43 protein-coding genes are annotated in these 57,671 nt (G+C 72.3%); 12 read left to right on the top strand and 31 right to left on the bottom strand.

Translation table 11 applies throughout. The features are described 5' to 3' along the window. Positions 1-8 precede the first annotated feature (8 nt). Both ABD067_RS08680 and ABD067_RS08675 read right to left on the bottom strand, forming a co-directional pair. Entirely contained in the window at positions 9-1,019 is a 1,011-nt protein-coding gene (locus ABD067_RS08680; RefSeq protein WP_343894843.1) for a Bug family tripartite tricarboxylate transporter substrate binding protein, read from the bottom strand. A gap of 443 nt (positions 1,020-1,462) precedes the next feature. After that, positions 1,463-2,203, bottom strand: coding sequence for a cold-shock protein (locus ABD067_RS08675; RefSeq protein ID WP_343894841.1), 741 nt, complete (start codon positions 2,201-2,203; stop codon positions 1,463-1,465). 418 nt (positions 2,204-2,621) lie between these two features. On the opposite strand from ABD067_RS08675, the gene ABD067_RS08670 reads away from it, so the two are divergent. Further along, positions 2,622-3,005 (top strand): copper resistance CopC family protein, encoded by a 384-nt coding sequence (locus ABD067_RS08670; RefSeq protein ID WP_343894914.1) that lies wholly within the window; start codon positions 2,622-2,624, stop codon positions 3,003-3,005. Between the two features lie 54 nt (positions 3,006-3,059). Here the strand turns inward: ABD067_RS08670 and ABD067_RS08665 are convergent, their stop codons facing one another. From ABD067_RS08665 to ABD067_RS08600, 14 genes are all read right to left on the bottom strand, one after another. Then, complete coding sequence (locus tag ABD067_RS08665) at positions 3,060-3,857, bottom strand: FAD binding domain-containing protein (protein ID WP_343894840.1); 798 nt, start codon at positions 3,855-3,857, stop codon at positions 3,060-3,062. 14 nt (positions 3,858-3,871) lie between these two features. Then, the gene (locus ABD067_RS08660) at positions 3,872-6,262 is read right to left on the bottom strand and encodes a xanthine dehydrogenase family protein molybdopterin-binding subunit (RefSeq protein WP_343894839.1); all 2,391 of its coding nucleotides are present in this window, start codon (positions 6,260-6,262) and stop codon (positions 3,872-3,874) included. 31 nt (positions 6,263-6,293) lie between these two features. Next, positions 6,294-6,797, bottom strand: a complete 504-nt coding sequence (locus ABD067_RS08655; RefSeq protein WP_343894838.1) for a (2Fe-2S)-binding protein — start codon at positions 6,795-6,797, stop codon at positions 6,294-6,296. 77 nt (positions 6,798-6,874) lie between these two features. After that, positions 6,875-7,198 carry a hypothetical protein gene (locus tag ABD067_RS08650; protein WP_343894837.1) on the bottom strand — a complete coding sequence of 108 codons (324 nt, stop codon included), beginning with the start codon at positions 7,196-7,198 and terminating at the stop codon, positions 6,875-6,877. A gap of 24 nt (positions 7,199-7,222) precedes the next feature. After that, positions 7,223-8,272 (bottom strand): ABC transporter ATP-binding protein, encoded by a 1,050-nt coding sequence (locus tag ABD067_RS08645; protein WP_343894836.1) that lies wholly within the window; start codon positions 8,270-8,272, stop codon positions 7,223-7,225. Next, the gene (locus ABD067_RS08640) at positions 8,269-9,261 is read right to left on the bottom strand and encodes an ABC transporter ATP-binding protein (RefSeq protein WP_343894835.1); all 993 of its coding nucleotides are present in this window, start codon (positions 9,259-9,261) and stop codon (positions 8,269-8,271) included. The genes ABD067_RS08645 and ABD067_RS08640 overlap by 4 nt, the downstream gene beginning before the upstream one ends. Before the next feature lie 4 nt (positions 9,262-9,265). Beyond that, positions 9,266-10,216 carry an ABC transporter permease gene (locus ABD067_RS08635; protein WP_456305240.1) on the bottom strand — a complete coding sequence of 317 codons (951 nt, stop codon included), beginning with the start codon at positions 10,214-10,216 and terminating at the stop codon, positions 9,266-9,268. After that, positions 10,213-11,154 carry an ABC transporter permease gene (locus tag ABD067_RS08630; protein ID WP_343894834.1) on the bottom strand — a complete coding sequence of 314 codons (942 nt, stop codon included), beginning with the start codon at positions 11,152-11,154 and terminating at the stop codon, positions 10,213-10,215. Before ABD067_RS08630 ends, ABD067_RS08635 begins: the two co-directional genes overlap by 4 nt. A 23-nt stretch (positions 11,155-11,177) precedes the next feature. Next, positions 11,178-12,779 (bottom strand): ABC transporter substrate-binding protein, encoded by a 1,602-nt coding sequence (locus tag ABD067_RS08625; RefSeq protein ID WP_343894832.1) that lies wholly within the window; start codon positions 12,777-12,779, stop codon positions 11,178-11,180. 175 nt (positions 12,780-12,954) lie between these two features. Further along, positions 12,955-14,541, bottom strand: coding sequence for an ABC transporter substrate-binding protein (locus tag ABD067_RS08620; RefSeq protein WP_408871528.1), 1,587 nt, complete (start codon positions 14,539-14,541; stop codon positions 12,955-12,957). Positions 14,542-14,546: 5 nt separating this feature from the next. Continuing rightward, on the bottom strand, positions 14,547-16,136 hold the full coding sequence (locus ABD067_RS08615; RefSeq protein WP_343894830.1) for an ABC transporter substrate-binding protein: 1,590 nt from the start codon (positions 16,134-16,136) through the stop codon (positions 14,547-14,549). A 17-nt stretch (positions 16,137-16,153) separates the two neighbouring features. Next, a complete protein-coding gene (locus tag ABD067_RS08610; protein ID WP_343894829.1) occupies positions 16,154-17,746 on the bottom strand; it encodes an ABC transporter substrate-binding protein in 1,593 nt (530 codons plus the stop codon). 83 nt (positions 17,747-17,829) lie between these two features. Continuing rightward, a complete protein-coding gene (locus ABD067_RS08605; protein ID WP_343894828.1) occupies positions 17,830-18,873 on the bottom strand; it encodes an SDR family oxidoreductase in 1,044 nt (347 codons plus the stop codon). A 99-nt stretch (positions 18,874-18,972) separates the two neighbouring features. Then, a complete protein-coding gene (locus ABD067_RS08600) occupies positions 18,973-20,571 on the bottom strand; it encodes an ABC transporter substrate-binding protein (protein WP_343894827.1) in 1,599 nt (532 codons plus the stop codon). A 210-nt stretch (positions 20,572-20,781) separates the two neighbouring features. On the opposite strand from ABD067_RS08600, the gene ABD067_RS08595 reads away from it, so the two are divergent. The 7 genes from ABD067_RS08595 to ABD067_RS08565 all read left to right on the top strand — a co-directional run bounded on the left by ABD067_RS08595 (position 20,782) and on the right by ABD067_RS08565 (position 27,553). Further along, positions 20,782-21,258 (top strand): GtrA family protein, encoded by a 477-nt coding sequence (locus ABD067_RS08595; RefSeq protein WP_343894826.1) that lies wholly within the window; start codon positions 20,782-20,784, stop codon positions 21,256-21,258. 85 nt (positions 21,259-21,343) lie between these two features. Next, on the top strand, positions 21,344-22,870 hold the full coding sequence (locus tag ABD067_RS08590; RefSeq protein WP_343894825.1) for an exopolysaccharide biosynthesis polyprenyl glycosylphosphotransferase: 1,527 nt from the start codon (positions 21,344-21,346) through the stop codon (positions 22,868-22,870). Positions 22,871-22,913: 43 nt separating this feature from the next. Beyond that, entirely contained in the window at positions 22,914-23,963 is a 1,050-nt protein-coding gene (locus tag ABD067_RS08585; protein WP_343894824.1) for a glycosyltransferase, read from the top strand. Continuing rightward, positions 23,960-25,009, top strand: a complete 1,050-nt coding sequence (locus tag ABD067_RS08580) for a glycosyltransferase family 2 protein (RefSeq protein ID WP_343894823.1) — start codon at positions 23,960-23,962, stop codon at positions 25,007-25,009. Before ABD067_RS08585 ends, ABD067_RS08580 begins: the two co-directional genes overlap by 4 nt. 175 nt (positions 25,010-25,184) lie before the next feature. After that, positions 25,185-26,360: a zinc-dependent alcohol dehydrogenase gene (locus ABD067_RS08575; protein ID WP_343894822.1), complete on the top strand. Its 1,176-nt coding sequence runs from the start codon at positions 25,185-25,187 to the stop codon at positions 26,358-26,360. Positions 26,361-26,424: 64 nt separating this feature from the next. Beyond that, a complete protein-coding gene (locus tag ABD067_RS08570) occupies positions 26,425-26,898 on the top strand; it encodes a hypothetical protein (protein ID WP_343894820.1) in 474 nt (157 codons plus the stop codon). A gap of 19 nt (positions 26,899-26,917) precedes the next feature. Next, positions 26,918-27,553, top strand: coding sequence for an aspartate/glutamate racemase family protein (locus ABD067_RS08565; RefSeq protein ID WP_343894819.1), 636 nt, complete (start codon positions 26,918-26,920; stop codon positions 27,551-27,553). Between the two features lies 1 nt (position 27,554). On the opposite strand, the gene ABD067_RS08560 is transcribed toward ABD067_RS08565, so the two are convergent. Together ABD067_RS08560 and ABD067_RS08555 are read right to left on the bottom strand one after the other, a co-directional pair. Then, the gene (locus tag ABD067_RS08560; RefSeq protein ID WP_343894818.1) at positions 27,555-28,751 is read right to left on the bottom strand and encodes an FAD-binding domain-containing protein; all 1,197 of its coding nucleotides are present in this window, start codon (positions 28,749-28,751) and stop codon (positions 27,555-27,557) included. 51 nt (positions 28,752-28,802) lie between these two features. After that, complete coding sequence (locus ABD067_RS08555; RefSeq protein WP_343894817.1) at positions 28,803-29,312, bottom strand: TspO/MBR family protein; 510 nt, start codon at positions 29,310-29,312, stop codon at positions 28,803-28,805. 122 nt (positions 29,313-29,434) lie between these two features. Here ABD067_RS08555 and ABD067_RS08550 point away from each other — a divergent pair, with 122 nt between their 5' ends. After that, on the top strand, positions 29,435-29,920 hold the full coding sequence (locus tag ABD067_RS08550) for a hypothetical protein (protein WP_343894816.1): 486 nt from the start codon (positions 29,435-29,437) through the stop codon (positions 29,918-29,920). Between the two features lie 56 nt (positions 29,921-29,976). After that, positions 29,977-31,143 carry a TRAP transporter substrate-binding protein gene (locus ABD067_RS08545; protein ID WP_343894815.1) on the top strand — a complete coding sequence of 389 codons (1,167 nt, stop codon included), beginning with the start codon at positions 29,977-29,979 and terminating at the stop codon, positions 31,141-31,143. A 291-nt stretch (positions 31,144-31,434) separates the two neighbouring features. Here ABD067_RS08545 and ABD067_RS08540 read toward each other — a convergent pair whose 3' ends face one another. From ABD067_RS08540 to ABD067_RS08530, 3 genes are all read right to left on the bottom strand, one after another. Beyond that, the gene (locus ABD067_RS08540; protein ID WP_343894814.1) at positions 31,435-31,791 is read right to left on the bottom strand and encodes a hypothetical protein; all 357 of its coding nucleotides are present in this window, start codon (positions 31,789-31,791) and stop codon (positions 31,435-31,437) included. Between the two features lie 1,147 nt (positions 31,792-32,938). Further along, the gene (locus tag ABD067_RS08535) at positions 32,939-34,306 is read right to left on the bottom strand and encodes an ATP-binding protein (RefSeq protein ID WP_343894813.1); all 1,368 of its coding nucleotides are present in this window, start codon (positions 34,304-34,306) and stop codon (positions 32,939-32,941) included. Beyond that, positions 34,303-35,025 (bottom strand): response regulator, encoded by a 723-nt coding sequence (locus ABD067_RS08530; protein WP_343894811.1) that lies wholly within the window; start codon positions 35,023-35,025, stop codon positions 34,303-34,305. Before ABD067_RS08530 ends, ABD067_RS08535 begins: the two co-directional genes overlap by 4 nt. 202 nt (positions 35,026-35,227) lie before the next feature. Here ABD067_RS08530 and ABD067_RS08525 point away from each other — a divergent pair, with 202 nt between their 5' ends. Continuing rightward, positions 35,228-35,914 (top strand): DNA-3-methyladenine glycosylase family protein, encoded by a 687-nt coding sequence (locus ABD067_RS08525; protein ID WP_343894810.1) that lies wholly within the window; start codon positions 35,228-35,230, stop codon positions 35,912-35,914. A 76-nt stretch (positions 35,915-35,990) separates the two neighbouring features. On the opposite strand, the gene ABD067_RS08520 is transcribed toward ABD067_RS08525, so the two are convergent. After that, complete coding sequence (locus ABD067_RS08520) at positions 35,991-36,800, bottom strand: PDZ domain-containing protein (RefSeq protein WP_343894809.1); 810 nt, start codon at positions 36,798-36,800, stop codon at positions 35,991-35,993. A gap of 425 nt (positions 36,801-37,225) precedes the next feature. Next, on the bottom strand, positions 37,226-38,671 hold the full coding sequence (gene hydA, locus ABD067_RS08515; protein WP_343894808.1) for a dihydropyrimidinase: 1,446 nt from the start codon (positions 38,669-38,671) through the stop codon (positions 37,226-37,228). 64 nt (positions 38,672-38,735) lie between these two features. On the opposite strand from hydA, the gene ABD067_RS08510 reads away from it, so the two are divergent. Next, positions 38,736-39,989 carry a glycosyltransferase gene (locus tag ABD067_RS08510; RefSeq protein ID WP_343894807.1) on the top strand — a complete coding sequence of 418 codons (1,254 nt, stop codon included), beginning with the start codon at positions 38,736-38,738 and terminating at the stop codon, positions 39,987-39,989. Between the two features lie 13 nt (positions 39,990-40,002). Here ABD067_RS08510 and ABD067_RS08505 read toward each other — a convergent pair whose 3' ends face one another. The 8 genes from ABD067_RS08505 to ABD067_RS08470 all read right to left on the bottom strand — a co-directional run. Next, positions 40,003-41,397, bottom strand: a complete 1,395-nt coding sequence (locus ABD067_RS08505; protein WP_343894805.1) for an alpha,alpha-trehalose-phosphate synthase (UDP-forming) — start codon at positions 41,395-41,397, stop codon at positions 40,003-40,005. After that, the gene (gene treY, locus ABD067_RS08500) at positions 41,394-44,201 is read right to left on the bottom strand and encodes a malto-oligosyltrehalose synthase (protein ID WP_343894803.1); all 2,808 of its coding nucleotides are present in this window, start codon (positions 44,199-44,201) and stop codon (positions 41,394-41,396) included. The genes ABD067_RS08505 and treY overlap by 4 nt, the downstream gene beginning before the upstream one ends. Positions 44,202-44,205: 4 nt before the next feature. After that, positions 44,206-46,263 (bottom strand): 4-alpha-glucanotransferase, encoded by a 2,058-nt coding sequence (gene malQ, locus ABD067_RS08495; RefSeq protein WP_343894802.1) that lies wholly within the window; start codon positions 46,261-46,263, stop codon positions 44,206-44,208. Between the two features lie 33 nt (positions 46,264-46,296). Further along, positions 46,297-48,102, bottom strand: coding sequence for a malto-oligosyltrehalose trehalohydrolase (treZ, locus tag ABD067_RS08490; RefSeq protein ID WP_343894801.1), 1,806 nt, complete (start codon positions 48,100-48,102; stop codon positions 46,297-46,299). Next, positions 48,099-50,204: a glycogen debranching protein GlgX gene (gene glgX / locus ABD067_RS08485; RefSeq protein WP_343894799.1), complete on the bottom strand. Its 2,106-nt coding sequence runs from the start codon at positions 50,202-50,204 to the stop codon at positions 48,099-48,101. The genes treZ and glgX overlap by 4 nt, the downstream gene beginning before the upstream one ends. Before the next feature lies 1 nt (position 50,205). Further along, positions 50,206-52,362 (bottom strand): 1,4-alpha-glucan branching protein GlgB, encoded by a 2,157-nt coding sequence (gene glgB / locus ABD067_RS08480; protein ID WP_343894798.1) that lies wholly within the window; start codon positions 52,360-52,362, stop codon positions 50,206-50,208. After that, positions 52,362-55,709 (bottom strand): maltose alpha-D-glucosyltransferase, encoded by a 3,348-nt coding sequence (gene treS / locus ABD067_RS08475; protein ID WP_343894797.1) that lies wholly within the window; start codon positions 55,707-55,709, stop codon positions 52,362-52,364. The genes glgB and treS overlap by 1 nt, the downstream gene beginning before the upstream one ends. Then, the coding region (locus tag ABD067_RS08470; RefSeq protein WP_343894796.1) for an alpha-1,4-glucan--maltose-1-phosphate maltosyltransferase at positions 55,709-57,671 on the bottom strand (1,963 nt) is incomplete at its 5' end. The genes treS and ABD067_RS08470, both read right to left, overlap by 1 nt.

Below are 57,671 nucleotides of genomic sequence, written 5' to 3'. Positions count from 1 at the left end.
CCCGCCCCTCAGTCCACCCGCGCCCCGGACGCCCGCACGATCTCCGCCCAGCGCCCCACATCCGCCTCGTGGACGCGGCGGAACGCGTCCGGCGACGTGTCCTTGGGCGGCGTTATGCCTTGGCTCTCCACCAGCCACCGGCGGAATTCCGGCGCGCCGACGATGCGCGCGACCTCGGCGTTCATGCGGTCGCGCACCGCCGCCGGCAGGCCGGGCGGGCCGAGCAGCGCGTACCACGTGCTGCTCTCGAAGCCCTGGAGGCCGCACGCCTCCTCCACCGTGGGCACGTCGGGCAGCGCGGGCAGGCGTTCGCGCGTCGTCACCGCGAGCGCCCGGACTTGGCCTTGCTGGACCGCGCCGATGGAGGGGCCGCTTTGGTTGAAGAACACGTCGGTGTCGCCGGCGAGCAGCGCGCCCATGGCGCCGGGTTGGCCGCGGTAGGGGACGTGGGTCAGCTCGATGCCGGCCGCCTCGGCGAACTGCGCGCCGGTGAGGTGCGTGGACGCGCCGTTGCCGGTGGAGCCGTAGTTGAGCGCGCCGGGCCGCGCCCTCGCCGCCGCCAGCAGGTCGGCGCAGGCGCGGTACTGCGGGCGGCGCTCGGGGCTCACCAGCACGACGTTCGGCACGTCGCCGAGCAGCGCGACGTGGGTGACGTCGCGCACCGGGTCGAAGGGCAGGTCGCGGTAGAGGCTGGCGTTGATGGCGTGGGTGCCGGCGGTGGCCAGCAGGAACAGGTGCCCGTCCGGCCGCGCCTTCGCCACCGCGTCGCTGGCGATGTTGCCGCCGGCGCCGGTGCGGTTGTCCAACACCACCGGCACGCCGAGCGCGCGGCCGAGCGGCTCCGCCAAGCGGCGGGCGTAGATGTCCACGCCCGAGCCGTTGGGGAAGCCGCCGAGGATGGTGACGGGCCGCGACGCCGGCCACGCGGCGGCGGCTGGGTCCTGGGCGCCCGCGGGCAAGGCCAGCAGCACCGCGGATACGGCGGCGGCGGCTGCGGCGGCGCGGCGACGGACGGCCATGGCGGGCTCCCCTGTTCCTTTTCGCGGGCCAGCGTAACGGCCTGGGCCACGGTCCGGAACAGGCTCGCGGCGCGCACGCCGTCCACCGTCAACGCCACCAACCTGGCGGCGATGGCGCGGGCAACATGGGCAAGGGTTGTTGGGCCTGCCCGCCGTCGAGGGAGGGCGGAGGCGCCGCGGCGCCGCACGGCGGGCGCAGCGCGCCGCAGTCCCAACGCACCGCCGGGGGCCGGCCGGCGATGGAGCCGCCTGGGTGGTGGCGGCACTCGCACAGCTTGCCGTCCAGGCACGCCACGGCGCCTTCGAGCGGAGGCGCGCAGCGGGGAAGCGCGGACGCTCCTCCGCCGCTGGCGAAGATCAGGAGCAACGGGAAGAGGAAACGCATGCCGGGCACGGTGCCCGGCATGCCTTAAGGAGGCGTGAAGGCGCCGCCGCAGGCCGCGCTACGGCTTCAGGTTCACCGCTTGCCGGCCACGCTGGCCGTCGCGCACTTCGAGGTCGACCTTCTCGCCCTGTTGGACGTCCTGACGCCCGGCGCGCTGGAGCACGGAGGAATGCAGGAACACGTCCTGGCCGCCGTCCTCAGGGGTGACGAAGCCGAAGCCCCGCACCTGGTCGAACCACTTCACCGTGCCGCTGAGGTCGTAGGTCGGGCCGCCGGCGTCTGCGCCGAAGTCGCGCCGGGGCGGCCGGTCGCCAAAGGGCCGTGGGCCGCGTTCGCCGAAGGTCCCGCCGCCGCCGAAGTCGCGCCGTGGGGGACGGTCGCTGTACCCGCCGCCGCCGAAGCCGCCACCGCCGCCGAAGTCGCGCCGGGGCGGCCGGTCGCCGTACCCGCCGCCGCCGAAGCCGCCACCGCCGCCGAAGTCGCGCCGGGGCGGCCGGTCGCCGAAACCGCCTTCGCGGAACGGGCGCCGGGCGCCGGGCGCCGCGCCGCCTTCCCCGCGCTTCAGCTCGGTGATGCGCGTGACCAAGCGCCGGCCTTGCCGGTCGGACCCGATCTCGCAAACGAGGGTGTCGCCGGTGTCGGGGGGTTCGATGCCCGCTTCGGTCAAGGCGGAAGCGTGGAAGAAGACGTCCTGCCCGTCCGGGCCTAGGACGAAACCGAAACCCTTCCGCGCGTTGTACCATTTGACCTGGGCCTCTATCGGCCCGTCGCCGCCCTGATTCTCAATATCCGAAGGCACTTTTTTCAACCCGTGTCTGTGTCGCGCGCGCCGCCCGTCAGCAAGCGGAGCTAGGCTCCACACCATGGCACCACGGGGCCTACAATGCGAGCGGCTTTTCGCGGAAGCGCATCGTTATTTCGACGCGTAAGCAAGTGCCTGCTGATCGAACAAGCCGGCCAAGCGGCGCGCATCTCGGCGCGCTACCCCCGCGGCCAACGCCGGGTCCGATCGGCACCATGAGGCGAATGCCGCGCCGCTAAATTCGTATACTGCGAGCGCATCAAGGGCCGAGCCGTCCCGGCCCTTTTCTGGCGCCAGCCCACCCCGCGGCCGCCCGGCGAGAGTTCATCCCGGCTACGCGCCATGGAGGGTTGCCCTCGGCCAACGCCGGCCCAGTTTGCCCGCGTTGCTGCACGAGGACAGACCTTTGCGCCCGATGCTTTTCTTCCTGGCCGTGCTCGCCGCGGCCCCGGCCGCCGCCGCGGCGCCCGCCACCGCGACGGGCAGGCCCGCCCTGCTGCATTCCGATCCGGCGCAGGGAGCGGAGACGCGGAGCCTGCCGGTCGCCGTGCGCCTCCGCTTCAACCAGCCCATGCGGCTGGAGCGCCTCAAGCTCTACAACAGCGAAGGCGTCGAACAAGCGGTGCGCCTCAGCCGCGATTCGGCGACGCCGTCCCTCGAGCATCGCGGAGGCTTCGCCCGTTTGCGGCCGGGCCGCTACCGCGCGGAGTGGTCGGCCTCGTCGCCCGCCGGCGAGACCATCGGCGGCACGCTGTTCTTCGTGGCGAAGCCGGGCGAGCAGCAGCGGGCGGGGCCTTAGCGCGGCGGCACCGGGGCCGCCGCGCCGGGCGCGGGAACGCCCGCGCGCCTCGCCTCAACCGGCTTCGGCGACCGCGCGCTTGGCCATCACCGTGACCAGGTGCGCCCGGTACTCGGCGCTGCCGTGGATGTCGCTGTTCAGGCCTTCGGAAGGCTGCTTGATGTTCGCCACCGCGTCCGGCGCCCAGTTGGCGGTGAGCGCCCGCTCCATCTCGGCTTGGCGGAACACGCCCGGCCCCGCCCCGTTCACCGCGACGCGCACCTCGCCGCCTTTGGTCTTGGCGACGAAGACGCCGGCCATGACGTAGCGGCTGGCGGGGTTGCGCATCTTGGCGTAGCCGGCCTTCTCCGGCACCGGGAACTCGATGGCGACGAGCAGCTCGCCCGGCTCCAGCGCCGTGGTGAACATCCCCTGGAAGAAGTCGTCAGCCGCGATGCGGCGCTTGTCCGTGACGACGGTGGCGCCGAGCCCCAGCACGGCGGAAGGGTAGTCGGCCGCCGGGTCGTTGTTGGCGACGCTGCCGCCCATGGTGCCGCGGTTGCGGACCTGGATGTCGCCGAGGATGGAGGCCATGTGGGACAGCGCCGGGATCGCGGACTTGATCTCGGGGCTGTTCTGGACCTCGATGTGCTTGGTCAGCGCGCCGACCCTGATGGTGTCGCCGTCGCGCTTGACGCCCTTCAGCTCGGCGATGCCGGAAAGGTCCACCAGCGAGCTGGGGCGGTTGAGCCGGTGCTTGAGCGCCGGCAGCAGCGATTGCCCGCCGGAGATCGGCCGCGCGTCCTCGTCGGCCGAAAGCAGCTTCACCGCGTCGGCGATGCTGGTGGGCTTATGGTAGGCGAAATCGTACATGGCGCGGTTCCCCGTTATTCGGCGGCCAGCGCGGGCGGCGCGCCGGCGTGGATGATGCTCCAGATCTTGCCCGGCGTTGCCGGCATCTCGACGTGCCTGACGCCGTAGTCGCGCAGCGCATCCACCACGGCGTTGATCACCGCGGGCGGCGAGCCGATGGCGCCCACCTCGCCGCAGCCCTTCACGCCCAGCGGGTTGTGGGTGCAGAGCGTGACGTGGGTGGCGACGCCCACGTTCGGCAGGTCTTCGGCGCGCGGGAGGCAGTAGTCCATCATGCTGCCGGAGACGAGCTGCCCGGACTCGTCGTAGACGGCGTGCTCCAGCAGCGCTTGGCCGACCCCCTGCGCCACCCCGCCCTGGACTTGGCCTTCCACGATCATCGGGTTGATGACGCGGCCCACGTCGTCCACGGCGGTGAAGTTCACCACCTGGACCTTGCCGGTGTCCTTCTCGATCTCGACCTCGCAGATGTGGCAGCCGCCCGGGTAGGTGAAGTTTTTCGGGTCGTAGAAGGCCGTCTCCTCCAGCCCCGGTTCCAGCTCCTCGATCGGGTAGTTGTGCGGCACGTAGGCGGCGAGCGAGATCTCGGTCAGCGACTTGGTCCGGTCGGTGCCGGCGACGCGGAAGGTGCCGCGCTCGAACTCCACGTCCTGCACCGAGGCTTCGAGCAGGTGCGCCGCGATCTTCTTCCCCTTCTCCACGATCTTGTCCATGGCCTTGACCATGGCGCTGCCGCCGACCGCGAGCGATCGCGAGCCGTAGGTGCCCATGCCGTAGGGCACCTTGGCGGTGTCGCCGTGGACGATGTCCACCTGCGACATCGGCACGCCGAGCCGGTCGGCCACGAGCTGCGCGAAGGTGGTCTCGTGCCCCTGCCCGTGGCTGTGCGCGCCCGTCAGCACGGTGACGCTGCCCGTGGGATGCACGCGGATGGTGCCCACCTCGTACAGCCCGGCGCGGGCGCCGAGCGAGCCCACCACGGCGGAGGGCGCGATGCCGCAGGCCTCGACGTAGGTCGAGATGCCGATGCCGCGCAGCTTGCCCTGCTTCGCCGCCTCCGCGCGCCGCGCCTCGAAGGCGGACCAGCCAGCCGTCTCCAGCGCCTGGTCGAGCGTGGTGTGGTAGTCGCCGCTGTCGTACTGGAGCGCCACCGGCGTCTGGTAGGGGAAGGCCGCGGTCGGGATGAAGTTGCGCCGCCGGATCTCCACCCGGTCGATGCCGGTCTCGGCCGCCGCCACGTCCATCAGCCGTTCGAGGAGGTAGGTCGCCTCCGGCCGGCCGGCGCCGCGGTAGGCGTCCACCGGGACGGTGCTGGTGAACACCGCCTTGACCTCGGCGTAGATGGTGGGCGTCGCGTACACGCCGGAAAGCAGGGTGGCGTAGAGGTAGGTCGGCACGCAGGGCGCGAAGGTGGACAGGTAGGCGCCCATGTTGGCCTGCGTGGCGACGCGGAGGCCCAGGATCTTGCCGCCCCCGTCCAGCGCCAGCTCGCATGTGGTGACGTGGTCGCGGCCGTGGGCGTCGGAGACGAAGGCTTCCGTGCGGTCCGACGTCCACTTCACCGGCCGGTTCAGCCTGGACGCCGCCCAGGTGACGATGGCCTCCTCGGCGTAGTGGTAGATCTTGCTGCCGAAGCCGCCGCCCACGTCCGGCGCCACCACGCGCAGCCGCGACTCCGGGATGTTCAGCACGAAGGCGCCCATCAGCAAGCGGATGACGTGCGGGTTCTGGCTGGTGGTGTACAGCGTGTGCTCGCCCGTGGTCGGGTCGTAGTCGCCTATGGCGCAGCGCGGCTCCATGGCGTTCGGCACGAGGCGGTTGTTGGTGGTTTCGAAGCGGACGACCTTGTGCGCCTTGGCGAAGGCCGCTTCCGTCACCGCCTTGTCGCCGATGTGCCAGTCGTAGCACACGTTGCCGGGGGCGTTGTCGTGGAGTTGCGCGGCGCCGGGGGCCAACGCGTCTCTCAGGCTCGCCACCGCCGGGAGCACGTCGTACTCCACCTCGATCGCCTCGGCGGCGTCCTTGGCCTGGGCGCGGGTCTCGGCGATCACTACCGCCACCTGGTCGCCCACGTGCCGCACCTTGCCCTCGGCGAGCATGGGGTGGCGCGGCTCCGCCATGGGCGAGCCGTCCTTGTTGTTGACTTGCCAGCCGCAGGGGATGCTGCCGAGCTTCGCCGTGTCCTCGCCGGTGTAGACCGCGACCACGCCCGGCATGGCGCGGGCCGCGGCCGTGTCCACCTTCACGATGCGCGCGTGGGCGTGCGGGGAGCGCAGGATGTAGGCATGGGCTTGGCCGGGCCGGACGATGTCGTCCGTGTACTGCCCGCGGCCCGACAGAAATCGCAGGTCTTCCTTGCGGCGCACGCTGGCGCCGATGCCCTCGAAGGGCGTCACGACGTTCATTGGTCCCTCCCCTGCGGCCGTCGGCGCGGCGCTACTCGGCCGCGCGCGCCAGCTCCGACCGCTTGCCGTGCATCACCTCCGCCGCGGCCGCGATGGCCTTGACGATGTTGTGGTAGCCGGTGCAGCGGCAGAGGTTGCCTTCCAACCCTTCGCGGATGTCCCGCTCCGACAGGCCGTTCGGGTGCTTCTGCACCAGGTCGATGGCGGACATCACCATGCCGGGCGTGCAGAAGCCGCATTGCAGGGCGTGGTACTCGCGGAATGCCTCCTGCATCGGGTGCAGGGTGCCGTCGGCGGCGGCCAGCCCCTCGATGGTCGTGACCTTGGTGCCCTCGGCCTGGACCGCCAGGATGGTGCAACTCTTCACGCTCTCGCCGTCCACGTGGACCACACAGGCGCCGCACTGGCTGGTGTCGCAGCCGACATGCGTCCCGGTGAGGCGGAGCTTCTCGCGCAGGAGCTCCACCAGGAGCGTGCGGCCCTCCACCTCGACCGTGCTGGGTTTGCCGTTCACCGTCAGCGATACTTGCGGCATGCCGCGCCTCCCCCGTCGTTGATCGCGGCCCGGGGCCGCGCGTTCCGGGGGACAGGTTGCCCCGACTCCGGGCGCCGTCAAGCGGCGCCGTTACGGCCCCCGTTCGGGAGCGGCGGGGCCGGGATCAGGCGCTTCCGGCCGCGGGTCAGCAGGACCATGACCCCGAGCACCAGGGTGCCGACGGGCCACGCCAGCCACAGCGCGGCGGTGGTCATGGCGCCGAACATCCCGGCCCCCATGACCACCTCCGGGTCCTCGTTCGACAGGAAGGGCGTGACCAGGGCGCAGGTGCCGAGCAGGAGCAGCGCCGTGACGGCCTGGAAGCCGATGAACGTCCACTTCACCGCCCGGCCGAAGGCGCTCCGCCGTTCGCGCACCTCCAGCAGCACCGGCTCCGCCATCGCCGTCGGTCGGGGCGCCGCCGGCTAGGCCGGCAGCACCGCCTCGCCCTTGGCCGCGGCGAGCGGGTTGTCGTTCGCCGGCCGGTCGTGCAGGTGGCAGGCTGCGAGGTGGCCGGCGGCCAGCGCCGTGGGCACGGCCACCAAGGGCGGCTCCTCGACGCGGCAACGGTCGAAGGCGTAGGGGCAGCGGGTGTGGAAGCGGCAGCCCTTGGGCGGGTTGATCGGGCTCGGCACGTCGCCCTTGAGGATGACCCGCTCGCGCGCCGCGCCGGGCATGGGCACCGGCACGGCGGAGAGCAGCGCCTCCGTGTAGGGGTGCTTCGGCGCGGCGAACAGGCTCCGCTTGGGCGCCACCTCCACGATCTTGCCGAGGTACATCACCGCCACCCGGTGCGTCATGTGCTCCACGATGGCGAGGTCGTGGGAGATGAACAGCAGGGCCAAGTGCAGCTCGTTCTGCAAGTCTTGCAGCAGGTTGACGATCTGCGCCTTCACCGAGACATCGAGCGCGGAGACGGCCTCGTCGCAAATGATGAGGTCCGGCTCGGCGGCGAGCGCCCGGGCGATGCCGATGCGTTGCCGCTGCCCGCCGCTGAACTCGTGCGGCCAGCGCCCCACCGCGTCGCGCGGCAGGCGCACCTTGTCCATCAGGTCGGCGACCCGCGCCTCCAGGTCCGCCGAGTTCTTCGCCAGGCCGAAGTTGCGGATCGGCTCGGCCAGGATGTCGCGCACCCGCATGCGCGGATTGAGCGAGCTGAACGGGTCTTGGAACACCACCTGCACGCGCCGGCGCATCGGCCGGAGGGTGCCCGCGGGCAGGTCGTCGATGCGCTTGCCGTCCAGCACCACCTGCCCGGCGGTGATGTCGAACAGCTTCAGGATCGCCTTGCCGACGGTGGACTTGCCGCAGCCGCTCTCGCCCACCAGCGCCAGCGTCTCGCTGCGCCCGATGGTGAAGGAGACGCCGTCCACGGCGAAGACGTGGCCGGTGACGCCGCCGAAGAAGCCGCCCCGGATCGGGAAGTGCTTCTTGAGGTCCGTGACCTCCAGCAAGGGGACGGCGGAAGCGCTCATGCCGCCAGCGCCCCCTCGCGCTCGGCGTAGTGGCAGGCCGCGACGTGGCCCGGCGCCTTCTCCTCCAGCGCCGGCGCCACCTTACGGCAGAGGTCCGTCACCTTGGGGCAGCGCGAGGCGAAGACGCAGCCTTCCAGCTTGGCCTTGAGGCTCGGCACGAGGCCCGGAATCTCCGCCAGCCGCGTTTCCTCGCCGTGGAGCGACGAGCCGAGCTTCGGCATGGAGCCGAGCAGGCCCTGCGTATAGGGATGCCGGGGCGAGCGGAACAGCGGCCCGACCTTGGCCTCCTCCACCTTGCGGCCGGCGTACATCACCACCACCCGTTCCGCGACCTCCGCCACCACGCCGAGGTCGTGGGTGATGAGGACGATGGCGGCGCCGACGCGGTGCTTGAGGTCGCGCATCAGGTCGAGGATCTGCGCCTGGATGGTGACGTCGAGCGCCGTGGTCGGCTCGTCGGCGATCAGCAGCTTCGGATTGCAGGCGAGCGCGATGGCGATCATCACCCGCTGCCGCATCCCGCCCGAGAGCTGGTGCGGGTACTCCCGCACCCGCCGCTGCGGCTCCGGGATGCCCACCAGGCGCAGCGACTCCACCGCCCGCGCCTCGGCCTGCCGCCGCGACAAGCCCTGGTGGAGCTGCAAGGTCTCGCCGATCTGCCGGCCTACGGTCAGCACCGGGTTCAGGCTGGTCATCGGCTCCTGGAAGATCATGGAGATGTCGTTGCCGCGGATGTCGCGCATCTCGCGGTCGGACAGCTCAAGCAAATTCCGGCCGTTGAAGCGGATGGCGCCGGCGATCTTGCCCGGCGGCTCGGGTATGAGCCGCAGGATGGACATGGCGGTGACGGACTTGCCGCAGCCGCTCTCGCCCACGATGGCCAGCGTCTCGCCCGCCTCCACGTCGAAGGAGACGCCGTCCACCGCGCGGTTGACGCCGTCCGGCGTGCGGAAGTGCGTCTGCAAGCGGTCCACTTCGAGGAGGGCCATGGCGCTAGACGCTCTTCGCCATGCGCGGGTCGAGCCAGTCGCGCAGGCCGTCGCCGAGCAGGTTCACCGCCAGCACCGTGACGGACAGGAAGATGGCCGGGAAGAACACGATGTAGGGCTTCACCTGCCAAAGCGCCCGCCCCTCGGCCATGATGTTCCCCCAGGACGGGATGATGGGCGGCGTGCCGGCGCCGATGAAGGACAGGATGGCCTCCACGATCATGGCGGAGGCGCAGATGTAGGTGGCCTGCACCGTGATCGGCGCCAGCGTGTTGGGCAGGATGTGGCGCCAGATGATGCGCGGCGTCCGCGTGCCTGCCGCGACCGCCGCGTCCACGTAGGGCTGCTCCCGCAAGGACAGCACCACGCCCCGCACCAGCCGCGACACGCGCGGCACCTCGGCGATGGTGATGGCGATGATGACGTTCTGCACCGAGGCGCGGGTCAGCGCCATCATGGCGATGGCGAGCAGGATGGGCGGGATGGACATCAGCCCATCCATGATCCGCATGACGATCCCGTCCGCCCAGCGCACGAAACCTGACACGAGGCCGATGGCGAGGCCGACCGCCGAGGACAGCAGCGCCACCGAGAAGCCCACGATCAGCGACACCCGCGCGCCGTAGAGCACCCGGGAATAGACGTCGCGCCCCAGCATGTCGGAGCCGAACCAGTATTCCGCCGAGGGCTCGCGCGTCCGCCGGGCCGGAGCGAGCGCTGTCGGGTCCACGGTCCAGAGCAGCGGCGCGAACACCGCGACCAGGATCATGAGCAGCAGGAGGCCGGCCCCGAAGGCGATGGTCGGGTTGCGGCGGAGGAAGCCGATGAAGCCGCGGCGCGGCTTCACGGGCGGCAGCACGTCCGGCAGCGGCGCGGCCTCGGCCACGCTCATGGGGGTCGGGGCGTGCGCGGCGCCGGCGGCCTGCCCGTCGGCGCGGAGGGCTGTGGCGCTCAATAGCGTATCCTCGGGTCAAGGAAGGTGTAGAGGATGTCTATGGCGAGGTTCACCAGCACGTAGACGAAGGAGAACAGCAGGATCACCCCCTGGATCACCGGGTAGTCGCGCCGCAGTATGGCGTCCACGGTGAGGCGGCCGAGGCCGGGGATGGCGAAGACGCTCTCCGTCACCACCGCGCCGCCGATCAGCAGCGCGACGCCGATGCCGATCACGGTCACGATCGGCACCGCCGCGTTCTTCAGCGCGTGGAGGAACAGGATGCTCCCCTGCCCCGCCCCCTTGGCGCGCGCGGTGCGGATGTAGTCCTGCTGCAAAACCTCCAGCATGGTGGCGCGCGTGATGCGGGCGATCAGGGCGATGTACACGCCGCCCAATGCGATCGACGGCAGGATCAGGTTCTCCAGCCAGGGCCAGACGCCCTGGTCGAGCGAGGTGTAGCCTTGCACCGGCAGCCAATCGAGCTCCAGCGCGAAGACGTAGGCCAGCAGGTAGCCGACCACGAACACCGGCACGGAGAAGCCGAGCACGGCGAAGCCCATCACCGCCCGGTCCAGCAGCGTGCCCTGCTTCCACGCCGCCAGCACGCCCATCGGCACGGCGATCGTCACCGCCAGGATGAGCGTGAGCACCATCAGCGAGAGCGTCGGCTGCACCCGCTGCGCGATCATGGTGGAGACCGGCAGGTTGGTGAAGATGGACACGCCGAGGTCGCCCTGGACGATGCGCCACACCCACTCGCCGAAGCGCACCAGGAAGGGCCGGTCGAGCCCGAGGTTCTGCCGGATGCGCTCCACGTCGTCCGGCGTCGCCTGATCGCCCGCGATCACCGCCGCCGGGTCGCCCGGCGCGATGTAGAGCAACGAGAACACGAACAGGGCGACCACCGCCATCACGGGGATGGTCGCCAGCACGCGCCGGACGATGTAGGCGAACATCTAGCGTTCCGTCCTTCCGCGCCTCAAGTCTTGGACACGCCCCAGAAGAACGGCAGCGGCCCCTTCTGGATGCCGGACACGTTGCGCCGCCACGCCTGGTAGCCGAGGAAGAAGCCGGTCGGCGCGTAGACCACGTTCTCGATGGCGGCGCGGTTCACCTTGCCTATCGCCGCCTTCTCCGCCGCAGCGTCAGGGGCGTCGAACCACTCGGCGATGGCCTGCTCCACCGCCGGGATGTTGGGCCAGCCGAACCAGGCTCCGTCGCCGTTGGCGCGCACCGCGTTGTAGCTCGCCGGGTTCACGCAGTCGGCGCCGGCGTGCCAGGTGTGGAACATGGACCAGCCGCCCTGGCCGGGCGGGTTCTTCATCGCCCGGCGTTGGCCCGTGGTGCCCCAATCGGTCGCCACGAAGTCCACGTTCATGCCGAGGCGCTTCAGCAGGTCGGCGGTGACGTCGCCCTGCGTCTTGGTGATGGGCTGGTCCTGCGCGACGATGCAGATCACCGGCTCGTTCTTGTAGCCGCTGTCGGCCAGGAGCTTCTTCGCTGCGTCGAGGTTCCGCGGCCCCTTCAGGATCTCGCCGCCCTCCTCCGTGTAGAGCGGAGTGCCCGGCGTGAAGTAGCCGGGCAGCGGCTTCCAAAGGTTGTTGTCGTCGCCCACCAGGGCGCGCATGTAGTCCTCCTGGCTCAGCGCCATCATCACCGCGCGCCGCACGCCCGGGTTGTTGAAGGGCGGGTGCAGGTGGTTCATGCGGAAGGAGCCGATGTTCCCCAGCGGGTCGGCGATGTCGTAGGCGACGCTCCGGTTGCGCCGAAGCGTCGGGATCAGGTCGGTCAGCGGGTTCTCCCACCAGTCCACCTCGCCGCCCTGCAAGGCGGCGGAGGTGGTGGCGGGATCGGGCATGACGTGCCACTCGACGCGGTCCACCATCATCCGCTTGCCGCCGGCGAGCCAAGTGCCCGCCTCGTCGCGGGGCTTGTAGGGCTCGAAGCGCTGGAACGCGGCGCGGGCGCCCGGCACCCACTCGTCGCGCACGAAGCGCATCGGCCCGCTGCCGATGAATTCGGAGATCTGCGTGAACGGGTCGGTCCTGGCGACCCGCTCCGGCATGATGAAGCAGATCGGCGTGTTGGTCTTGCCCAGCGCCCAGCGCATCTTCGGGAAGGGCCGCTTCAGCGACCAGCGGAAGGTCCGGTCGTCCACCGCGACCAGCTCGTTCTGCGCCGCCCGCAGCATCTGGCCCATGGGGTCGCGCACCGACCAGCGGGCGACGCTGGCCACCACGTCCTTGGCGAGCACCGGCTGGTTGTCGTGGAAGCGCAGGCCTTCGCGCAGCCGGAAGGTCCAGGTCAGGCCGTCGGCCGAGACCTCCTCCGACTCGACCATCTGGCGCTGCGGTTCGAGCTTGTCGTTCACGCCGTAGAGCGTGTCCCACACCATCGCCGAGGCGTTGCGCACCACGTACTGGGTGCCCCAGATCGGGTCGAAATTGGCGAGGTTGGCCTGAGGCACGAAGCGCAAGGTCCGCGCCGCCCCCTGCGACAGGGCGGGCGCGGGAAGCCCCGCGATGGCGGATGGCAAGGCGGCGGCGCCGGCCGCGGCCTTCAGGAAGCCCCTGCGATCCATCTCTTTTCTTCTCCCGACTCCCGGCGCGTGGGCCGCGCCCCGCCCGGTTTCGTTCCAGCCTGCCTCAGCGGTGGGCAGTGCGCCAGCGCCCCGGCCGCCAGGGAACCGGCAGGGAAGCGTCACCGCTGCGTGTTCGTGCCCCGGATCTTGCACGCCGCATGCCAACCTGGCCCCATCAGGCCCGCCGCACGTTCCAGAACAGCGGCGGCCCGCCCTTGATGATGCCGGTGAGGCCCCGCCGGAACGCCTGCGGCGGCCGGAGCAGGCCGAGCGGGACGAAGGGCGCCTCGTCCCACACCACCCGCTGGAGGTCCTCGGCGATGCGGCGGGCGGTCTCCGGGTCTGCGGCGTCGAACCAAGCGTCCCGCAGGGCCTCGCGCCTGGGGCTTTCGGCCCAACCGATCCAACCCTCCAGCCCGTTGCCGCGGATGGCTTGGTGGCTGCCGGGGACGGAGGTGTCGAGGCCCTCCCAGGTGGTGCAGAAGGCGTTCCAGCCTCCCTGGGCCGGCGGCTCGCGCTTGGCGCGGCGCTGCACCAGGGTGCCCCAGTCCATGACTTGGAAGTCCACAGTCATGCCGATCCGGCGCAGCGTGTCCGCCGCCACCTCCGCCAAGGCGTTCTGCTGCGGCAGGTCGGAGGGCGAGAGGAGCACCACCGGCTCGCCGCGGTAGCCGGCCGCCGCCAGGGCGCGCTTCGCCGCCTCCACCGAGCGCGGCCCGGTGAGGACCTCCAGCCCGGCGTCGTTCGCCAACGCCGTCCCCGGCGTGAAGGCCCCGGCGGGCACGGTCCACAGCGCCGGGTCGTCGCCCAAGGCCGCCTGCATGAATGCGCGCTGGTCGATGGCGGGGAACACGGCGCGGCGGATCGCGGGGTTGTCGAAAGGCGGATGCAGGTGGTTGAAGCGCAGCATCCCGAGCGCCCCGGCGGTGTTCACCACCTCGACGGCGATGTCGCGGCCGCGCTTGAGCACCGGCAGCAGGTCGGCCAGCGGCTGCTCCCACCAGTCGGCCTCGTTGGCCTGCATCGCCGCGGCGGCGGTGGCCGGGTCCGGCATCACGCGCCATTCCACCCGGTCGAAGTGGACGCGCTTGCCGCCGGCCAGGAAGTCCGCCGGCTCCTCGCGCGGGACGTAGTCGGCGAAGCGCTCGTAGGCGGCGAGGCTGCCCGGCACCCACTGGTCCGCGCGGAAGCGGAAGGGGCCGGAGCCGGTGTAGTCCGTGATTTGGCGGAACGGGTCTGTCTGCGCCACCCGCTCGGGCATGATGGCGCAGATGTTGGCCGAAGGCTTGCCGAGCGCCCAGGCCAGGCCCGGCCAGGGTCGCCTGAGCGCGATCTCGAAGGCCGAGTCGCCCCTGGCCCGCATGTCCGCGAGCAGCGATTGCAGCCGTTGGCCGAGCACGTCGCGCCGCGACCATCGCATGATCGACGCGATGCAATCCGCCGGCCGGACCGGCTCGCCGTCGTGGAACTTGAGGCCCTCGCGCAGCGCGATGGTGTGGACCAAGCCGTCCGGGGAAACGGCGTGGGACGCCGCCATCTGCGGCTGCGGCTGGTGTTGCGCGTTCAACCCGAACAGCGTGTCGTAGACCATCAGCCCGTGGTTGCGGGCGAGCGTCGTCGTGGTCCAGACCGGATCGGCGTTCGCCAGGTTGCCCTGCGGGATGAAGCGCAAGGTGCGCGCCGCGGCGCCGCCCTGCGCGCGGGCGAGGTGCGGCGCCGCCAGGGCCGCCGCGCTTCCGGTCAACAAGCTTCGCCGATGCATCCTGGTCATGCCTTGCCCATGTTCCAAAACACCGTCGCCGGGGCGCGGAAGGCGCCGGTGACGTTCCGCCGCCACGCGCTCGGCTGCCAGTAGAATCCGAGCGGGATGTAAGGCAGCACCTCCATGGCGCGGCGGTTCAACGCCTCGGCGATGCGGCGCGAATCGGCCGCGTCCTCGGCGTCGAGCCAAGCGGCGCGGAGCCGCTCTATCTCATCGTCCTGCGGCCAGCCGAACCAGGCGTTCGGGCCGTTGGCGCGCAGGAAGAGGTGGAACACCGGCAGGGTCAGGGTCTGCCCGGAGGAGGTGGTGTGGATCATGCTCCAGCCGCCACGCTCCACCGGCTCCTTGCTCGCCCGGCGCTGCACCAGCGTGCCCCAGTCCGTCGAGACCACTTCCAGGTTCATGCCGAGCCGTTGCAGCAGGTCCGCCGTCACCAGCGACAAGGCGTTGATCTGCGGGTAGTCGCCGGGCGCGATCAGCACCACGCGCTGTCCTGCGTACCCGGCCTCGCGCAGCGCCGCCTTGGCGCGCTCGATGTTCCGGATCTTCAGGATCTCGCTGCCCGCCTCGTTGGCGAGCGGGGTGCCGCAGGTGAAGACTCCCTCGCAGGCCTCCCAGCCGTCCTTCTCGTTGCCGGCGACGGCGCGCATGTAGTTCCGCTGGTCCACCGCCATCGCCACGGCGCGGCGCACGCCGGGGTTGTCGAAGGGCGGGTGCAGGTGGTTGAAGCGGCAGATGCCGTAGGTGCCCTCTGTCAGCCGCTGCTGGACCACCACGTCGCGCGAGCGCCGGAGCAGCGGCAGCAGGTCGTGCAGCGGGTATTCCCAGTAGTCCTGCTCGCCCGTCACCATGGCGTTGGCCGCCGTGGCCGGGTCGGTGATGATCGTCCACTCCACGCGCTCGATCTTGGGCGCGCGGCCGCCGGCCAGGCCGTCAACCGGCTCTTGCCGCGGCACGTAGGCGTCGTTGCGCGCCCACACGGCGCGCTGGCCGGGGTTCCACTCGTCGCGCACGAAACGGAAGGGGCCGGAGCCGATCGCCTCCCGCGTCTGCTGGAACGGGTCGGTCGCGGCCACGCGCTCCGGCATGATGAAGCAGGGGAACTGCGTCTGGCCGAGCGCGAGCAGCAGCCCCGGGAAGCGCTGCTTGAGGCGCACCCGGAAGCGCCGGTCGTCCAGCGCCTCCACCGCGTCCACCCGCTGCCACATCACCTGGGCGAAGACGTCCCGCGCCGCCCACCGCTTGATGGAGGCGACGCAATCCGCCGCCCGCACCGGCTCGCCGTCGTGGAACTTCAGGCCCGTGCGCAGGGTGAAGGCGGTGTCGCGCCCCTCGTTCTCCGTGGTCCAGCCTTCCGCCATCTGCGGCTTGATCCCGCCCGCGGCGTCCTGGGCGCAGAGCTGGTCGTAGACCATGAAGCCGTGGTTGCGGGTGACGACGGCCGTGGTCCACACCGGGTCGAGGCTGGTGAGATTGGCCTGCGGCACCACCCGGAGCGTCCGCGCCGCCGCGCCTTGGGAGAGCGCCGGCGCCGCGGGCAGCGCCCCGGCCAGGGCGGCCGCGCCGGCGCCGCGGATCAGGCTGCGTCGTTCCATGGCCAGTCCCCTCCTCATCACGCGCGGCCGATGTTCCAGAAGATGGCGAAGCCCGGCACCCGGCCTTGCAGGTTCCGCCGCAGCGCCGTGTTGGAGACGTAGGCGCCGACCGGGATGTAGGGCAGCTCGTCCATCGCCACCTCCTGCATCTCCCGGCAGATGCGCTGCTGCGCCTCCGTGTCCGGCGCGTCGAACCAAGCGTCGCGCAGTTCCTCCAGCCGCGGGACGGTGGGCCAGCCCGGCCAAGCCGCGGTGCCGTTGCCGCGGAGCGGCGTGTGCGCCGCCGGATCGAGGAACTCGAAGGACGAGAAGGCGGTGTAGAGCACGCTCCAGCCGCCCCGCTCCACCGGCTCGCGCGAGGTGCGCCGCTGCACCACCGTGCCCCAGTCGGTGAGCGCCGCGTCGAGGTTGACGCCGAGGCGGCGGAACATGTCGGCGCCCACCTGGGTCATGGCCGCGGGCGCCAGGATGTCGGTCGGCCCTATCAGGCGGATCGGCTGGTTCGCGTAGCTGGCCTCGCGCAGCAGGGCTTTCGCCCGGTCGATGCTGCGCGGCCCCGTCAGCGGCCCGAGCGCGGCGTCGGACGCCATCGGCGTACCCGGCGTGAAGAAGCCGACGCCCGTGACGTAGAGCGAAGGATCGGCGCCGACGACCGCCGCCATGTAGTCGGCCTGATCCACCGCCGGCAGCAGCGCCTGGCGCATGCGCTTGTCGTCGAAGGGCGGGTGCAGGTGGTTGAAGCGCAGGATGCCGGTGAGCGGCAGCGGGTCGATCCGCTCGATGGCGATCTGCCGGTTGCGCTTCAGCAGCTCCTGGATCTCCGGCGGCGGCTGCTCGAACCAGTCGATCTCGCCCGATTGCAGCGCGGCGGCCGAGGTCGCCGCGTCGGTGATGATGCGCCACTCGACGCGGTCGAAGCGCGCCACCTTCGGCCCCGCGGTGAGGCTCGGTTCGCCGTTCGGCACCGGCACGTAATCCGGGTTGCGCTCGTACACCACGAGGCTGCCGGAGTTGAACTCGTCCGCCTTGAAGCGGAACGGGCCGGAGCCGGTCGCGTCGCGGATCTGCTGGAACGGGTCGGTGCGCGCCACCCGCTCCGGCATCACGAAGCAGACCGGGTTGGTCGGGCTGGCGAGGCCCTTGATCAGCATCGGGAAGGGTCGCTTCAACCGGAAGCGGAAGGAGCGGTCGTCCAGCGCTTCCAGGCTGTCCACCACCGACTCGAGCTTCTGGCCGGTGGGGTTGCGCTTCATCCAGCGCCGTATGCTCGCCACGCAATCAGCCGCCCGCACCGGCTCGCCGTCGTGGAACTTCAGCCCCGTCCGCAAGGCGATGGTGACGGCGCGGCCGTCCTCCTCCGTGCGCGCCCACTCGGCCATCTGCGGTTGGGCGCGGAACCCGGCGTCCATGCCGAACAGCGTGTCGTACACCATGAACCCGTGGTTCCTGGTGATGTTCGCCGTGGTCCAGATCGGGTCGATGCTGGTGAGGTTGGCCTGCGGCACCATGCGCAGGGTCCGCGCCCCGGCCGGCTGGCCGACGGCGAAGCGCGGCAGGCCGGCGGCGGCGGTCGCGGCTGCGGCGGAGGCGAGCAAGGCTCGACGCTGCATGTCCCATCTCCCGGGGGGCGTCCGCTCGCGGCGCCCGTTGCCGGGATGGAAAGGCAAACCGGGTCGCGCGGCAAGCCGCCCGGTCAGGCGGTGTAGATGGCGCCCAGCCCGGCGGTGACGTCGAAGGAGGCGCCGCTGACGTAGCGTGCCTCGTCCGACAGCAGGAACACCACCACGGAAGCCACGTCCTCCGGCTCCACCCAGGGCACGCCCAGCGGGTGCAGGTTGCGGGACGCGGTCGCGGCCACCGCTTCCGGCACCCGCCCCGGCACGAAGCGCGGCGTCACCGCCGCGTACTGGCGCGGGTTGCGGAGCAGGGTGGTGTTGACGCCCGTGGGCGACACCGCGTTGACCGCGATGCCCCGGCCGCCGAGTTCCATCGCCGCCGACTTCACCAGCCCGATCACGCCCCACTTGGAAGCGTTGTACTGCGGCGCGATGGGCGCCCCCATGCGCCCCAGCACGGAGGCGATGGCCACCATGCGCCCGCGCCGGCGCGCGGACATGGCCGGGATGGCGGCGCGGAAGGTGTTGGCGGTGCCCGTGAGGTTGATGTCCACCACGTCGCGCCAGCCCTCGTCGCTCACCTCGGCGAGGCCGTCGGGGACCATGATGCCCGCGTTGGCGACCACGCCGTCCAGCTTGCCGAAGGCGCCCACGGCCTGGTCCACCGCGCGCGCGAGCGCCGGGCGGCTCCGCACGTCGCCCTGCACGGCGAGGAAGCGCCGGCCGAGGGACTGCACGAGCCGCCCGGTTTCGGCGAGGTCCGCCGGCGTCGCGGGGGCGTTGCCGACGTGGCGGCTGGCCGGGCCGGCGATGTCGAAGCCGAGCACGTCCGCACCCTCGCGCGCCGCGGCGAGGCACACGGCCCGGCCGATGCCCCGCGCCGCGCCCGTCACCAGCACCGATTGCCCTTCCAGCCGCCCGCGCGGCGCGGGGGCGCCGGGTACCGACGGATTGGCGGCGGCGCTGAGCGGCGGCGTGGCGCAGCCCGCGGTGAGGCCCGCCAGCCCGGCCGCCGCGCCGAGCGCCACGAACACGGTGCGGCGTCCGCCTCCGCCCGATTCTAGCGCTTCCTCGGGCGGTGGCGGAACGGCGGATGGCGGGTCGTCGGCTTCGTCTTGCATGGTCGCGCCCCTTGGCCGCCGGCGATGGCTACGACGGCGCGGGCACGAGAACGCAGTGGGGACGCTCCTGTTGCGGCCGCCGCCCGCGCGGCGGTTCCGTCACGCCCGCTGCACGTTCCAGAACATCGGCAGCCCCTTCAGTACGCCGTTGATGCCGCGGCGGTAGGCCCAGGGCTGGAAGTACTGCCCCACCGGCAGGTACGGCACGTCCTGGAACGCCTGGGTCTGGATCTCGGCCGCGATCTTTTGCTGCGCCGCCTGGTCCGGCGCCTCCAGCCAAGCGGTGCGCAGCTCCTCCAGCTTCGGCAGGGTGGGCCAGCCGAACCAGGCGTTGGTGCCGTTCCCGCGCAGCGCGAGGTGCGATGCGGGCGTGAAGAAGTCGAGCCCGGAGAAGAAGGTGAAGAAGGCGCTCCAGCCGCCCTTCTCCGGCGCCTCGCGGCTGGCGCGCCGCTGCACCACGCTGCCCCAATCAGTCGAGATGTATTCCACGTTCATGCCCGCGCGCGTCAGCATGTCCCGGCCGACCTGCGCCAAGGCGTTCAAGGTCGGGAAGTCGGACGCGGCGATCACCACCACCTTCTCGTTCTTGTAGCCCGCCGCCGCGAGGTCGCGCTTCACCTTCTCCATGTCGCGCGGCGAGGCCAGCGCCTCCAGCCCGTTCTCGCTCGCCATCGGCGTGCCGGGCGGGAAGAATCCGACCTTGTCGCGCCACAGGCTGTTGTCGGTGCCGATCACCGCCGACATGTAGTCCGACTGCTGCACCGCGCCGAGCAGCGCCCGCCGCACGCCCGGGTTGTCGAAGGGCGGGTGCAGGTGGTTGAAGCGGAGCAGCCCGAGCAGGCCCGTCGGGTCGTACTGCTCCACCACTATGTTGCGGTTCCGGCCCAGGAGCGGCAGCAGGTCGGCGCTCGGCTGCTCCCACCAGTCCGCCTCGCCGCTCTGCAAGGCCGCGGCGGCGGTGGACGCGTCGGGGATCACATTCCACTCGACGCGGTCGAAGTTCACCCGCTTCGGGCCGGAGGTCCACTGCGCGGAGCCGCCCTCCCGCGGCACGTAGTCCGCGTTGCGCGCATAGACTATGCGGCTCCCGGGCACGCGCTCGTTCGCCACCCAGCGGAACGGCCCGGAGCCGATGATGTCGCGGATCGGCGTGCTGGCGTCCGTCGACGCGATCCGTTCCGGCATGATGAAGCAGCACGGCGAACTCGGCTTGGCCAGCGCGTCCAGCAGCAGCGGGAACGGTCGCTTCAGCCGGAACGCGAGGCGCCGGTCGTCCTCCGCCACCAACTCGTCCGTCGCGGCCATGAGCGCTTGGCCCATCGCGTCGCGCTGCGCCCATCGCTTGATGGAGGCGACGGCGTCGCGGGCGCGCACCGGTTCGCCGTCGTGGAACTTTAATCCCGGGCGCAATGTCACCGTAACCCGGCGGCCGCCATCGTCCACCGTGTGGCCTTCGGCCATTTGCGGTTGCGGCTTGAAGTCGGCGTCGAGGCCGAAAAGCGTGTCGTAGATGAGGTAGGCGTGGTTGCGGGTGACGTAGGCCGTCGTGACGATCGGGTCCACCACGGCCACGTCCGATTGCGGGATGAACTTGAGCACCCTGCCGGCGGCGGGCTGGGCGAGACTCGGCCGCGCGAGCCCGGCCGGCAACGCCACGGAGGCGGCGGCGCCCGCCGCCAGGAAGTCACGTCGATGCATGTCCGCCCCCTGTATCTTTCGGATCACAGTTCGTGAGGTAAAGCGAATGGACGCGCACGGCAAGCCAGGTCTCCAAGGCGTCGAACGCCGGCACGCAGCGGCACGCCCCCACGTTTTCGTCTCAGCGGCGCCGCGATTCGGTCATGGTGCCGTGCTTGGTGCGATGTGCCGAAGCATGCATAAGGACCCAACCATCGTCGGAGGGCGGGATTGCGCGATGCTTTTCAACGGCACGGCCATGCGCCGGTGATGAACGCCGAGCGGCGTCGGTGGCCGGGGGAGATCATCCGGTTCGGCGTCGTGGGTGCCGTTGGTTTCGTGGTCGACGCGGGCGTGCTCACCTTGGGCTTGTTGGCGGGCGCGGGTCCGTGGCTCGGCCGCGCCATCTCCTATGTGGCCGCCGCGACAACCACCTTCGCGCTCAACCGCAGCTGGACCTTTCGGGGCGCCGATCGTTCCCGTCCGGTGACGCGGGATTGGGGCTTGTTTTTGGCCGTCAACTTGGTTGGTTTTGCATGCAACTATGGCACTTACGCCGCGCTCATCAGCGGCGTCCCGATGATGCGTGACCTGCCCGTCCTGGCCGTTGCGGCCGGGTCGCTCGCCGGTATGGTCGGGAACTTCGTGCTGTCGCGCCGCTATGTGTTCCGTAGCCGGTACGACGGCGCGGCGCCCGTGGCCGAATGATGGACAGTGGAACGATGCCCGTCCTGGTGCTTTTGTCCCGACGATGCCCCGGCCGCGGATTCGCAAGCTCCAGATGGAAGGTTTGATGCCGGCCGACTCCCACCACAAAGACGCGCGGCTGGCCCCGGCCGTGGCCCGCGCCGGTTGGGGCGGCACTGGCCCCGCTCCGACGGTGCCGTTCCGCTCCTTCGACCGCCGGCGCGCGTGGACGGGGACGGACCCGCTGCCGCCCTGGCTCCTCATCGGCGCGGTGCTCCTCCTGGACCTCTCGCTGGCCGCCGCCGCCGGCGTCGCCATCTCCTCGATGCCCGATACCGAGGGACGGCCCGCGCCGGCCCTCATCGCCCTCGCCACGTCCGTCTGCGCGGCCACGGCCGGCGCGATGGGCGCCTACGGGCACGCCGCGCTGTTCGGCACCAGGCGCGCGTCCGCGCACCTGGTCGCCGGCTTGGCGATCGCCATCGGCGCGCTGATGCTCGCGGCGCAAGCATTCGGCTCGACCGACGCCATACCCGTCGAGCCGGCGCTGCTCTGGTTCGCGGTCGGCGCGCCGCTGCTGCTGGTGGGGCGCGCGGCGACCTCCATAGCGCTCCGCGCCGCGGCGGAGCGGACGCGGCAGCGGGCGGTGCTGGTCGGGGACGGGCCGCAGGCGGCGCGCTTCGTGGGCGCCATGCAGGCGCGGCAGGACCGCAGCCTCCGGCTGCTCGGCCTCGTGGACGACCGCCCGCCCGACGCGGTGGACGCGGAGCGGGGCCACAGCGGCGTGCCGCGGATCGGCTCCTTGCAAACGCTCTGCGCCATGATCCGCCGCGGCGAGGTGGACCAGGTGATCTTCACCGTTCCCTGGGCGTCCGAGGAGCGGCTGTCGCGGTTGCAGGCCACCTTCGCCGACTATCCCGTGGACCTGCGCTTGGCGCCGGACTTGGCCGCCTACCACGGCGGGCCTGAGGACGGGCTGGAAGTTGGCCGGCTCCGCCTGCTGCGCCTCGCCGACCGGCCCATGCGCGGCTGGGCCGGCGCCGCCAAGACGGTCGAGGACTACCTTCTGGCGCTCGGCGCGCTGGCGGTGGCGGCCGTGCCGATGGCCCTGATCGCGTTGGCGGTGCGGCTGGACAGCCCCGGCCCGGTGCTGTTCCGGCAGCGGCGGACGGGCTTCAACAACAAGGATTTCTTCGTCTTCAAATTCCGCACCATGTACCACGAGCTCGCGGACCACGAGGTGCGGCGGCAGGTGGAAGAGGGCGACCCGCGCGTCACCCGCGTCGGCGCCGTCCTCCGCCGCACATCCCTCGACGAACTGCCGCAGATCTTCAACGTGCTGCGGGGCGAGATGTCCTTCATCGGCCCCAGGCCGCACGCACCTGGCACGCGCGCAGGCGACACGCTGTTCGAGGACGTCACCGACCGCTACCCCGCGCGGCACCGGGTCAAGCCCGGCCTCACCGGCTTGGCGCAGGTGCGAGGCTACCGCGGCCGGACCGACACCGAGGAGAAGCTCCTGCTCCGGCTCGACAGCGACCTGGAGTACATCGAGAAGTGGTCGCTGTGGCTGGACTTCGTGATCCTGGTGCGGACGCTGCTCGCCGTGGCGCGCATGCAGAACGCGCACTGACCCGGACGCCGGCCGCACCTTTCCCGGCCAGGGACCGCTGACCATGTCGTACACGCTCCAGGACGCGCCGCGTCCCGCAGGGCCGGCCGCCCCGGTCCCGACGCCCCCGCGGGAGCCGGCGGGTGGCGGCGCCTCCGCGCCGCCCAGGATCGCCGTGCTCGTGCCGTGCTACAACGAGGCGGTGGCGGTCCCGCGCGTGGTCGCGGCGTTCCGGGCGGCGCTGCCGCGGGCCACGGTCTACGTCTACGACAACAACAGCCGCGACGGGACGCGCGAAGCGGCGCTCGCCGCCGGCGCCGTGGTCCGGACGGAGCCGTTGCAGGGCAAGGGGCACGTGGTCCGGCGCATGTTCGCCGACATCGAAGCCGACGCCTACCTGCTGGTGGACGGCGACGACACCTACGACGCCTCCGCTGCGCCCGAGATGGTGCGCCTCCTCTTCGAGGAGCGGCTGGACATGGTGACCGGCGTGCGCGTCACGGAGGCGACGGAGGCCTACCGCCCTGGGCACCGCTTCGGCAACGCGGTGCTGACCGGCATGGTGCGCTGGGTCTTCGGCGACCGGATCACCGACATGCTCTCGGGCTACCGCGCCTTCTCGCGCCGGTTCGTGAAGAGCTTCCCCGCCCTGGCGGAAGGCTTCGAGACGGAAACCGAGTTCACCGTCCACGCCCTGGAGTTGATGCTGCCCGTGGGCGAGGTGGAGACCGCCTACAAGGAGCGGCCGGCCGGCTCCACAAGCAAGCTCCGGACCTACAGCGACGGCTTCCGCATCCTGAAGACCATCGCGCTCCTGGTGCAGCGCGAACGCCCCCTCACCTTCTTCGGCATCGCCGGCCTCGTGCTGCTGCTGCTGGGCATCGGCATCTTCCTGCCGGTCCTGGCCGAGTTCCTGCGGACCGGGCTGGTGCGCCGCCTGCCTACGGCGGTGCTCTCGACGGGCCTGGTGCTGCTCTCCTTCCTGTCCTTCGTCTGCGGCCTCGTCCTCGACACGGTGACGCGCGGCCGCAAGGAAGCGAAGCGCATCGCCTACCTGTCCGTGCCCGGCCCGGCCTTCTCGCCCGACGAATCCGGGCACCGCCGCCCGGCATGAGCCCGCCCGCCTACCCGCCGCCGCGCCACCTGGCCGGCGCGCCGTCGGCGCCGGCCGCGGAATACGACGCCGACGTCGTCATCCTCGCCATGGACCGCGCGCGGGAGACGGTCGAGGCCGTCGCGTCGGCCAGGGCCCAGACGGGCGTGTCCAAGCACGTCTGGATCGCCGACCAGGGCAGCGATCCGGAGAACCTGGCGATCCTCAAGGCCGCCGTCGGGGACGCGCCGGACGCCACCCTGGTCCGGCTGGACCGCAATTGGGGCGTGGCCGGCGGGCGGAACCGCGCCACGGCGCTCGGCTCCGGCCGCGCGGTGTTCGCCCTCGACAACGACGCCGAGTTCGACGGCGCGGACACCCTGGCCCGCGCGGTCCGGGCGCTCGACGCCGAGGCCGACCTCGCCGCCATCGGTTGCCGCATTCTGGTCCACGCCACGGGCGAGGAGGACCTGTCCTCCTGGGGCTACCCCCCCGCCCTCCTACCGCGCGCCGCCGACAGCTTCGACGCCGCCACCTTCGTCGGCGCCGGTCACGCCATCCGCCGCGCCGACTTCGAGGCGGCGGGCGGCTACGACGACGCGCTCTTCTTCTGCTGGGAGGAGTACGACTGGAGCCTGCGCGCCATCAACGCGGGCAAGCGCGTCCGCTACCGCGGCGACATCGCGGTGCGCCACAAGGTCAGCGGCCAGCACCGCTTCGCCTGGTCCGGCACGCGCTGGTTCCACTTCGTCCGCAACCGCCTGTACATCGAGATGAAGTACGGCGCGTCCTGGCCTTCCCTGCTGCCGCGCTTCCTGGCCTACCAGGCCAAGGGCGCCCGCAACGGCGTGCTGGCGCAGGGCCTCCGCGCCGGACCGGCGGCGCTGCGCCTGGCCGCGGAATTCCGGCCGCCGGCGGGCCAGGAACACCTGTACCGGCTCACGCCGGCCGCGCGCGGGTACCTGGCGCGCAACGACGCGGCGCACCGCGGCGGGCTGTTGGACCGTGTCCGCCGCGAGGTGCTGGCGAGCCTTCCCTCCGCCCCGTCCAAACCCGCGGCGCGCTGAACCGCGCTTCCCGGGTCGGGGCGCACACCGCGGGTTGAGCGCGCGCGCGGGGCGCGCACCGCCCGCGCGCCCCGCGCGCCCGCCGGCGCGGCGGCCTGCAACCTTGCCGCTTCCCCTTTGTTCCACGGTGATCCGCGGCGGCCGGGCGCCGGCGCGAAACACCCAGGAGGCGAGCGTGAAGGCACTGACTTGGCACGGCAGGGGCGACATCCGCTGCGACACGGTGCCGGACCCGAAGATCGAGCACGGCCGCGACGCCATCATCAAGGTGACGGCCTGCGCCATCTGCGGCTCGGACCTGCACCTCATGGGCGGCCAGATGCCCAGCATGGAGAAGGGCGACATCCTCGGCCACGAGACCATGGGCGAGGTGGTCGAGGTCGGGAAGGACAACAGCAAGCTCAAGGTCGGCGACCGCGTCATCGTGCCCTTCACCATCTGCTGCGGCGAATGCCGGCAGTGCAAATGGGGCAACTGGTCCTGCTGCGAGCGCACCAACCCGAACGCCGAGATGCAGGCCAAGCTGCTCGGCTTCCCGAGCTGCGGCATGTTCGGCTACTCGCACCTCACCGGCGGCTACGCCGGCGGGCAGGCCGAGTACCTCCGCGTGCCCTACGCCGACGTCGGCCCGGTCAAGGTGCCCGAGGGCCTCGCCGACGAGCAGGTGCTGTTCCTCACCGACGTCTTCCCCACCGGCTACATGGCGGCGGAGCATTGCGAGATCACGCCGGAGGACACTATCGCGGTGTGGGGCTGCGGGCCGGTCGGCCTGTTCGCCATCAAGTCGGCCTTGATGCTCGGCGCCAAGCGCGTGATCGCCGTCGACAGCGTGCCGGAGCGCCTGGCGCTGGCGCGGCAGGCCGGCGCGGAAACCATCGACTCCAACGAGCACGCCGTCCACGACGCGCTGATGGAGATGACCAAGGGCCTAGGGCCAGACGCGGTGATCGACTGCGTCGGGATGGAGAGCCACAGCGCCGGCAGCCTGCTGTCGCGGGCCGCCGCCGCCGTGCAATCGACGGTGTCCGCCACCGAGCGCCCCTACGCCTTGAACGAGGCCATCATCGCCTGCCGCCCCGGCGGCATCGTCTCGGTGCCCGGCGTCTATTCCGGCCCGACCGCGGTGATGATGGGTGCCTTCATGAACAAGGGCCTGACCATGAAAACCGGCCAGACCCACATGCTCCGCTACATGGAGCCGTTGATGAAGCGCGTGCAGGACGGCGAGATCGACCCCAGCTTCATCATCACCCACCGCACGACCAAGCTGGAGGACGGGCCGGCGCTGTACGAAACCTTCCGCGAGAAGAAGGACGGCTGCGTCAAGGTGGTGATGAAGCCGCACGGCTGAGGCCCTGGGGCCCGGCGCCGTTCTGCCCTATGAAGCTTCCGGAGAAGTCGGGGGAGGATCGGGGATGACGATGCGGCGTTGGGCCCTTTTGCTGGCATTGGCCGCGCCGCTCGCCGGCGCGGCGACGGACGGCGCGGACGCCCAGGCCAACCGCCCGGGGCCGCCGCACGAGTGGGTGTTCGGCACCTGGACCGGCGGCATCTTCCCCGTCAGCGAGGTCGACCCCGCCGCGTGCTTCGGCAACCCGGTGGTCATCTTCACCCGGGACATCGTCATGCGCGTCGCCGTGTTCGACGCCGCCTACCACCAGCGCAGCATCGAGACGGCGGCGACGCTGCCGGACGGCGGCCTCGAATTCCGCTTCGCGCCGGCGGCGCAGACCGCGCGGGCGCTGGGCGGCCGCCTGCCGCCCGACATCGGCTTCGGCTGCGGCGGTTCGCCCGATCTGCTGCGCGTGCAGCGCCGCGGCCCGGACGAGATCGTCTTCCCCGACTGCACCGACTTTCCATCGCCCCTCAAGCGCTGCGTCGCGCGGTGACGACGGGCGGGCCGGCCGCGTGAGGATCGCCCTGATCCACGCCCTCCGCCACTCGCCGCCGCCGGTGGAGGCCGCCTTCGCGCGCCTCTGGCCGGAGGCGTCGCTGATGAACCTCCTGGACGACAGCCTCTCGGCCGACCTCGCCCGCGACGGCGTCCTGACGCCGCGCATGACGGAGCGCTTCCTCGCCCTCGCGCGCTACGCCGCCGGGACGGGCGCCGCGGGCATCCTCTTCACCTGCTCCGCCTTCGGCCCCTGCATCGAGGCCGTGGCGGCGGACCTCGCGCCGCTGCCCGTGCTGAAGCCGAACGAGGCCATGATCGAGGACGCGGCGGCGGCGGGAGGCACGATCGGCCTCCTCGCCACCTTCGGCCCGACGCTCGACACCATGCCCGCCGAGTTCCCTCCGGGCGTGCGCGCGGTGCCCAAGCTCGCGGAAGGCGCCCTGGCGGCGCTCGACCGCGGAAGCGCCGAGGAGCACGACCGCTTGGCGGCGGAAGCCGCGCGCGGCCTCGCGGGCTGCGACGCCGTCGCGCTCGCGCAGTTCAGCCTGGCGCGCGCGGCGCCGGCCGTGGCCGCGGCGACCGGCCTCCCGGTGCTGACCACGCCCGACAGCGCGGTGCGCAAGCTGCGGCGGCTGTTGCTCCCGGCCTGAGTCAAGCTGCGGCGATGCCGGCCTCGGCGAGCAGCCCTGGCAGGCGCGCCCTCACTTGGAAGAAGCCGCGCCCGGCGTGCGGCCAAGCCGCCGCGTGCCACGGGCGGAGCAGCCGGTGCAGCGGCGGCAAGCCCGCGGCTTCCGCCCCCGCCAGCGCCGCCGCCGCTGGGCCCACCGGCGCGTAGGGGGTCACCACCGGCAGGTCCGTCCAGCCGGCGAGCGCATCGGCATCCAACCGCGACGCCGGAACGCCGAAGCGCCCCTCCGCCCGCCGCAAGGCGTCCTCCAGCCCGTCGCGCGCGAACGCCGCCACCGGCCCGGCGCAACCCCCGAGCGCCGTGTCGGCACGGGCCGAGAAGCCCGCTACGGCCGAAACCTCCATGCCCCCGAGGTCGAACCCGTCCAGCGCCAAGTCGTCCTCGTGCAGCAGCAGCGCCACCCTGCCCTCCGGCCTCGGCGCGGCGGGCGGGGAGAAGCGGTGCGGCGGCACGTCGTCGTCGGGCGGCAGCGGCGTCGGGTCCTCGTCGAGCTGGCCGGCGGGATCGTACCGCCCGTCCGTGTAGCGGGCGATGTTCTCCGCCCGCGCGACGTAGTGCTTGCCGCGCGTGTGCAGCCCGCCCACCCAGCGCCAGGACAGCGTGTTGCTCGCCGGGTCGCCGTCCAGCAGGTGGCGCAGGAAGAACTCGGCGCCGAGCGACCAAGGCAGGCGCAGCGTGAAGATCCAGATGGACGCGAACCACATCCGCGCGTGGTTGTGCAGCCAGCCGCGGCCCACGACCTCCCGCGCCCAGTCGTCGAAGCATCCGATGCCGGTCCGCCCGGCGCAGGCGTCGTCGTGGACGCGGCGCAGGCCCGACTCCGCGGCCAGCCGGTCCCGCTCGCGCCGCGCCTGCGCGCGGTAGGCGTCCCACACCGCCGGCCGGCCCTCCAGCCAGCCCTTGAAGTAGGCGCGCCACGCCACCTCCTCCACGAACTTGCCGGCCTCCTGCGCGCCGTGGGCGGCGAGCGCCGCGCGCATCGCTTCCTCCTCCAGCACCAGGCCGTGGCGCAGCCAGGGCGAAAGCGCCGATGTCGAAGGTTCCGGCGCGTCCGGCCCCCGGTCGGTGTTGCGGCCCGCGGCGTAGTCCCGCCCGAGCGCGGCGGCCACGGCGCCGAGCCGCGCGAGCCCCGCTTCCCGTGTCGGCGTGAACTGCGGCATGCGGGGGCATGTCGGGCCGGCCTCGGCCCCCGCAAGGCCGGCCGGCCCGGTTCAGCCGGACGCGGCGCCGCTGCCGAGCCGGCCGGGGAGCGCGCCGCGGTTCAGCCGCCACACCGCGAGGTTCAGCGCCGCGGCGAAGCTCACCCAGGCCAGGTACGGCGCCAGCAGCCACGCCGCGCCGGCGTGGACCGGGTGGAACGCGGCCATCGTCGCCGCGATGGAGAGCCACAGCGCCACGATCTCGGCGAAGGCGAGGTCCGGCCGGCGCAGCCCGAAGAAGATCCACGACCACGCCGCGTTCAGCGCGAGTTGCACGGCGTAGACGGCCAGCGGCACCGCCGCGCCCGCGAACCCCGCCTCGCGCCAGACCAGCCACCCCGACACGGCGATGCAGAGGTAGAGCACCGCCCAGGCCGGCGCGAACACCCAGTTGGGCGGCCGCCACCGCGGCTTGCGCAAGCGCTCGTACCACTCGCCGGGCCGGAACAGCGCGCCGGTGGTGGAAACGGCGAAGCAGGCGCCGACGAAGCCGAGCAGGCCGAGGATCGAGGAGGTGTCCATCCCGGCAGCATAGGGCCGCGGTGGGCGGGCGCCGCAACCCGAGCGCCGCGAGGATCGCGCCCCACCGCCGGCCGTGCGAGGATGCGGGGCGCGGCAGGCGCCGCCGGACCGGAGGAGCAACCATGGCCCGCATCACCCGCCGCTTCCCGCCCGGCCCGCTCGCCGCGTCGCCGGCGGTGCCGCCCGCCCCGGAGTCAATGCCAGCGCCTGCCGCCACCAAGCGCCGCGCCGCGCTGGCCGTCGCCGTTCTGCTCGCCGTCACGGCCGCGCACCTCGCCGCCGACGGCGAGGCGTCGGCCCGCGCCGTCGCCGCCGATCCCGAGCTGGCCCGGCTGCTCCGCGCCATGGCCGTCCTCAAGGCGTCGATGGCCGGCGCCGCCGTCTGGCTCGCCGACCGCCTGCTGCGCCAACCCCTCCCCGCCGGCTTGGCCGCCGGCCTGGTCCTCGCCGTCGCCGCGATGGCGGCGGCGCCGGTGCTGATGTGGCACGTCGCGCATGTCGGCACCGGCGCCCTGCTGTTCCACGCCGGCATGGCGCTGCTGCTCCTGCTCGGCTGGCGCCCGGCGGAGGCGTGGCTGGCGCGGCGGAGCCGTGCCCGCCGCCTTTGAGGCGTCGCCCGGACCGCAACTCGACAGCCGCCGGCCGCCGCCTGTATCCAGCCCCGATGAGGAAACGACCGGACCGATCGACCGCCGTCCCGCGTGCGGAAACGGACACCCCTACCCGCCGCGGCGCCCTGCTCGGCGGCTCCGGCCTCGCGGCGCCCGCCGCCGNNCCCCCCGGCGCCGCCGCCCTGGCCGCGCCCGCCCTCGCGCAGCCGCAGCAGCCCGCGCTCCGTTGGCGCCTCACCTCCTCCTACCCGCGCTCGCTCGACGCCATCTACGGCGCCGCCGAGGTGTTCTCGCGCGCCGTGTCCGAGCTGACGGACGACCGCTTCCAGATCCGCGTGTTCTCCGCCGGCGAGATCGCGCCGCCGCTCCAGGCGCTCGACTCGGTGCAGAACGGCAGCGTGGAGTGCGCGCACACCACCTCGTTCTTCTACACCGGCAAGAACGAGGCCTTCGCCATCGGCACCGGCCTGCCCTTCGGCCTCAACACCCGGCAGCAGAACGCCTGGATGTACGAGGGCGGCGGCATCGACCTGATGAACGAGCTGTACCGCAAGTTCAACGTCCATGGCCTGCCCTGCGGCGCCACCGGCGCGCAGATGGGCGGCTGGTTCCGGCGCGAGGTTAACACCGCCGCCGACCTCCAGGGCCTCAAGATGCGGATCGGCGGCCTCGCCGGCCAGGTGCTGGGCCGCCTGGGCGGCGTGCCGCAGCAACTCGGCGCCGCCGACCTCTACCCCTCGTTGGAGCGCGGCACGATAGACGCCGTGGAATGGCTCGGCCCCTACGACGACGAGAAGCTCGGCTTCTTCCGCGTCGCCAAATTCTACTACTACCCCGCGTGGTGGGAAGGCGCGGCGACGACGCATTTCTTCGTCAACCTCGACCAGTGGAACGCCCTTCCGAAGAGCTACCAAGCCGCGATCCGCACCGCCTGCGCCGAGGCGACGCACTGGATGGTCGCCCGCTACGACACCCGCAGCCCCGAGGCGCTGCGCCGCTTGGTGGCGCAAGGCACGCAGCTCCGCCCCTTCTCGCGCGAGATGATGGACGCCTGCCTCCGCGCGGCGCTGGACCTCGAACGCGAGATCGCCGCCCGCAACCCGGACTTCGCCCGCATCCACGAGTCCTGGTCCAAGGCGCGCGACGAGATGCGCCTCTGGCACCGCGTCGCCGAGCTGTCCTTCGACAACTACGTCAGCGCGGCGGCGGCGCGGCGGTGAGGAGGATGCGGCGCCCTGCCGGGCGGGCGGGCCGGGGCCGTGCGGTCAGCGCAGCTCCGCCGGGTCGTACTCGCGCGGTTGTACGGGTCGGAGCTGAGGGTGGTCGGGCGGTGCCTCATCGCCGCCGTAGGCACCAGCGCCGGGCGGTCGTTCCTGACATCCCGGCCGAGGTAACCAGCGCGGCTGTCTTGCTCGAAGCGGCTGCCCGCCCGGTTGTCGCGCAGCACCACGGGGCAGGCTACCTGCACCCAACCCGCTCGGGCCATGTGTCAGGGCATCGGCTCGGCGGTATCAGAGGCGCTGACGGGCTGTGATGGTCAGCAGGTGTTCCCCGATGGCTGGTCCTTCGGAGTAGCGGTACTCGAAGCGCAACGGGCCATCGGTGAAGGCGGTGTTCCGCCTTCCCATGAATGTCGCAATGATCCTTGCCTTCAGCTTCGGAGCGTATAAATCGCCTACCACGTCGGCCATCTGGCGGGCCTCTGAGCGATCGGCCGCTAATCCGTCACCAGTGTTGCGAGTCCACTCGTTACACATCACCTTGACGTTCTGCACTACACCCGGCCGCCCCGGCATCTCATTGATGAAGAATTTCGCTGTCTCCGCTTGCCCCTGCACGCAGCCATAGAGCGCACCGAAGCCCGCCATGGCCCCGTTCGCTCTTGGCCTTCGGCAGTTGACGGCTGATGTTACGCGGTCAACCTCTTCCTGAAAAGATTTGAATCCTGCTCCCTCCTGCTGCCGCGCACCTTGAGGGCTGGTGTATGCTGTAAAGGGCAACACAGCGGCGAGAACTACACCAAGCACAACACAGCGCATCATTGGCGAACATTCCGCAAACACCAACTGCGTGCGTCCATGCGTGCTGCCCACATTGGGCTACTGGGATTACGCCGCGCTATTTCTTGAGCAACTTGGTCAACGCACTTGGCTAATTCAGTATCGTATTGGTCACTGTTGGGCCGCGCTGGCGGGCGGGTCTGGTTCTGCGCTACGGCCTGAGTTGCGACCAAGGCACAAAGCGTCAAGGCGGCCAGCATGGCTCGCATGGGTGAGTCTCTCCGAGAGAGGTTCAACATACTAAAGGTTTAAGTTAGACGCAAAAACAAACGCAAAAGTTGAGCGTGTATGCGTCCTGCACGCCATTAATCCTAGCGAGCCTTTGCCCTGACCCATCCGGCACCTGCTAGTAGCGCGGGCGGGGGCACGCTACCTGCACCCAGCCCGCTGGGGCCATGTGTCAGGGCGTTGGCTCGGCGGTGATCAGGCTTTTCCCTTCGACCCACCCCCTAAAACCGGATGGACCGCCGGCCTTGAATTCGAAACTAAAGTATAGGAATATAGTCTGTTCGACGGCTGGGGCGCGAGTGCGATGGTTGCTTGGTGTGGCTGCTCGAAAAACGGCGGTGGCGACGGCGGAAAGCTGAAGCTGAGTCCGGCTTCCCCGAACCACGAACGCGGCCATATCCCGGCTCGGCCCTGCCCCACGCATTCGTCCGAAAAGTGCAAAAGCCCTGGGAACGCCCCGGCAAACCGTGCAGGTTGCCGCCTCTCGCCCGGCTTCGCCCCACGCATATGTCCGAACGCGACAGGAGCCATCGCGCCAGCGCCAGCGAACCGCGGAAGTCGCGGCATCCCGCCCGGCGATGTCCGGCTCATTTGTCCGAAGGTGACAAAGGCCGCCACACGAGCCTCGACGAACTGCGCCGGTTGCCGCGTCCCGCCAAGCCCCGCCCCGCGCATTCGTCCGAAAACGATAAAGAGCGCCGCACCAGCCCGAGCCGGCTCGCCCCCGTCACGCCGGCAAGGTCGCCTCCGCCACCAGCCCGCCGCCCGCCAGGTTCCGCAGCACCACGTCGCCCCCGTGCGCCCGCAGGATGTTGCGCGCGATCGGCAGCCCCAGCCCGACGCCGCCCGTCTCCCGGTTCCGGCTCCCCTCCAGCCGCCGGAAGGGCTGGAACACCGCCTCCAGTTCCGCCGGCGGGATGCCCGGCCCGTCGTCCTCCACCACCAGCCGCAGCGGCCGCCCCTGCCCGTCCGGCGGTTGGAGCCGGAGCCGCGCCGTGCCGCCGTAGTTCAGCGCGTTGTTCACCAGGTTGGCGACCGCGCGCTTCAGCGCCACCGGCCGCGCCTGCGCCACCACCAACCGCTCCGGCCCGTCGTAGGAGACGCGCTCCGCCGCCTCCGGCCCCCGCGCGTCCGCCGCCTCGTCCAGCACGGTGCGGCAGAGCGCCGCGAGGTCGAGCGGCACCGCCGGCTCCGCCGCCGCCTCGTCGCGCGCGAAGGCGAGCGTCGCCGCGATCATCGCCTCCATCTCGTCGAGATCGGCCAGCATCCGCCGCCGCTGCTCCTCGTCCTCCATGAACTCGGCGCGAAGGCGCAAGCGGGTGATCGGCGTCCGCAGGTCGTGCCCGATCGCCGCCAGCATCTGCGTGCGGTCGCCCACGAAGCGCCGGATGCGCCCGGCCATGGTGTTGAAGGCCCGCGCGGCGGTGGCCACCTCCGCCGGCCCGTCCTCCGGCAAGGGCGGCGCGTTGACGTCGCGCCCCAGCCGCTCGGCGGCCTGCGCGAGGTCGCGCGCCGGCCGCGTCAGCCGCCGCACCGCCCAGAGCGTCACCCCGGCGGTGGTCGCCGTCATCACCAGGAAGGCGAGCAGGAAGGTTTCGGAATGCCAGGGCCGCGGCGGCGGCAGCCGCACCTTGAGGTTCAGCCAATGCGCGTCCGCCTGCCCGTCCGGCAGCCGCAGCGACATGGCGAATTCGAACGGCCCGCCGAGGCCCGCGACGCGCGCTTCCCGCGCCCGCATCCGCGGCGGCCCTCCGGAGGCGAGCCCCTCCAGCCGGAACAGCCGCATCGCTTCCACCGGCGGCGGCGGCATGCCCGGCCGGACCAGCGGTTCGTCGTCCAGGCTCGCGGACAGCCCTTGCGGCAGGTCGGCCTCAGCCACCGCAGCTTCCCGCCGCTCCGGCGGCGAGGTGAGCACCAAGCGCCACAGCCCGAACGCCCGCCCGGCGATCTCGCGCGACTGCGCGAAGCGTTGCAGGTCCACCCGGTCCAGCGCGTGGATCAGCAGCCCCGCGCCCTGCGCGAGCGTCAGCGCCAGCAGCAGCACCAGCGCGGTGCGCCCCGCGAGGCTCCGCGGCCAAAGGCGGAACGCCCTCAAGCGTCGCCGCCCCGCTCCACGTCCGCGGCCAGCACGTACCCCCCGCCGCGCACCGTCTTGATGAGGCTCGGGTTGCGCCCGTCGTCCTCCAGCTTGCGCCGGAGCCGCGACACCGCCACGTCGATCGCCCGGTCGAACGGCCCCGCCTGCCGCCCGCGCAAGAGGTCCATCAGCATGTCGCGCGTCAGCACCCGGTTCGGCCGCTCCACCAGCACCTGGAGCAGGTCGTACTCGCCCCCCGTGAGCGGCACCTCCGCGCCGTCCGGGTTGAGCAGCCGCCGCCGCGCCGGCTCCAGCACCCAGCCGGCGAAGCGGATCGCCTTGGCCGGCGGCTCCTTGGCCCCGGCCTCGCCCGAAGCCCGCCGCAGCACAGCGCGGATGCGCGCCAGCAGCTCGCGCGGATTGAAGGGCTTGCCCAAGTAGTCGTCGGCGCCGAGCTCCAGCCCGACGATGCGGTCCGTCTCCTCCGCCATCGCCGTCAGCATGACGATCGGCACCGCCTCCGCCCGCAGCCAGCGCGCGAGGTCGAGCCCCGACTCGCCCGGCAGCATCAGGTCGAGCACGACCAAGTGGTAGCGCCCGAGCAGCCACAGCCGCCGCGCCTCCTTGGCGTCACGCGCCGCGGTGACGCGCATCCCCTGGCGCTCCAGGAACTTGGAGAGGAGGTCGCGGATCTCGCGGTCGTCGTCCACGACCAGGATGTGCGGCTGCGGGTCCATGGCGCTTCCGATATAGCGCGCCGGCGGCGGCGAGAGGCGGGCGGAATGTTGCGCCGTGTTGCCGCCCCCGGCCGCCGTGACGTGCCGTTGCAATCCGTGACCCGAAAAGGGCTACGCCCGAGGGCCCGGACGCGCCAGCTTCGTGCGGGGCGCGCGGCGGACCCGTCCTCCTCCGGACGCCGGTGCGCTACAGGCGGCGGGGATGCCCACACCCTCCCCGGCCACCCCGCCGCCTCCCCCGCCCGCGTCGCCGCCGCTGCCGGCCTGGACGGTGTCCGGTTTGGCGGCCCTGGTGGCGTCGGACCCGCGCCTCGCCGCGATCCAAGTCGCGGCCGGCCCCCTGCCCTGGCGCGTGCGCCAGCCCGGCTTCCCCGGCCTGCTCCGCGCCATCTGCGGCCAACAGATCAGCAACCAGGCCGCCGCCGCCATCTGGCGCCGCTTGTCCGCCCTGCCCGGCGCCCTGGAACCGGCGGGCCTGCTGGCCCTGGACGACGCCGCGCTCTGCGGGATCGCGGGCCTGTCGCGGCCCAAGGCGGCGCACGCCCGCTCCCTCGCCCGCGCCTGCCTGGACGGCCGGCTCGACTTCGCGGCGTTGCGCGGCATGGAGGACGAAGCCGCGGTGGCCCACATCGCCGCGGTGCCCGGCCTCGGCCCTTGGACGGCGGCCATCCACCTGCTCTTCGCGGAGCAGCGCCCGGACGTGTTCCCGGCCGGCGACCTCGCCCTCGCCGCCTCCACCGCGCACCTCTTCGGGCTGCCCGCGCGCCCGCGCCCGCGCGAACTGGCGGAGATGGCGCTACCCTGGCGGCCGTGGCGCTCGCTCGCCGCGCGGCTGCTGTGGCACCATTGGCGCTCGATCACCGGCCGCCCCGCGGTCGAGGACGGTTGACCGCGGCGTCATCGCCGCCGGAGCCCGACACCAGCGCCACGCGCCGGCGTGCGCGCCGCGGAAAACGCCCGTCGGCTCAGAATCGGAGCGGCGCCAGCCGGTCACGGCCGTCGCGTCGCACCGTAGCGATCACCGTCCTGTTCGCCTCGACGGTGCCGAGCTTGTACCGCATGTCCTCGACGGTCGCGACCGGCGCCCCGTCGAGTGCGACGATGACGTCGCCGGGCCGGAGGTCGGCGGAGCTGCCCACGCCGCCCGGAAGCACATCGAGCACGACCAAGCCGCGCACGGCCCGCGGGTCTGGCGAGCCAGCCTCCGCCGGGAGGTGGTCCACCCGCACCAGCAGCTTGCGGCGGGCCTCGGCGTTGGACGCCGAGGCGGCAGCGGCGACGGGCCGGATCGCGCTCTCGGCCGCCAGGGTGTGGTACGGTCGCCGCGCACCCGGCGTCCGCGATGCGATATGCGGAAGTTCCTGAGCCCCCGCGCCGGCCGGCGAAGGATCGGGCCCGGCTGCGCCCATGGCGACGGTGGTCGAGGCGGGATAGGTCGAGGCGGCTCCCGATGCCATGTCCACCACCATCCCGACAACGCCGCCGAGGAGGATGTTGCCGAGGAACAGCGGTTGGAACCCGGCCGGTATGCGCCCTGAGGCGTTCTGGTAGCCGGGCTGCGAGCATTCAACCGCTATGTCGCGCATGGACTTGCTGACCTGCACGGTGCTCTGGGCCGGGCCGGCCATGCCCACGAGTTCGCCGCCGCGTTGGAGCCGGCACGACGCCCCCGGCGGTTCCGACGCGACCGAGAGGTTCTGCGTGGTGCCGGTGGTGATTGTCGCGCAGGCCGGCAGGCCGAGGGCGGCGGCGAGGAGTACCGAAGTTCGTTTCATCACGGGTTTCCATGCGGACGCCGGCGCGCACCGCCGATCCTATACGGAACGATACTATACAAGAACGTTATGTTGCAATCGCCCGGTTCCGGACGGCGGCCTCAAGTCGGCCGTGGAGGCTGCTGATGGTTGCGACCGTGGCCCGCGGCGTTCCGTCCCTCTTGGCAACCCCGATGCACCATTCGGCTTCAGCCAGCCGCTCGCCCGGGTGCGCATGCTGCGGGGTGCTCGACAGCGCCCTGCTCCTCGTGCATGGCGGACACGGGAAGCGAGGTCGGCGGAGCGCGCAGCCGGCAAGGCACCCGGTCAGAACGGCTTGCGCCGACGCTACCAGGGACGCCATCGGTGGCGAGCCGCACCGTTCGCCTCTGTCGCCCCTTCCCCGACGTACCGGCATCCCCGTCGGCTTCTGCGCCCGGCGCCGGTCACGCCCCTGCCGCGTCGAAGTTGTTCGGCAGCACGCCGCGCGGCTTGATGAAGTCGTAGGGCCCGCGCGGGAGGAAACGCCCGGTGCCGGGCTCCGCCTCCACGGCGCCGTCGCGCATCACCACCTCGCCCCGGCGGATCGTCGCCACCGGCCAGCCCGTGACCTCCATGCCCTCGTAGGGCGTGTAGTCGATGGCGTGGCGCATCAGCGCGTTGGTGAGCGTCACGCGCTTGTTCTGGTCCCACAGCGCGAGGTCGGCGTCGGCGCCCACCGCGATCGCGCCCTTGCGCGGCCCGAGGCCGTATAGCCGCGCCGGGTTGGTGGCGGACAGGCGGACGAACTGCTCCAGCGTGATCCGCCCCTTCGACACGCCCTCGCTGAACAGGATCGGCAGCCGGGCGGCGAGGCCGGGGATGCCGTTCGGGACGGCGGTGAAGGGCGCGTCGCGCCCCGCCCGCGCCTTGCCCGCGTCGCCGCCGTAGCTGAAGCCGCAGTGGTCGGAGGACACCACGTCGAGCACGCCGCGCCGGATCATGTCCCACACCCGCCCGTGCTCCTCCTCGTCGCGCGGCGCCGGGCTGCACATGAACTTCGCGCCCTCGAAGTCCGGGCGGTCCATGTCGGCGGCGGTGAGCGTGAGGTACTGCGGGCAGGTCTCGCCCCACACCTTCACCCCGCGCGCCTGCGCCCGAGCGATCTCCTCCGCTGCTTCTGCGCAAGAGACGTGGAACACCTGGATCGGCTGGTCCACCAGCTCCGCCAAAGCGATGGCGCGGTGCGTGGCCTCACGTTCGACGACCGGCGGGCGCGCCCAGGCGTGGTGTTTCGGCGCGGAAAGGCCGGCGCGGAGCAGCGCGTCGATCCGCCAGCCTATCGCCGAGTCGTTCTCGCAGTGGACGGCGACCAGGCAGCCGTGCCGCCGCGCCGTGGCCAGGACGCGCAGGTACTCGGCGTCATCGAGGCGCAGCGTGTCGTAGGTGAGGAACACCTTGAGGCTGCGCACACCGTCGGCGACGAGGCGCGGCACCTCGTCCTCCAGCACGGCGTCGGTCGGGTCGGTGATGATCTGGTGGAAGGCGTGGTCGAGCATCCCGCCCGCCCCGCGGCGGCGGTAGTCCTCGTAGCGCCCGAGGACGCCCTGCCCCTTCCACTGCGGCACGAAGCAGACGACGGAGGTGGTGCCCCCCGCGAAGGCCGAGCAGGAAGCGGAAACGAAGGTTTCCTCGTGGACGGTGCCGTCCGGCGCCGGTTCCTCGATGTGGCAATGCGCGTCCACGCCACCCGGCAGCACGAGCAGCCCGTCCGCCTCGACCACCCGCGCAGCGTCCGTCACGCGCTCGGCGAGCGCCACGATGCGCCCGTCCCGCACCCCGACGTCGCAGCGCGCCGCGCCGAAGGGGCCGGCCACCACGCCGCCGCGCACCGCCAAGTCGTACTCCGCCATAGCCGCCGCTCCCTCCCGATCCGCCCGATCATGCCGCCGCCGCCCGGAGGGGCAACACGGTCCCTTGCGGCGCGGCCGGGGCGACCGCACGGTCGCGCCGGAACGGCGGCAACCGGGGTGGGCTGGTTTGGGCTACGCGGCGGGCGCGATCCTGGCGCTCTGGATGGCGCTAGCAGCGGCCGCGGCGCTCGGCTGCGCGCTGTACCTGCGGCTGCTCCGCCGGCCGCAGCCGAGGCCGGCCGTCTCGCTGCCCGTGCTGGTGGCGGTGCCGGTCCGGGGCGAGGCCGGTCTGGACGGCTTCCTCGCCGCCCTGGCCGCCCAGGACTACCCGGCGTGGCGCGTCGTCTTCGCCGTGGAGAGCGCCGAAGACCCGTCCTTCGCCGCGTTGTCGCGCTTCGCCGCCGCGCACCCGGGGCTGGCCGGGCGCGTGGTCGTGTCGGGCGCGACGGGCGTGCGCGCGCAAAAGGTCCACAACCTCCTGGCCGCGCTGCCCGCCCTGCGCCCGGACGACGCCGCGCTGGTGACGCTCGACGCCGACACGCTCCCGCCGCCGGGCACGCTGACTGAGCTGCTCAGGCCGATCCTCACCGGGCAAGGCGACCTGTCGAGCGGTTACCGCTGGACCCTGCCGGCGTCGCCCGGGGCCGGGCCGCTGCTGCTGTCGCTGGCGGAGATGGGCGTCGCCACCCTGCCCCGCAGCGCCCGCCTGAACCTCTGCTGGGGCGGCGCAAACGCCATCGGCCGCCGCGCCCTGGACCGGCTCGACCTGCCGCGCCTTTGGGACCGCGCCGTGTCCGACGACCTGTCGGCGAGCCGTGCCGCGCACCGGACCGGCTTGGTGATCTACGCGCCGTTGACGGTGCGCCCGCCCTCGCCGACGGACCTGGGCGTGGCAGACGCGCTCCGCTTCGGCGCCCGGCAGCACCGGCTGATGCGCCTGCACTCGCCGTGGCGCTGGAGGCTCGCCGGCTTGGTGCTGGCGCTGCCGGTGGCCGGCGGGGCCGTGGCGCTGGCCGCGGCGGCGCAGGGCAGCCGCGCCGCCCTGGCCTGCTTGGCCGCGGCTTGGCTGCTGCAACGCGTGCGCGCCGCTCTGCGCCTCGCCATAGCCAAGCGCGTGCTACCGCCGAGCGAGGCGGCCAAGGCGGCGCTCACGCTGCGGCGCGGGCGTTGGTGGCAGCCGTTGGCGCATGTGCTGCACGCGGCCGCCTGGGCGGGCAGCGCGGCCGGCTGCCGGATGGACTGGGCGGGCCGGCGCTACCGGCTCACCACGCGGGGGGACGTGCGGACCGTCGCCGGCCTGCCCGAGGGAAGCCGGTGACGGCCGCCGCGCGTCAGGCTTCGCCCGCGACCGGCATCGCGGCGAGGTCGTCCGAGGACAGGCTGCGCAGGAACCGCTCGCCCCACCCCTCGGGCGAGGTGTCGGCGATGGCGTCCCACGCGGCGCGCCAGCGCGCACGGCGCTCCGCCAGCGGCATGTCGAGCGCCATCTGCAAGGCCTCCGCCACGCCTTCGGCGTCGTGCGGGTTCACCATCAAGGACGAGCCAAGTTGCGCCGCCGCGCCGGCGAAGCGGGACAGCACCAGGACGCCCGGGTCGGCCGGGTCCTGCGCCGCGACGTACTCCTTGGCGACGAGGTTCATGCCGTCGCGCAACGGCGTCACCACGCCGACGCGCGCCAAGCGCATGAAGCCCGCGAGGGTGTCGCGCGCCTGCGGCCGGGCCAGCAAGCGGAGCGGCAGCCAGTCCGGCTCGCCGAACTCGCTGTTGATGGAGCCGGCCGCGAGGTCGATCTCTTCGCGCAAGCGCCGGTAGGCGTCCACCTCCTCCCGCGACGGCGCCGCGATCTGGAGGAAGGCGACCCGCCGGCCCGGGCGGCGCGCGACCAAGCGCCGGAAGGCCTCAAGCCGCTCCGGTATGCCCTTGGTCGGGTCGAGCCGGTCCACGCCGAGCAGCAGCGCCTGCCCTTGGACGGACTTGGCCAACAGGCGCGAGGACTCCGACCGCGCCTGGAACTCCGCCGTGGCGGCGAACTCGCGCGGGGCGATCTCCGCCGGGAACACGCCGAGGCGCACCACCCGGCCGTCGCAAAGCATGGTGGAATCGCCGGTGCGGAGGGCGCCGCCGAAGCTGACGGCCGAAGACGCGAAGTTGTCGCGGTCGGCCGCGGTCTGGAAGCCGAGCATGTCGGCGGCCAGCACGTCCTGGACCAGTCCGCGGATGCCGGGCGCGACCGCCGCCGCGTCGGGCGAAGGGAACGGCACGTGCAGGTAGAAGCCGGTCGGGTTGCGGATGCCGCGGAGGCGGAGGCAGCCCGGCAGGCACATCAGGTGGTAGTCGTGGACCCAGATCCGGTCCTCGTCGCGCAGAAGGGGTGCGAGGTGCTCGGCGAAGCGCCGGTTCACCCGCCGGTAGGTTTCCAGGTCCTGCCGGCGGAACGCCATCAGGTGCGGCAGGTTGTGCAGCATCGGCCACAGCACGCCGTTGGAGTAGCCGCTGTAGTAGCCCCGGTGCTCGGCATCCGTGAGGTCTATGGTGGCGTAGCCGACGCGCCCGCGCTGGGCGAAGGCCGGGGCGTCCGCGCGCTCCGTCACCGCGCCGCTCCACCCGAACCAAAGGCCGCCGCGCCGCTCCATCAACCCGAGCAGCGCCACCGCCAAGCCGCCCGCCTTGCCGGCGTTGCCCGAGGGCAGCGGCACCCTGTTGGAGACGACGACGATCCGGCTCATCCCACCTCCAACAGCGCCACCGGCAAGCCGGCCAGGACCTCCTCCAGGCCCAGCCGGTCCCCGGAACCGGCGGGTGTCGTCCCGGTGAGCGCGTCGCGCCAGTCGCGTCCTTCAGCTACACGCGGCAAGATGAGTTCGGTTCCGCGCCAAAGCCCGGGCGGAACCTTGGGTACGCCCGAGTCGCCGAGAACGCCAGCGGAAAGCCGGGTCGCAACGGTCACGACCGCCTGCCCGCGGTGGATGCGGGCGAAGGCCAGGACGTTGCCGGCGAGCGGGCCCTCCACCGCGACGGGCTGGTACGCGCCTTCCGTGAACACATCCGGCTTCGCCGCCCGGAGCTGGAGGGCGCGGAACAGCACGGCTTGCTTCACGCGGCCGTCATGCCATTGGTCCAGCAGCTCTGCCGGGCCGAGGCCCGACTCCAAGGCTTCGCGCCGCGCCGCCCAGTCCACCGGGCGGCGGTTGTCGGGGTCAACCAGGCTGAAATCCCAGAACTCCGTGCCCTGGTAGAGGTCCGGCACGCCGGGCGACGCGCAGCGCAGGACGACCTGCGACAGGCTGTTCACCGCGCCGGCCGGCGCGATGCGGCGCGCGAAGGCCGCGATCTCGGCGCCAAGGTGGCTCGGGCGGTCGGGCGCCATCATGGCGAACAGGAAGTCGCGGCAGGCCGCCTCGTACTCGCCGTTCGGCACCGCCCATTCGGTGCGGCGCTTGGCTTCCCGCAGCGCCTTCTCCTGCCAGGCCGCGACCCGTTCGAGGAAGGCGTTGAGGTTCTCCCCGTCGTCCACGTCGAGGCCGAGCGGCCACGCGCCCACCAGGGTCTGGTACAGCATGAACTGCGCGCTCATGCCGGGCGCCGGCCCGTCGGAAAGGTCCTTCCGCAAGCTGGCGTTCAGCCGCGTCCAGCGGTTCACCGCCGCGGCCCATTCGTCCGGTATCTCGGACAGCACCGCCAAGCGCGCCCGCGTGTCCTCGCCGCGCTTGTGGTCGTGGGTGGCGGTGGCGAGCAGCGCGCGCGGGAAGTTCTTGGCCCGCGCCCGGGCGGTGGCGTGGAACCCCGCGGGCGTGACCGCGAAGCGGCCCGGGTCGGAGCCCACCTCGTTGCGGGAGATCAGGCGGCCGTAGCGGTAGAAGGCGGTGTCCTCCACGCTCTTGGCGGCCGTGGGCGCCGAAAGCTGCTGGAACCGCACCGCCGCGGCCAGGCGCTCGCGCCGGGTCGCGGGCGGCAGGGAACGCGGGGCTTCGCCGCCGAGCCAGGTGTCGAGCAGCTCGATCAGCGGCCGTTCGGTGGCGCGGACGGTGCGGCGGGCGCCGGCCAGCGCCCAGTCCAGGATGCGCTTGTCGTCGGCGCCGCGGCCGCCGGGCGTGATGTAGAGGCGGTACACCGGGAAGTGGACCAGCACCTCGGTCAGCGCCCGGCGCAGCGCGGTGAGGGTGAAGTCGCGGGTGGCGAGGTCGCGGTCGGCCACGCGCTTCAGCGCCGCCGCGGTGCCGTTCAGCTCGCTGGTGAGGTTCTCCCGCAGGATCTGCCGCCGCGCCTCGCGCGCCTCGTCCTCGAACACCGCCGAGCGGCCGGTGTTCTCGGTCCAGAGCGCGGAAAGCGGCGCCTCGCCGGCCGGGTCGTGCAGCACGCCGGCGACCTCGTCCATGAAGTCGTAGCCGGTGGTGCCGTCCACCATCCAGTCGGTGCGCAGCGCCTCGAAGGGCGCCAGGATCTTCTCCACCCAGATCAGCGGCGTCCGGTCGGGCCGCGCGGACTGCATGGAGCGGTGCAGCTTGCGGCAGTAGGCGCGCGGGTCGGCGAGCCCGTCCACGTGGTCGATACGCACCCCATCGACCACGCCCTCGCGGTAGAGGCGCAGCACCAGTTCGTGCGTCGCGTCGAAGGCCTCCGGCACCTCGACCCGCAGCCCGGCGAGCGAGGTGATGTCGAAGAAGCGGCGCCAGTTGATCTCGTCCGCCGCGGCCCGCCACCACGCCAAGCGGTAGTGCTGGCGCTCCAACAGGCGGTGCAGCCGGTCGCGGCCGTCGTCGGTCTTCGCGTCGAAGGCCGCGAGCGCCGATTCGATCTTCGCGCCGCCGCCCTCTCCCGAGGCCAGCGAACGCAGCGCAGCCGAAGCGCGCTCGGCGTCGGCGCGGGAAGCGGCGCGGTCGCGCTGGCGCAGCCCGATACGGCCGAACTCCTGCGCGAGCTGGGCGAAGCTCTCGTCACCAACGGCGGCCAGGATGTGGTGGTAGTGCTGCGGCGCGATCGGGAAGCGGTGCTCGTAGTACCAGGCCGCGAACTTGCCCGTCTCCGGCTCGTAGCGGAGTTGGAGGTCGCCGGAGGCCAGCACCTCGCCGTAGGGCGCGCCGAGGAAGGGCGCCAACATCCGGTTGGTCAGGCTGCGGTCCGGCGGCTCCCAGTCGATGTCGAAAAACGTCGCGTAGGGGCTCTGCCGGCCCCACTCCAGCACGTCCATCCACCACGCGTTGTCGGACCCGCCGACGCCCATGTGGTTCGGCACGATGTCGAGGATCAGGCCGACGCCGTTGCCGCGCAGCACTTCGTGCAAGCGGCGCAACGCCGGCTCGCCGCCCAGCTCCGGGTTGATCTGGCCGTGGTCCACTATGTCGTAGCCGTGGGTGGAGCCGGGCCGGGCCTTGAGGATGGGCGAGGCGTAGAGGTGGGTGATGCCGAGCCGCTTCAGGTAGGGCACCAGCGGCACGGCGTCGTCGAGGGTGAAGCCCGCGTGGAACTGCAGGCGCGCGGTGGCGAGGAGGGGCGGCGGCGCGGCGGCCGCGGGGGGGCTGTGCTCGGTCATGGGGTCAGGCGTCGCCGCCGTCGCGCGGGCGGGCGCGCGTCACGGTTTCGAGTCGGCGCGACACGCGCGGGTCGTCCAGCAGCGCGCCGGCCTCGCCGGGCAGGCGGCGGCGCCAATTGGGATGCCCCTCGACGGTGCCCGGAAGGTTCGGCTGCTCGGGCAAGCCAAGCACGTCTTCGAGGGGCAGGATCGCCAAGCGGCAGGAGGCGCGGGCGGTGTGCGTCAAGGCGGCGTCCACCACCGCGTCCGTCTCGTCCGGCCCCGGCGCGTCGGCACGCCCGTTGGGGGCCGCTCCGCTGGCGCGGAAGGCGGACCACAGCGCTTCGCGGTCGCGCCCGCGCCGGTGCCGCTCCTTCTCCGCGGCCTCGGCGGACGGGAAGAGCGACAGCTTCTCGCGCCATTCGATGTCGTGCCCGCGCCACCAGCCGACCACGGTGGGCAGGTCGTGCGTGGTGGTCATGGCCGCGGCCTCGCCCGACCAGGCGGACGGCGCCTTGAAGGAGCCGTCCTTCTCCTGCTCGAACCACAGCACGCGCATGCCGAGGATGCCGGCGCGCTCCATGCGGTCGTGGAAGCCTTCCGGCAGGGTGCCGAGGTCTTCGCCGATGACCACGGCGCGGTGCCGGTGCGATTCGAGGGCCAGCAGCCGCAAAAGGTCGTCCACCGGGTAGCGGAGATAGGCGCCGTCCGCGGCGCCCGCGCCCTTCGGCACCACCCAGAGGCGTTGCAGCCCCATGGCGTGGTCCACGCGCACGCCGCCGGCGTGGCGGAGGTTGGAGGTGAGCAGTTCGCGGAAAGCGCCGAAGCCCGCCGCGCGCATCGCCAATGGCGAAAAAGCCGTCAGGCCCCAATCCTGGCCGAGCGGCGAAAAGATGTCCGGCGGCGCACCGACGGACAGGTCGGGCAGGATCTCCGCCTGCCGCGACCACGCATGGCTGCCGCCTCCGTCGGTGCCGACCGCGAGGTCCGCTATCAGGCCGACCGGCATCCCCGCCTCGCGCGCGGCGCGCTGCGCGGCGCCGAGCGACGCGTCGGCCAGCCACTGGCAGAAGGCGTGGAAGGCCACCTCGCCGGCGTTCTCGCGGAAGAAGCGCGCCGCGCCGGGCGAGTCCGGGGTGCGCAGGTCTTCGGGCCAATCGCGCCAGTGCCAGCGCGGCGGGTCGGACGCGACCATGCGGGCGTGCAGCGCCTCGAACCGCGCGTGGTCCTCCAGGCGCGGCCCGGCGTCGTTGCGGAACGCCACGAACTCCGGGTGGTCGGCGGCCTTCTCGAACAGCGCGCGCAGCCGCGCCATCTTGCGCGCGGTCGCCGCCGGCCAGTCGATCAGCCCGTCCCGCGGTTCCGGCGCGTCCGGGGGCGGAAGGTGCGGCAGCCCCTTCACCATGCCGGGCGCCGCGTGCAGCACGTTGAGCGCGAGCCGGCTGGAGGGCGCGTAGGGGCCGTACTTGCCCGGGTCGGCGGCGAACAGCGCGTGCGCCGGGCTGATCGCCAGGGCCGACGCGCCGCGCTTGGCGGCGTCGCGCGCCAGGGCGGCGACGCCGCCGAAGTCGCCGATGCCGCAGTCGCCGGCGGTGCGGAGGGAGTAGATCTGGGCGGCGAGCGCCCAAGGCGCCGTGCCGCGGTGGCTGCCCGCGCCCGCGTCGTACAGGGAGAAGCAGCGCGGCGGCGCCGCGGCGACGGTGGCGTGCCCGCCGTCCACCGACAGGCGGTGGTAGCCCGGGCTGTCGAGCGCGGGCAGGCGCGCCTCGCCCGCCCACCCCATCTCCAGCTTGCCTTCGACGCGCCCGCCGTGCTCCAGGTCGAGCCGGAAGCGGTCGCCCGGCGTGGCGCCGGGCACGGCGCAGCCGTCCGGCCCGCAGGTGAGCGTCAGCAGAGGCGGCAGCGATTCCCCGAGCCGGCCGAGCAGCGTTTGCGCCGCGGAGCGCCCGGCGGGCAGACCCAGCGCCGCCAGCACGGCGCGCAGGGTATCGGGCGCGACCTGCCTGTCCTCGCCGTGGACGTCCCGCCACACCGTGGCGATGCCCGCCGCCTCCGCCAGCTCGCGCAGCTCAGCGTCCGTCATCCGACCCCTTCTCCAATGCGGCCCCCGCCCCGCCTAGGACGGAGGCGCGAGCAGCGCGACGCAGGCGTGCGCCGGCAAGGCGCCGGCGGCGAGCGACGCCGCAGCGCCGCCGGCGCTCTCAAACAGCGTTTCGCCGCCCAGGGCCTCGCATGACGCGGGCGAGGCGGCCAAGTTGCAGGCGATCGCGAGGCGCGAACCGTCGCCGAGGCGCCACCGCGCCAGCACCGCGCCCGGCCCGATCGCCTCGGCACCCGCTGAAGAGGCGCCGGGCAGCCGCGGCACGATGCGCTCGCGCCGCAGGGCCAGCAAGCGCCTGTGCAATTCGAGGACGGCCGCGTGCGGCGGGCGCTCCGCCTCGGCCGGGTCGGGGACCGAGTCGCGGAAGGTCCGCTCGGCGTTCGGGTCGGGGATGCGCTCGCGCTTCTCCGGGTCCTGGAAGGCGGCGAACTTGGCAAACTCCTTGCGCCTGCCGGCCGTAACGAGCGGCGCCAGTTCGGCGTTGTGGTCGGTGAAGAACAGGAACGGCGCCGTGGCACCCCACTCCTCGCCCATGAACAGCATGGGGATCTGCGGCGACAGCAGGAGCAGCGTGGTCGCGGCCCGCAACGCGTCCGGGCTCGCCAGTGCGGACAGCCGCTCGCCGAACGCCCGGTTGCCGACCTGGTCGTGGTTCTGGAGGAACAGCACGAAGGCCGTCGGCGGCAGGTGGCCCGAGGGCTCGCCGCGCGGGGCGCCGAGATGCGGCGAGACCTGGCCCTGGAACAGGAAGCCCTGCTCCAGCACCGTGGCGAGCTTGCGGGCGCCGTCGTCGCAGAAGTCCTCGTAGTAGCCCTCGCGCTCGCCCGTCAGCATCGGGTGCAGGATGTTGTGCCCGTCGTCGTTCCACTGCGCGTCGAACTGGCCGCCAGGGGGAGGAGAGCCGCGGAGGTGGCTCGCGCCGTTGCGCTCGTTCTCCAGCACGAGGTGGACATGGCGGTCCGTGATCTCGCGCCGGACCCGGGCGGCCAACGTGTCGAGCCAGTCGCGCTCGGCGATGGCGTGGACGGCGTCGAAGCGCAGCCCGTCGAAGCGGTACTCGTCCAGCCAGAACAGCGCGTTGTCCTCGAAGAAGTCGCGCACGGGCGCCTTCTTGAAGTCGATGGCGGCGCCCCAAGGGGTGTGGACGCCCTCGTCGAAGAAGGGCTTGGCGTAGGCGTGGAGATAGGCGCCGTCCGGCCCGAAGTGGTTGTAGACCACGTCGAGGAACACCATCAGCCCGAGGCCGTGCGCCGCGTCCACCAGCGCCTTCAGCTCGTCCGGCGTGCCGTAGGCGGCGTCGGGCGCGTAGGGCAGCACGCCGTCGTAGCCCCAGTTGCGCTTGCCCGGAAAGTCGTTGATCGGCATCAGCTCGACGGCGGTGATCCCGAGGTCGCGCAGCCGCGGCAGCGCGTGCTGCACGCCCTTGAAGCCGCCCATGGCGCCGGCGTGGACCTCGTACAGCACCGTCTCATGCCAAGGCCGCCCGCGCCAACCGACGTTGCGCCACTCGAAGGCCCGCGGGTCCACCACCACGGAGGGGTCGTGCACGTCGCCCGCTTGCAGGCGCGAGGCCGGGTCGGGCACGGCGAGGTCGGGCGAGACGCGGTACCGGTAGCGCGCCCCGGCGCCGACCGGCGCCTCGGCCTCGAACCAGCCGTCGCCCGCCGGGCGCATCTCCTCCGGCGGACGGCCTTCGATCTCCAGCTTGCAGGCGCCGGCGCTGTCCGGCGCCCAGACGCGGAAACGGGTGCGCGAACCGTCTGGCAAGAGCGTCGCGCCCCAGCGCGTCTCGCGGGCGAAACGGCCCACGGCGTCGCTCATGCCGGCGGCAGCTTCGCGGCGAGCAGGACCACGGACCGTGGCCCCACCGGAACGGCTTCGTCTTGCACAGGATGCTCCTCGCGGTCGGGGTGCGCGCTGTCGAGAACAAGCGTCCAAGCCAGCGCTGGTTCCGGCAACGCGAAGGCGTGTCCGGCGCCGTCGGCGTTGAGCAGCAGCAGCGTGGCGTCCGCGCCGCCGTCCGCCGTCGCCAGCGCCCGCCGGAGCGCGAGCGTGCGCTCCTCTGGCTCGTTCCAAGAGCCATCCGTCATGGGGGCGCCGTGCCGGTCGAACCAAGCGATGTCGGCGAGGCCCGGCCGCAGCTCCGCGCCGCCGTGCAGGTACACCGGGGGCCGCAGGGGCGGCAGGCGCCTGCGGAGCGCGATAGCGCGCGAGACGAAGCGGCGCAGCGACTCAGCCTCCGGCGTCCGCGCACGGGCCCAGTCCACCCAGCTCGTATCGTTGTCCTGGCAGTAGGCGTTGTTGTTGCCGGTCTGCGTCCGGCACATCTCGTCACCGGCCAGGACCATAGGCGTGCCCGCCGAGGCCAGCACGGTCGCCAGCATCGCCCGCTTCAGGCCGGCGCGGGTGGCGGCGATGGCGGGGTCGCGCGTCTCCCCCTCCTCCCCCCAGTTGCTCGTGTAGTTCTCGCCGTGGCCGTCGCGGTTGTCCTCGCCGTTGGCCTCGTTGTGCTTCTCCTCGTAGGTGACGGCGTCGTGCAGCGTGAAGCCGTCGTGCGAGGCCACGTAGTTGACGCTGGCCCAAGGCCGGCGGCGGCGCCGGTCGAACAGCTCCGCCGAGCCCGTCAGCCGCGCCGCCAGCTCCGCCCGGACGCCCGGGTCGCCGCGCCAGAAGCGCCGCACCGCGTCGCGGTACTTGTCGTTCCATTCGGCGAAGCCGGGCGGGTGGTTGCCGACCTGGTAGCCGCCGGGGCCGAGGTCCCAGGGCTCGCTGATCAGCTTCACGCGCGAGAGCACCGGGTCCTGCCGCACCGCGTCGAAAAAGCCCGAGCCCGGGTCGAAGCCCGTGCCCTCGCGGCCAAGGATGGTGCCGAGATCGAAGCGGAAGCCGTCGACGTGGTACTCGTTCACCCAGTACCGCAGGCTGTCCATGACCATCTGCAGGACGCGCGGGTGCGAGGTGTTGACCGTGTTGCCGCACCCGGTGTCGTTGATGTGGACGCGTTCGTCGCCCGGCATCAGCCGGTAGTAGGAGGCGTTGTCGAGGCCGCGCCAGGAGAGCGTCGGCCCGGTCTCCCCGCCCTCGCAGGTGTGGTTGTAGACCACGTCGAGCAGCACCTCGATGCCGGCCGCGTGCAGCCGGCGCACCGCGACCTTAAGCTCGTTCCGCATCCACGGCTCGATCAAGTAGCGCGGCTCGGGCGCGAAGAAGGCGAGGGTCGAGTAGCCCCAGTAGTTCCGCAGCCCCTTCTCCACCAAGAAGCGGTCCTGCGCGAAGGCCTGCACCGGCAGGAGCTCGATGGCGGTGACGCCAAGGCCGTGCAGATGGTCCACCAGCCGCGGGTCGGCCAGCGCCGCGAAGGTGCCGCGCTCCCGCTGCGGCAAGTCGTTGCGGCGCATGGTCAGGCCGCGGACGTGCGCCTCGTAGATCACCGTCCGGTCCCAGGGCACGTTGGGCAGCCGGTCGTCGCCCCAGTTGAAGCTGTCGTCCGCGACCACACCCTTCGGCATGGCCGGCGCGCTGTCCCGGCGGTCGAAGGAGAGGTCGGCGCGGCCGGCGCCGACGCGGTAGCCGAACAGCGCGTCCGACCAGCGAATCTCGCCGAAGAGCTGGCGGGCGTAGGGGTCGAGCAGCAGCTTGTGCGGGTTGAAGCGGTGCCCGTGCCGCGGCTCGTAAGGGCCGTAGGCGCGGTAACCGTAGAGGAGCCCCGGCCGCGCTTCTGGCAGGTAGCCGTGCCACACCTCGTCCGTGCATTCGGGCAGCGGCAGCCGCGCCACCTCCCGCCGCCCCGCGGGGTCGAACAGGCAGAGGTCTATCCGCTCCGCGTTGGCGGAGAAGACGGCGAAGTTGACGCCCAAGCCATCCCAGTTCGCCCCCAACGGGTCTGGCCTGCCGGGCAGCAGCCGGTCCGGGAGGGGCGGCATCTCAGCCTTGCGGGGTGAGGATGAGCGTCGCCAGCGGCGGCAGGGTGAGGAGCAGCGAGTCGGCGAAGCCGTGGCTGGCCACGGGCTGCGAGGCGACGTGGCCGCCGTTGCCCTTGTTGCTGCCGCCGTAGCTCTCGGCGTCCGTGTTCAGCGCCTCGCGCCAGGTGCCGCCCGAGGGCACGCCGACGCGGTAGTCCTCGCGCGGGACGGGGGTGAGGTTGCACACCACCAGCACCGGCCCGTCGCCTTCCGCGCCCTGCCGGAGCCAGGCGAACACGCTCTGGTCGCGGTCGCCACCGACCACCCAGCGGAATCCCTCGGGCGAGGCGTCCAGGCGGTGCAATGCCGGCGTGTCGCGGTAGACCGCGTTGAGGTCGCGCACCAAGCGCTGCACCCCGCGGTGCCGCGGGTCGTCGAGCAGGCCCCAGGGCAGCGCCGCGTCGTGGTCCCACTCCGTCGGCTGGGCCAGCTCGCTCCCCATGAAGAGGAGCTTCTTGCCCGGGTGCGTCCACATGAAGCCGAGGTAGGCGCGCAGGTTGGCGAACTGCTGCCACGGGTCGCCCGGCATCTTACGCAGGAGCGAACCCTTGCCGTACACGACCTCGTCGTGGCTGATCGGCAGCACGAACTTCTCGCTCCACGCGTAGACCAGCCCGAAGGTCATCTGGTCGTGGTGGTAGCGGCGGTTGACCGGGTCCTCCTGCATGTAGTGGAGCGTGTCGTGCATCCACCCCATGTTCCACTTGTACTGGAAGCCCAGTCCGCCCTCGTGCGTCGGCCGCGTCACGCCGGGCCAAGCGGTGCTCTCCTCGGCGATCACCACCGCGCCCGGGCAGCGCTCCTGCACCACCGCGTTCAGCTCCTGGAGGAACTGCACGGCCTCCAGGTTCTCGCGCCCGCCGTACTTGTTGGGTATCCACTCGCCGGCCTTGCGGGAGTAGTCGCGGTAGAGCATGGACGCCACCGCGTCCACGCGCAGCCCGTCCACGTGGAAGCGCTCCAGCCAGTGCAGCGCGCTGGCGAGCAGGAAGCCGCGCACCTCGTTGCGGCCGAAGTTGTAGATCGCGCTGTTCCACTCGGGATGGAAGCCCTCGCGGTCGTCGGCGTGCTCGTAGAGCGCCGTGCCGTCGAAGCGGTACATCCCGTGCGCGTCGGTCGGGAAGTGCGCCGGCACCCAATCCAGGATCACGCCGATGCCCGCCGCGTGCGCGCGGTCCACGAATCGCGCGAAGCCGCCCGGCGTGCCGAAGCGCGCGCTCGGCGCGAACATGCCTAGCGGCTGGTAGCCCCACGAGCCGCCGAACGGGTGCTCCATCACCGGCAGGAATTCCAGGTGCGTGAAGCCCATGCCACGCACGTAGGGGATCAGCCGGTCGCCCAGCAGGTCCCAGTCGGGCGGGGTGCCGTCCGCCTTGTGCCACCAGGACCCGGGGTGCACCTCGTAGACGGAGATCGGCGCGCCGGCCTCCTGTCGCGCCGCGCGGCCTGACATCCACGCTTCGTCGGTCCAATCGAAGGGCGCGGCGGAAGCGACGCGGGAGGCCGTCGCCGGCGGCATCTCCGTTTGCCGGGCCACCGGGTCGGCCTTCGGCGGCAGCACGGACCAGTCCGGCCCGCACAGCTCGTACTTGTAAAGGGCGCCGACGCGCAGGCGCGGGATGAACAGCTCCCACACGCCCGCTTCGGCGCGCAGCCGCATCGGGTGCCGGCGGCCGTCCCAGTTGTTGAAGTCGCCGATCACCGAGACGCGCCGCGCGTTGGGCGCCCAGACGGCGAAGCGCACGCCGGCCACGCCGTCCACCGTCATCGGCTGCGCGCCGAGCGCGTGGCCCATCTCGAAATGCCGGCCCTCGGCCAGCAAGTGGATGTCCACCGGGCCGAGCAGGAGGCCGAAGCCGTAGGGGTCCTCCGTTTCCTGAGCCGCGCCGGGCCAGTCGATCCGCAGCACGTAGGGCCGCTGGTCGGGGACGCGGCCGGCGAAGACGCCGGCGGGGTGCACCTGTTCGAGCCGCGCGATCTCCCGCCCGTCGGCGCGCGAGAGCAACGCCACGCCCCGGGCGCCGGGCTGGAAGCTCCGCACGATGTCGCCGTGCCGCCCGAGCACGGCGAACGGGTCGCCGTGGCGACCCGCGGCGAGGGCGTCGAGGTCCGCGTCCATCAGGCCGTGACCCGCTCCGCCAGCGCCGCAAGGCCGCGCAGCGGCAGGCCGATCCAGGTCGGCCGGTTTGCGGCCTCGTAGCGCACCTCGTAGGCCGCCTTCTCGATGAGGAACAGGTCGAGCAGCGCCGCCTCGCCCCCTTCCGGCACCCACTTGTCCGGCGCTTCCGCGGCGGCGGCGCGGTAGGCCCGCAGGAAAGCGCCCTCCGCCTCCGCCTGCCAACGCTCCAGCAGCGCGATGCGGCGGTCGGTCGGCGCGGCGGTGGCCGTCGCCGAATGCTCGCTCGCGGCGGCGACGGAAGCCGCGTAGTCGAAGGAGCGCAGCAACCCGGCGACGTCGCGCAGCGGGCTGCCCTTGGCGCGCCGCTCCTCCAGGCTCCGGGCCGGTTCGCCTTCGAAGTCCACGATCACCGCGTCGCCCTGCACCACCAGCACCTGCCCGAGATGGAAATCGCCGTGGACGCGGGTCTTGAGCGCGCCGGCCGCGGCTTCGGCCAAGCGCGACACGGCGCCGCGCAGCGCGTCTGCCCGCGCGAGCAGCCCCTCCGCGACGGCCTTTTCCGCTTCGGGGAGGTCCTTGGCGCGGCGCAGGAGGTCGAGCGCCGGGTCGAGCTGTGCCATGGCGCCCGCCGCCCAGCCGCCGCGGTCGGCCTCCGTCGCCGGCTCCGGCGCGAAGGCCGGGTCGTCGCCCGGCCGGGACAGCACCGCGTGCAGCTCGCCCAGGCGACGGCCGATCGCCGCGGAGAAGCTGGTGTAGCCGGCGAAGGGCTCCTCCGCGTCCGCGGCGTTGTCGGTGAGCGCCATTTCGTCGATGGTCCGGCGGAGCCAGTCCTGCGTCCAACCCCAAGCGTCGCCCTGGTTGCGGATGAAGCCCTGCGCCAGCATCACCGTGTGCGGCGTGCCGTCGGCGGCGACCCGCACCACCTCGCCCAGCAGCGGCGCCGCGTTGCCGTAGCCCGCGGCCGTGAGGTGGCGCGTCATCTCCGCTTCCGGGTGGATGCCGGGGCTGATCTTGCGGATGATCTTCAGCACCACCGCGTCGCCCAGGATCATGGACGAGTTCGACTGCTCCGCGGAAAGCCGCCGGATGCCCATGGGGGACGGCAACGAGACGGAGGCGAGGTCCGGGCCCGGAATGAAGCGCAGCTCGCCATCGTCCGTGGGGAGCGAAAGGCCCTCCCTCAACGCCGTCATCACCGCCTCGGGCGTGCGGTCGTCCGCGAAAGCGTCCGTCAGGTAGCCGACCCGTCGGCCTTGCCTGAGGCGCGACAGCGCGAGCTGGGCCGCGAGCGGCCCTATGTCGCCCTTCTCTTCCACGCCCGCAAGCGGCAAGGCGTAGCGCTCGGTGCGGTCCGGGAGCCTGACCTCGACCTCCGTCATGACCACGGCGCCGTTGGCGCCAGGCAGCGCGGCCGTGCCGGTGATGCGGACGCCGAGCAGCCGCTCGCCCTTGGACGCGAACCAGCGGCGCTTGGCCAGGTACTCCGGCAGGACGCCGCGCTCCAGCTCCGCGCGCACCTCCGGGGCGAGCAGCTCCTTGACGCCCGCGCCCATCACCAGCGTGCGGAGGTCGGGCAGCGGCTCAGGCGAGGGTATGTGCCAATTCGGCATGGCGCGCTCTCCGGCCAGCATGAACCAATAAAAGCCGTAAGGCGGCAGGGTGAGCAGGTACGAGAGCTGCCCGACGGGCGGGAAGCTCGTGCCGCCCAGCATCTCGAACGGCACCTTCCCCGCGTGCGCCGACAGGTCCAGCTCCACCGCCTGCGCGGCGCGGGACAGGTTGAACACGCAGAGCACCGTGTCGTCCTCGTGCTCGCGCAGGTATGCCAGCACCTTGCGGTTCGCGGGGTAGAGCAGGTTCATCTGCCCGCGCCCGAACGCCCGCGTCCGCCGACGCACCGCCAGCATCCGCCGCATCCAGTTGAGCAGCGAGTTCGGGCTGCGCGCCTGCGCCTCCACGTTGACCGCCTGGAAGCCGTCCAGCGGGTCCTGGATCGGCGGCAGCACCAGCCGCGCCGGGTCGGCCTTGGAGAAGCCGCCGTTGCGGTCCGGCGACCACTGCATCGGCGTCCGCACCCCGTCGCGGTCGCCCAGGAAGATGTTGTCGCCCATGCCGATCTCGTCGCCGTAGTAGATCACCGGCGTACCCGGCATGGAGAGCACCAAGCCGTTCATCAGCTCAATGCGCCTCCGGTCGCGCTCCAGCAGCGGCGACAGGCGGCGGCGAATGCCGAGGTTGATCCGCGCGCGGCGGTCGGCGGCGTAGGTGGACCAGAGGTAGTCGCGCTCCTGGTCCGTCACCATCTCCAGCGTAAGTTCGTCGTGGTTCCGCAGGAACACCGCCCACTGGCACCCGTCCGGGATGTCGGGCGTTTGCCGCAAGATGTCGGTGATCGGGAAGCGGTCCTCCTGCGCAATCGCCATGTACATGCGCGGCATGAGCGGAAAGTGGAACGCCATGTGGCATTCGTCGCCCTGCCCGAAATACTGCTGCGTGTCCTCCGGCCACTGGTTGGCCTCGGCCAGCAGCATCCGCCCCTTGTAGCCCGCGTCCAGCTTGGCGCGGATCAGCTTCAGAACCTCGTGCGTCTCGGGGAGGTTTTCGTTGTTCGTGCCCTCGCGCTCCACGAGGTAGGGCACGGCGTCGAGCCTGAGCCCATCCACGCCGATGTCCAGCCAGAAGCGCATCACGTTCAGCACTTCCGACAGCACGCGCGGGTTGTCGAAGTTGAGGTCCGGCTGGTGGCTGTAGAAGCGGTGCCAGAAGTACGCCTTCGCCACCGGGTCCCAGGTCCAGTTGGACTTCTCGGTGTCGATGAAGATGATGCGCGTTTCGGGGTACTTGTGGTCGTTGTCCGACCAGACGTAGTAGTTGTGGTGCGACGACCCCGGCCGGGCGGTGCGCGCCCGCTGGAACCAGGGGTGCTGGTCGCTCGTGTGGTTGATGACCAGCTCGGTGATCACGCGCAGGCCGCGCGCGTGCGCCTCGCGGACAAAGCGCCGTGCGTCCTGCAAGGTGCCGTAGTCGGGGTGGACGCCGCGGTACTCCGCGATGTCGTAGCCGTCGTCCTTGCGCGGGCTCGGGTAGAAAGGCAGCAGCCAAAGCGTGTCCACGCCAAGCTCGGCGATGTAGTCGAGCTTCTGCAACAGGCCGGCGAAGTCGCCGACGCCGTCGTCGTTGGAATCGAAGAAGCTCTTGACGTGGAGTTGGTAGATGACCGCGTCGCGGTACCACTGCGGGTCGTCGCCCAGCTTGGCGGCGGCGGGCAAGGCGGCCGCCCGCGCCCCCGCCAACCCTTCCGGCGCCCTCGCCTGCTGCCCGGGAGCCGCGAACCTGTCCCGCGCCATCAAGCGCCCTCCGCCGGCCGCACCCGCCAGATGCCGAACGGCAGCCCGTAGGGTTCGAGGCGGATGCGCTGGACCTTGCCGTGCCACACAAAGCGGTGGCCGCGCATCAAGTCCTCCGCCTCCAGCGCCGCGCCGTCCGGCAGGCCCCACTCCCACAACGGCAGTTCCACCGTCGCTTCCTGGACGTTGTGCGGGTCGAGGCTGACGGCGCACAGCACCACGTTGGAGCGGTCCGGCGTGGATTTGCGGTACCAGAGCACCTGGTCGTTGAAGGCGTTGTGGAAGGCGAGGCCCATGTGCGTCTGCAACGCGGGATTGGCCTTCCGGATCGCGTTCAACCGCGCGATCTCGTCCACGATGTCGCCGTCCGAGCGGTCGGGCCACACGCGGATCTCGTACTTCTCGCTGTCCAGGTACTCTTCCCGGCCCGGCAGCGCCCGCGCTTCGCAGTGCTCGAAGCCCTGGTACATGCCCCACAGGCCCGACAGCGTGGTGGCCAGCGCCGCGCGCGTGAGGAAGCCGGAGCGGCCGGAGGTCTGGAGGTAGTACGGATTGATGTCCGGCGTGTTGACGAAGAAATGCGGCCGGTAGAAGTCCTTCATCGCCGTGGTGGTCAGCTCCGTCAGGTACTCCATGATCTCGGCCTTGTGGTTCCGCCATGTGAAATAGGTGTAGGACTGCGAGAAGCCGATCTTTCCGAGGCGGGCCATCACCTTGGGCCGCGTGAAGGCTTCGGCGAGGAAGGCCGCGTCTGGGTGGCGGCTCCGGATGTCGGCGATCATCCACTCCCAGAACGGGAACGGCTTGGTGTGCGGGTTGTCCACGCGGAACAGCCGCACGCCCTGGTCGCACCAGAACTGCACCACGTCGCGCAGCGCCAGCCACAAGGAGGGGATCGCGCCCTCCTTGTAGAAATCGACGTTGACGATGTCCTGGTACTTCTTCGGCGGGTTCTCGGCGTAGCGGAGCGAGCCGTCCGGCCGCCAATCGAACCAATCCTTGTGCTCCTTGAGCCAAGGGTGGTCGGGGCTGCACTGGATGGCGAAGTCGAGCGCCAGCTCCAGCCCGTGCGCCTCCGCCGCCTCGCGCAGCGCCCGGAAGTCCTCCAAGGTGCCGAGCTGCGAGTGGATGGCGTCGTGCCCGCCTTCGGGGCTGCCGATGGCGTAGGGGCTGCCGGGGTCGTCCGGCCCCGGCGTCAGGGTGTTGTTGCGCCCCTTGCGGAAGGCGGTGCCGATCGGGTGGATCGGCGGGAAGTACAGCACGTCGAAGCCCATCGCGCGGATGCGCGGCAGCTTGGCGATGACGTCGCGGAACGTGCCGTGGCGGTTCGGATCGCCGCTCTGGCTGCGCGGGAACAGCTCGTACCATGAGGCGAAGCGCGCCCCGATCCGCTCCGCTTCCACCGGCATCTCGGCGCTGCGCGACCGGAAGGGCCGGTCGTCGGCCGCCGCCATCAGCGCGGCGGTCCCGGGCGCCGTCAGCAACGCCAAGCGCTCGGCGTCCGCGGCGCCCTTGAGCCGCGACGCCACGGCGGCCAACTCGCCCCCGGCCCGCTCAGCCGCCTCCGCGACCAGCAGCCGCCCCTCCTCCAGTTCCAGCGAGATCGGCACGCCCGCCGCGTGCTTCTTGGTGACCTCGTCGAGGAAAGTGGCGAAGGCGTCGCGCCAAGCCTCCACGACGAAGACGTGCCGCCCAGTCCGCAGCAGCGGGAAGGACGCGGCCCAGCGGTCGTTGCCGAGCGGCTCCAGCCGCGTTTCCCGCCAACCCTCCTCGTCCGCGGCGCGCCAGAGCAGCGCCGCGCCGAGCTTGTCGTGGCCGTCGCAAACCAGGTCCGCCGACACCTCGACGACCTCCCCGACCACGCGCTTCACAGCGAACCGCCCGCCGTCCACCGCCGGCTCCACGGCCTCGATGCCGATGCGCGGCGCGCGCGCGGCCAGGGCGGCCGGCCCCCCCGCGCCG

Source organism: Craurococcus roseus (genome assembly GCF_039523795.1).
GTDB lineage: Bacteria > Pseudomonadota > Alphaproteobacteria > Acetobacterales > Acetobacteraceae > Craurococcus > Craurococcus roseus.
The sequence above is the reverse complement of the archived record's forward strand: the minus strand, read 5'-3'. Positions and strand labels throughout refer to the sequence as shown.

Excerpts from the sequence above, each read along its gene's own strand:
- ABD067_RS08680 (WP_343894843.1), bottom strand. The coding sequence starts at position 1,019 with ATGGCCGTCCGTCGCCGCGCCGCCGCAGCCGCCGCCGCCGTATCCGCG.
- ABD067_RS08670 (WP_343894914.1), top strand. The coding sequence starts at position 2,622 with ATGCTTTTCTTCCTGGCCGTGCTCGCCGCGGCCCCGGCCGCCGCCGCG.
- ABD067_RS08665 (WP_343894840.1), bottom strand. The coding sequence starts at position 3,857 with ATGTACGATTTCGCCTACCATAAGCCCACCAGCATCGCCGACGCGGTG.
- ABD067_RS08660 (WP_343894839.1), bottom strand. The coding sequence starts at position 6,262 with ATGAACGTCGTGACGCCCTTCGAGGGCATCGGCGCCAGCGTGCGCCGC.
- ABD067_RS08655 (WP_343894838.1), bottom strand. The coding sequence starts at position 6,797 with ATGCCGCAAGTATCGCTGACGGTGAACGGCAAACCCAGCACGGTCGAG.
- ABD067_RS08650 (WP_343894837.1), bottom strand. The coding sequence starts at position 7,198 with ATGGCGGAGCCGGTGCTGCTGGAGGTGCGCGAACGGCGGAGCGCCTTC.
- ABD067_RS08645 (WP_343894836.1), bottom strand. The coding sequence starts at position 8,272 with ATGAGCGCTTCCGCCGTCCCCTTGCTGGAGGTCACGGACCTCAAGAAG.
- ABD067_RS08640 (WP_343894835.1), bottom strand. The coding sequence starts at position 9,261 with ATGGCCCTCCTCGAAGTGGACCGCTTGCAGACGCACTTCCGCACGCCG.
- ABD067_RS08630 (WP_343894834.1), bottom strand. The coding sequence starts at position 11,154 with ATGTTCGCCTACATCGTCCGGCGCGTGCTGGCGACCATCCCCGTGATG.
- ABD067_RS08625 (WP_343894832.1), bottom strand. The coding sequence starts at position 12,779 with ATGGATCGCAGGGGCTTCCTGAAGGCCGCGGCCGGCGCCGCCGCCTTG.
- ABD067_RS08620 (WP_408871528.1), bottom strand. The coding sequence starts at position 14,541 with ATGCATCGGCGAAGCTTGTTGACCGGAAGCGCGGCGGCCCTGGCGGCG.
- ABD067_RS08615 (WP_343894830.1), bottom strand. The coding sequence starts at position 16,136 with ATGGAACGACGCAGCCTGATCCGCGGCGCCGGCGCGGCCGCCCTGGCC.
- ABD067_RS08610 (WP_343894829.1), bottom strand. The coding sequence starts at position 17,746 with ATGCAGCGTCGAGCCTTGCTCGCCTCCGCCGCAGCCGCGACCGCCGCC.
- ABD067_RS08605 (WP_343894828.1), bottom strand. The coding sequence starts at position 18,873 with ATGCAAGACGAAGCCGACGACCCGCCATCCGCCGTTCCGCCACCGCCC.
- ABD067_RS08600 (WP_343894827.1), bottom strand. The coding sequence starts at position 20,571 with ATGCATCGACGTGACTTCCTGGCGGCGGGCGCCGCCGCCTCCGTGGCG.
- ABD067_RS08590 (WP_343894825.1), top strand. The coding sequence starts at position 21,344 with ATGCCGGCCGACTCCCACCACAAAGACGCGCGGCTGGCCCCGGCCGTG.
- ABD067_RS08585 (WP_343894824.1), top strand. The coding sequence starts at position 22,914 with ATGTCGTACACGCTCCAGGACGCGCCGCGTCCCGCAGGGCCGGCCGCC.
- ABD067_RS08580 (WP_343894823.1), top strand. The coding sequence starts at position 23,960 with ATGAGCCCGCCCGCCTACCCGCCGCCGCGCCACCTGGCCGGCGCGCCG.
- ABD067_RS08570 (WP_343894820.1), top strand. The coding sequence starts at position 26,425 with ATGACGATGCGGCGTTGGGCCCTTTTGCTGGCATTGGCCGCGCCGCTC.
- ABD067_RS08560 (WP_343894818.1), bottom strand. The coding sequence starts at position 28,751 with ATGCCGCAGTTCACGCCGACACGGGAAGCGGGGCTCGCGCGGCTCGGC.
- ABD067_RS08555 (WP_343894817.1), bottom strand. The coding sequence starts at position 29,312 with ATGGACACCTCCTCGATCCTCGGCCTGCTCGGCTTCGTCGGCGCCTGC.
- ABD067_RS08550 (WP_343894816.1), top strand. The coding sequence starts at position 29,435 with ATGGCCCGCATCACCCGCCGCTTCCCGCCCGGCCCGCTCGCCGCGTCG.
- ABD067_RS08540 (WP_343894814.1), bottom strand. The coding sequence starts at position 31,791 with ATGGCGGGCTTCGGTGCGCTCTATGGCTGCGTGCAGGGGCAAGCGGAG.
- ABD067_RS08530 (WP_343894811.1), bottom strand. The coding sequence starts at position 35,025 with ATGGACCCGCAGCCGCACATCCTGGTCGTGGACGACGACCGCGAGATC.
- ABD067_RS08525 (WP_343894810.1), top strand. The coding sequence starts at position 35,228 with ATGCCCACACCCTCCCCGGCCACCCCGCCGCCTCCCCCGCCCGCGTCG.
- ABD067_RS08520 (WP_343894809.1), bottom strand. The coding sequence starts at position 36,800 with ATGAAACGAACTTCGGTACTCCTCGCCGCCGCCCTCGGCCTGCCGGCC.
- hydA (WP_343894808.1), bottom strand. The coding sequence starts at position 38,671 with ATGGCGGAGTACGACTTGGCGGTGCGCGGCGGCGTGGTGGCCGGCCCC.
- ABD067_RS08505 (WP_343894805.1), bottom strand. The coding sequence starts at position 41,397 with ATGAGCCGGATCGTCGTCGTCTCCAACAGGGTGCCGCTGCCCTCGGGC.
- treY (WP_343894803.1), bottom strand. The coding sequence starts at position 44,201 with ATGACCGAGCACAGCCCCCCCGCGGCCGCCGCGCCGCCGCCCCTCCTC.
- malQ (WP_343894802.1), bottom strand. The coding sequence starts at position 46,263 with ATGACGGACGCTGAGCTGCGCGAGCTGGCGGAGGCGGCGGGCATCGCC.
- treZ (WP_343894801.1), bottom strand. The coding sequence starts at position 48,102 with ATGAGCGACGCCGTGGGCCGTTTCGCCCGCGAGACGCGCTGGGGCGCG.
- glgX (WP_343894799.1), bottom strand. The coding sequence starts at position 50,204 with ATGCCGCCCCTCCCGGACCGGCTGCTGCCCGGCAGGCCAGACCCGTTG.
- glgB (WP_343894798.1), bottom strand. The coding sequence starts at position 52,362 with ATGGACGCGGACCTCGACGCCCTCGCCGCGGGTCGCCACGGCGACCCG.
- treS (WP_343894797.1), bottom strand. The coding sequence starts at position 55,709 with ATGGCGCGGGACAGGTTCGCGGCTCCCGGGCAGCAGGCGAGGGCGCCG.